Source organism: Streptomyces finlayi (assembly GCF_014216315.1).
GTDB lineage: Bacteria > Actinomycetota > Actinomycetes > Streptomycetales > Streptomycetaceae > Streptomyces > Streptomyces finlayi_A.
The window spans coordinates 6,233,597-6,291,267 of record NZ_CP045702.1; the positions used below are offsets into that span (position 1 = coordinate 6,233,597).

The 57,671-nt window shown below is 70.0% G+C and carries 47 protein-coding genes and 4 pseudogenes (1 of these 51 cut by a window edge); 35 read left to right on the forward strand and 16 right to left on the reverse strand.

The features are described from left to right. From F0344_RS28490 to F0344_RS28500, 3 genes are all read right to left on the reverse strand, one after another. Positions 1-778: the 5' portion of an MFS transporter gene (locus F0344_RS28490; protein WP_185301489.1), read on the reverse strand. Its footprint begins 563 nt before the window's first position; only the first 778 of its 1,341 coding nucleotides appear in the window; its start codon is at positions 776-778; the stop codon falls past the left edge of the window. A gap of 145 nt (positions 779-923) precedes the next feature. After that, complete coding sequence (locus tag F0344_RS28495; protein WP_185301490.1) at positions 924-1,472, reverse strand: methylated-DNA--[protein]-cysteine S-methyltransferase; 549 nt, start codon at positions 1,470-1,472, stop codon at positions 924-926. A gap of 68 nt (positions 1,473-1,540) precedes the next feature. After that, the gene (locus F0344_RS28500) at positions 1,541-2,461 is read right to left on the reverse strand and encodes a glycerophosphodiester phosphodiesterase (RefSeq protein ID WP_185301491.1); all 921 of its coding nucleotides are present in this window, start codon (positions 2,459-2,461) and stop codon (positions 1,541-1,543) included. Between the two features lie 215 nt (positions 2,462-2,676). On the opposite strand from F0344_RS28500, the gene F0344_RS28505 reads away from it, so the two are divergent. The 5 genes from F0344_RS28505 to F0344_RS28525 all read left to right on the forward strand — a co-directional run bounded on the left by F0344_RS28505 (position 2,677) and on the right by F0344_RS28525 (position 9,853). After that, positions 2,677-3,552, forward strand: coding sequence for an MHYT domain-containing protein (locus F0344_RS28505; protein WP_185301492.1), 876 nt, complete (start codon positions 2,677-2,679; stop codon positions 3,550-3,552). 39 nt (positions 3,553-3,591) lie between these two features. Then, positions 3,592-5,721 carry an excinuclease ABC subunit UvrB gene (gene uvrB, locus F0344_RS28510; RefSeq protein WP_185301493.1) on the forward strand — a complete coding sequence of 710 codons (2,130 nt, stop codon included), beginning with the start codon at positions 3,592-3,594 and terminating at the stop codon, positions 5,719-5,721. 182 nt (positions 5,722-5,903) lie between these two features. Beyond that, positions 5,904-6,470 (forward strand): TerD family protein, encoded by a 567-nt coding sequence (locus tag F0344_RS28515; protein ID WP_179764401.1) that lies wholly within the window; start codon positions 5,904-5,906, stop codon positions 6,468-6,470. Positions 6,471-6,662: 192 nt separating this feature from the next. Next, positions 6,663-8,570: a TerD family protein gene (locus F0344_RS28520; protein WP_185301494.1), complete on the forward strand. Its 1,908-nt coding sequence runs from the start codon at positions 6,663-6,665 to the stop codon at positions 8,568-8,570. 266 nt (positions 8,571-8,836) lie between these two features. Then, positions 8,837-9,853 carry a TerC family protein gene (locus F0344_RS28525; protein WP_185301495.1) on the forward strand — a complete coding sequence of 339 codons (1,017 nt, stop codon included), beginning with the start codon at positions 8,837-8,839 and terminating at the stop codon, positions 9,851-9,853. A gap of 124 nt (positions 9,854-9,977) precedes the next feature. Here F0344_RS28525 and F0344_RS28530 read toward each other — a convergent pair whose 3' ends face one another. Both F0344_RS28530 and F0344_RS28535 read right to left on the reverse strand, forming a co-directional pair. Continuing rightward, complete coding sequence (locus F0344_RS28530; protein WP_185301496.1) at positions 9,978-10,634, reverse strand: MBL fold metallo-hydrolase; 657 nt, start codon at positions 10,632-10,634, stop codon at positions 9,978-9,980. Positions 10,635-10,644: 10 nt separating this feature from the next. Beyond that, positions 10,645-11,331, reverse strand: a complete 687-nt coding sequence (locus F0344_RS28535; protein ID WP_185301497.1) for a maleylpyruvate isomerase family mycothiol-dependent enzyme — start codon at positions 11,329-11,331, stop codon at positions 10,645-10,647. Positions 11,332-11,506: 175 nt separating this feature from the next. Here F0344_RS28535 and uvrA point away from each other — a divergent pair, with 175 nt between their 5' ends. The 14 genes from uvrA (at position 11,507) to F0344_RS28605 (ending at position 28,648) form a co-directional block, all read left to right on the forward strand. After that, complete coding sequence (gene uvrA / locus F0344_RS28540) at positions 11,507-14,551, forward strand: excinuclease ABC subunit UvrA (protein WP_185301498.1); 3,045 nt, start codon at positions 11,507-11,509, stop codon at positions 14,549-14,551. Positions 14,552-14,885: 334 nt separating this feature from the next. Continuing rightward, the gene (locus tag F0344_RS28545; RefSeq protein ID WP_185301499.1) at positions 14,886-15,314 is read left to right on the forward strand and encodes a Rieske (2Fe-2S) protein; all 429 of its coding nucleotides are present in this window, start codon (positions 14,886-14,888) and stop codon (positions 15,312-15,314) included. A gap of 106 nt (positions 15,315-15,420) precedes the next feature. Next, a complete protein-coding gene (gene uvrC / locus F0344_RS28550) occupies positions 15,421-17,517 on the forward strand; it encodes an excinuclease ABC subunit UvrC (protein WP_185301500.1) in 2,097 nt (698 codons plus the stop codon). Then, complete coding sequence (rapZ, locus tag F0344_RS28555; protein ID WP_185301501.1) at positions 17,514-18,500, forward strand: RNase adapter RapZ; 987 nt, start codon at positions 17,514-17,516, stop codon at positions 18,498-18,500. Before uvrC ends, rapZ begins: the two co-directional genes overlap by 4 nt. After that, positions 18,497-19,531 carry a gluconeogenesis factor YvcK family protein gene (locus F0344_RS28560; RefSeq protein ID WP_185301502.1) on the forward strand — a complete coding sequence of 345 codons (1,035 nt, stop codon included), beginning with the start codon at positions 18,497-18,499 and terminating at the stop codon, positions 19,529-19,531. Before rapZ ends, F0344_RS28560 begins: the two co-directional genes overlap by 4 nt. Continuing rightward, positions 19,522-20,511 (forward strand): DNA-binding protein WhiA, encoded by a 990-nt coding sequence (gene whiA / locus F0344_RS28565; protein WP_185301503.1) that lies wholly within the window; start codon positions 19,522-19,524, stop codon positions 20,509-20,511. The genes F0344_RS28560 and whiA overlap by 10 nt, the downstream gene beginning before the upstream one ends. Positions 20,512-20,926: 415 nt before the next feature. Beyond that, on the forward strand, positions 20,927-21,937 hold the full coding sequence (gap, locus tag F0344_RS28570; RefSeq protein ID WP_185301504.1) for a type I glyceraldehyde-3-phosphate dehydrogenase: 1,011 nt from the start codon (positions 20,927-20,929) through the stop codon (positions 21,935-21,937). A 111-nt stretch (positions 21,938-22,048) separates the two neighbouring features. Then, positions 22,049-23,260 carry a phosphoglycerate kinase gene (locus F0344_RS28575; protein WP_185301505.1) on the forward strand — a complete coding sequence of 404 codons (1,212 nt, stop codon included), beginning with the start codon at positions 22,049-22,051 and terminating at the stop codon, positions 23,258-23,260. A gap of 6 nt (positions 23,261-23,266) precedes the next feature. Beyond that, on the forward strand, positions 23,267-24,043 hold the full coding sequence (gene tpiA / locus F0344_RS28580; protein ID WP_185301506.1) for a triose-phosphate isomerase: 777 nt from the start codon (positions 23,267-23,269) through the stop codon (positions 24,041-24,043). A gap of 118 nt (positions 24,044-24,161) precedes the next feature. After that, a complete protein-coding gene (secG, locus tag F0344_RS28585; RefSeq protein WP_173317614.1) occupies positions 24,162-24,392 on the forward strand; it encodes a preprotein translocase subunit SecG in 231 nt (76 codons plus the stop codon). Between the two features lie 109 nt (positions 24,393-24,501). After that, on the forward strand, positions 24,502-24,837 hold the full coding sequence (locus F0344_RS28590) for an RNA polymerase-binding protein RbpA (RefSeq protein WP_136207022.1): 336 nt from the start codon (positions 24,502-24,504) through the stop codon (positions 24,835-24,837). A gap of 153 nt (positions 24,838-24,990) precedes the next feature. Then, the gene (gene pgi / locus F0344_RS28595; protein WP_185301507.1) at positions 24,991-26,643 is read left to right on the forward strand and encodes a glucose-6-phosphate isomerase; all 1,653 of its coding nucleotides are present in this window, start codon (positions 24,991-24,993) and stop codon (positions 26,641-26,643) included. 5 nt (positions 26,644-26,648) lie between these two features. Next, the gene (locus F0344_RS28600; protein WP_185301508.1) at positions 26,649-27,152 is read left to right on the forward strand and encodes a PH domain-containing protein; all 504 of its coding nucleotides are present in this window, start codon (positions 26,649-26,651) and stop codon (positions 27,150-27,152) included. After that, positions 27,149-28,648 carry a PH domain-containing protein gene (locus tag F0344_RS28605; RefSeq protein ID WP_185301509.1) on the forward strand — a complete coding sequence of 500 codons (1,500 nt, stop codon included), beginning with the start codon at positions 27,149-27,151 and terminating at the stop codon, positions 28,646-28,648. Before F0344_RS28600 ends, F0344_RS28605 begins: the two co-directional genes overlap by 4 nt. A 94-nt stretch (positions 28,649-28,742) precedes the next feature. On the opposite strand, the pseudogene F0344_RS36915 reads toward F0344_RS28605, so the two are convergent. From F0344_RS36915 to tkt, 6 genes and pseudogenes are all read right to left on the reverse strand, one after another. Then, a pseudogene (locus tag F0344_RS36915) lies at positions 28,743-28,874 on the reverse strand (VOC family protein); the annotation flags it as partial. 159 nt (positions 28,875-29,033) lie between these two features. After that, positions 29,034-29,816, reverse strand: coding sequence for a 6-phosphogluconolactonase (gene pgl / locus F0344_RS28615; RefSeq protein ID WP_185301510.1), 783 nt, complete (start codon positions 29,814-29,816; stop codon positions 29,034-29,036). Beyond that, a complete protein-coding gene (gene opcA / locus F0344_RS28620; protein ID WP_185301511.1) occupies positions 29,813-30,856 on the reverse strand; it encodes a glucose-6-phosphate dehydrogenase assembly protein OpcA in 1,044 nt (347 codons plus the stop codon). Before opcA ends, pgl begins: the two co-directional genes overlap by 4 nt. Beyond that, positions 30,853-32,385, reverse strand: a complete 1,533-nt coding sequence (zwf, locus tag F0344_RS28625; protein WP_185301512.1) for a glucose-6-phosphate dehydrogenase — start codon at positions 32,383-32,385, stop codon at positions 30,853-30,855. The genes opcA and zwf overlap by 4 nt, the downstream gene beginning before the upstream one ends. A 5-nt stretch (positions 32,386-32,390) precedes the next feature. After that, a complete protein-coding gene (gene tal / locus F0344_RS28630) occupies positions 32,391-33,509 on the reverse strand; it encodes a transaldolase (RefSeq protein WP_185301513.1) in 1,119 nt (372 codons plus the stop codon). A gap of 34 nt (positions 33,510-33,543) precedes the next feature. Then, entirely contained in the window at positions 33,544-35,631 is a 2,088-nt protein-coding gene (gene tkt, locus F0344_RS28635; RefSeq protein ID WP_185301514.1) for a transketolase, read from the reverse strand. Between the two features lie 285 nt (positions 35,632-35,916). Here tkt and F0344_RS28640 point away from each other — a divergent pair, with 285 nt between their 5' ends. The 3 genes and pseudogenes from F0344_RS28640 (at position 35,917) to F0344_RS28650 (ending at position 37,897) form a co-directional block, all read left to right on the forward strand. Further along, entirely contained in the window at positions 35,917-36,870 is a 954-nt protein-coding gene (locus F0344_RS28640; protein WP_185301515.1) for a heme o synthase, read from the forward strand. 97 nt (positions 36,871-36,967) lie between these two features. Next, entirely contained in the window at positions 36,968-37,324 is a 357-nt protein-coding gene (locus F0344_RS28645; RefSeq protein WP_185301516.1) for a hypothetical protein, read from the forward strand. An 86-nt stretch (positions 37,325-37,410) separates the two neighbouring features. Beyond that, positions 37,411-37,897 (forward strand): annotated as a pseudogene (locus F0344_RS28650) (hypothetical protein). A 24-nt stretch (positions 37,898-37,921) separates the two neighbouring features. On the opposite strand, the gene F0344_RS28655 reads toward F0344_RS28650, so the two are convergent. From F0344_RS28655 to F0344_RS28665, 3 genes are all read right to left on the reverse strand, one after another. Beyond that, a complete protein-coding gene (locus F0344_RS28655) occupies positions 37,922-38,893 on the reverse strand; it encodes a COX15/CtaA family protein (protein WP_185301517.1) in 972 nt (323 codons plus the stop codon). Between the two features lie 90 nt (positions 38,894-38,983). Next, positions 38,984-39,751 carry an ABC transporter permease gene (locus F0344_RS28660; RefSeq protein WP_185301518.1) on the reverse strand — a complete coding sequence of 256 codons (768 nt, stop codon included), beginning with the start codon at positions 39,749-39,751 and terminating at the stop codon, positions 38,984-38,986. Continuing rightward, positions 39,748-40,674 (reverse strand): ABC transporter ATP-binding protein, encoded by a 927-nt coding sequence (locus tag F0344_RS28665; protein ID WP_185301519.1) that lies wholly within the window; start codon positions 40,672-40,674, stop codon positions 39,748-39,750. Before F0344_RS28665 ends, F0344_RS28660 begins: the two co-directional genes overlap by 4 nt. A gap of 343 nt (positions 40,675-41,017) precedes the next feature. On the opposite strand from F0344_RS28665, the gene F0344_RS28670 reads away from it, so the two are divergent. The 9 genes from F0344_RS28670 (at position 41,018) to F0344_RS28710 (ending at position 51,423) form a co-directional block, all read left to right on the forward strand. Continuing rightward, positions 41,018-44,605: a S8 family serine peptidase gene (locus F0344_RS28670; protein WP_258050151.1), complete on the forward strand. Its 3,588-nt coding sequence runs from the start codon at positions 41,018-41,020 to the stop codon at positions 44,603-44,605. A gap of 217 nt (positions 44,606-44,822) precedes the next feature. Continuing rightward, complete coding sequence (locus F0344_RS28675) at positions 44,823-45,560, forward strand: helix-turn-helix transcriptional regulator (protein ID WP_185301520.1); 738 nt, start codon at positions 44,823-44,825, stop codon at positions 45,558-45,560. Then, positions 45,557-46,978, forward strand: a complete 1,422-nt coding sequence (gene sufB, locus F0344_RS28680) for a Fe-S cluster assembly protein SufB (RefSeq protein WP_185301521.1) — start codon at positions 45,557-45,559, stop codon at positions 46,976-46,978. Before F0344_RS28675 ends, sufB begins: the two co-directional genes overlap by 4 nt. A gap of 59 nt (positions 46,979-47,037) precedes the next feature. Continuing rightward, on the forward strand, positions 47,038-48,255 hold the full coding sequence (gene sufD / locus F0344_RS28685; protein ID WP_185301522.1) for a Fe-S cluster assembly protein SufD: 1,218 nt from the start codon (positions 47,038-47,040) through the stop codon (positions 48,253-48,255). Continuing rightward, the gene (locus tag F0344_RS28690; RefSeq protein ID WP_185301523.1) at positions 48,255-48,572 is read left to right on the forward strand and encodes a bifunctional 3-phenylpropionate/cinnamic acid dioxygenase ferredoxin subunit; all 318 of its coding nucleotides are present in this window, start codon (positions 48,255-48,257) and stop codon (positions 48,570-48,572) included. Before sufD ends, F0344_RS28690 begins: the two co-directional genes overlap by 1 nt. A gap of 7 nt (positions 48,573-48,579) precedes the next feature. After that, complete coding sequence (gene sufC, locus F0344_RS28695; RefSeq protein WP_185301524.1) at positions 48,580-49,344, forward strand: Fe-S cluster assembly ATPase SufC; 765 nt, start codon at positions 48,580-48,582, stop codon at positions 49,342-49,344. After that, positions 49,341-50,609, forward strand: coding sequence for a cysteine desulfurase (locus F0344_RS28700; RefSeq protein WP_185301525.1), 1,269 nt, complete (start codon positions 49,341-49,343; stop codon positions 50,607-50,609). Before sufC ends, F0344_RS28700 begins: the two co-directional genes overlap by 4 nt. A gap of 26 nt (positions 50,610-50,635) precedes the next feature. Further along, the gene (gene sufU, locus F0344_RS28705) at positions 50,636-51,091 is read left to right on the forward strand and encodes a Fe-S cluster assembly sulfur transfer protein SufU (RefSeq protein ID WP_308460993.1); all 456 of its coding nucleotides are present in this window, start codon (positions 50,636-50,638) and stop codon (positions 51,089-51,091) included. Continuing rightward, positions 51,088-51,423 carry a metal-sulfur cluster assembly factor gene (locus F0344_RS28710; protein WP_185301526.1) on the forward strand — a complete coding sequence of 112 codons (336 nt, stop codon included), beginning with the start codon at positions 51,088-51,090 and terminating at the stop codon, positions 51,421-51,423. Before sufU ends, F0344_RS28710 begins: the two co-directional genes overlap by 4 nt. Before the next feature lie 92 nt (positions 51,424-51,515). On the opposite strand, the gene F0344_RS28715 is transcribed toward F0344_RS28710, so the two are convergent. Continuing rightward, entirely contained in the window at positions 51,516-52,685 is a 1,170-nt protein-coding gene (locus tag F0344_RS28715; RefSeq protein ID WP_185301527.1) for a DUF7847 domain-containing protein, read from the reverse strand. 151 nt (positions 52,686-52,836) lie between these two features. Between F0344_RS28715 and dapD the strand changes: the two genes are divergently transcribed. Next, a complete protein-coding gene (gene dapD, locus F0344_RS28720; RefSeq protein ID WP_185301528.1) occupies positions 52,837-53,832 on the forward strand; it encodes a 2,3,4,5-tetrahydropyridine-2,6-dicarboxylate N-succinyltransferase in 996 nt (331 codons plus the stop codon). A gap of 214 nt (positions 53,833-54,046) precedes the next feature. On the opposite strand, the pseudogene F0344_RS28725 reads toward dapD, so the two are convergent. After that, positions 54,047-54,238, reverse strand: a pseudogene (locus F0344_RS28725) (hypothetical protein); the annotation flags it as partial. Between the two features lie 38 nt (positions 54,239-54,276). On the opposite strand from F0344_RS28725, the gene F0344_RS28730 reads away from it, so the two are divergent. From F0344_RS28730 to F0344_RS28740, 3 genes and pseudogenes are all read left to right on the forward strand, one after another. After that, positions 54,277-54,942, forward strand: coding sequence for a DUF4232 domain-containing protein (locus F0344_RS28730; RefSeq protein WP_185301529.1), 666 nt, complete (start codon positions 54,277-54,279; stop codon positions 54,940-54,942). Between the two features lie 16 nt (positions 54,943-54,958). Further along, positions 54,959-55,813 carry an SGNH/GDSL hydrolase family protein gene (locus F0344_RS28735; protein WP_185301530.1) on the forward strand — a complete coding sequence of 285 codons (855 nt, stop codon included), beginning with the start codon at positions 54,959-54,961 and terminating at the stop codon, positions 55,811-55,813. Positions 55,814-56,009: 196 nt separating this feature from the next. Next, positions 56,010-57,511 (forward strand): annotated as a pseudogene (locus F0344_RS28740) (hypothetical protein). Positions 57,512-57,671 lie beyond the last annotated feature (160 nt).

Genomic DNA, 57,671 nt, shown 5'->3' on the forward strand with positions numbered 1-57,671 from the left:
CCATGATCGAGACCATGGCGGTGTGGGACACGGCCACCGTCACCAGCGCGAGCCGGGCCATCGGAGAGGCGCGCACCGCGGTGACGCCGGCGCGCAGCGAGCGGTTCGCCGCGGTCTGGGTGCCGGAGGGGGCCAGCGCCCTGGCGGTGAGCAGTGGGTCGGGCCGCAGCAGCACCGCGACGACGAGACCGGTGAGCAGGAGGATGGCTGCCGCCCACACGAAGGGGCCCGCCGTCTCGGGGATGGCGGTGCCGCGGAAGGCCCGGCCCGCGGGCGCCGCGATGTTGGGCCCCAGGACCGAGCCGATCGTGGTGGCCCAGATGACGGTGGAGATCGCCCGGCCGCGCCGGTCCGGCTCCGCGAGGTCGGCGGCGGCGAACCGGGCCTGGAGGTTGGCCGACGAACCGGCCCCGAAACCGGCCATTCCGAGCAGCAGCAGCGGAAAGTTGTCCACGACGGTGGCGAGGACGACGAGACTCGCGCCGAGCGCACCGATCAGGTAGGCGAGCACGAGGCCCGGGCGGCGGCCCCGGGAGGTCATCAGCGCGGCCAGGGGCAGCGACAGCAGCGCCGTGCCGGCCACCGAGGCGGTCGGCGCGAGACCGGAAAGGGCCTCGGAACCGCTCACCTCCGTCGCGAGGACCGGAGCCAGGGCGATGCCGATGGGCACGCCGAGGCCGCCGAGTATCTGACTGACGATGAGAACGGCGGACGTCCGGCGCTGCAGGGCAGGCAGATCGGCAACCGTGACCGGAGATGAGGAGAGAGCCTTCTTCACTGGCGCAGTGTGCCAGCTCGTACGCAGGTACGAAAACGGATGGTGCGACCCCGGACCTGTCCGCACCACCTGTCCGCACCACCGTGCCGCTCACCACCGTGCCGCTCACTGACCGGCCCTGGAACGCCCGCTGTACCTGACGCCCCTAGAACAACGGCTGGGGCAGGACTCCTTCGAGCGCGAGCAGCCGCCGCTTGGTCTCCAGCCCTCCGCCGAATCCCCCCAGACCGCCGTCGCTCTCCACGACCCGGTGGCACGGCACCACCACGGGCAGCGGGTTGGACCCCATGGCGGCCCCCACGGCCTGAGCCGCCCCTGGCTGACCCACCCGTCTCGCCAGATCCCCGTAACCGACGACGGTCCCGTACGGCACACCGCAGGCGAGCTCCCGCAGCACCTCACGGTTGAAGCCGGACGTCAGCGACCAGTCCAGGTCCAGCGTGAACGCGCGCAGCTCACCCGTGAAGTACGCCGCGAACTGGCGTATGGGCGCGGCCAGTCTCGCGGAACCGGGAGGAGCCTGAACGGGGGCCGAGCCGAGCCGTGCACCCAGCTGTTCGAGCGCCTTCTTCCGCACCGCGGGACGGGCGTGGAAGATCACGCTCACCAGCCCGGTGCCGGTCGCGACAAGCAGCAGTGGTCCGATGTCGCTCGCGACAGCGGACCACTGCACATCCTGCTCGGTGCTCCTCATACCGCCCACGGTACGACCAGGCTCTGACAACGCCCGGTCCGGCCGCGGACCGCCCGCTCCCCGGCTCGTCAGCGGGTGGCGTCCCGCACGACGTCGGGGTAGTTGGTGATGATGCCGTCAACGCCGTATCCGGCGACCTTGGCAGCGGTCGCCGCGTCGTTGACCGTCCAGGTGTTCACCCGGAGCGGCTTGCCGTGCGCGCCCTTCAGCGCCTGGACGGCGGACACGTACCCCAGGCTGAGCGTGCCGTGGTTGGGATTGATCTGGTCGGTGAACTCCGCGTACGACGGCAGATCACCCACGGGGGGCGTGCCGAGGAAACCGGTGATGACGTCGGGGCGCTGCGCGTGGACCCGCTTCACGCTCGCCGCGCCGAAGCTCTGGATGATCAGCTTGTGCTGGACGTGCCGCCAGTTGAGCCAGCCCTCGTCGCGCAGGACCGCAAGGGTGTCCTTCTCGATGCCGGGGTAGGTCTCCGGAGCCTTGATCTCCAGGAGCAGCTTCTGGTCGTTGCGTTCCACCCGGCGCACGTACTGCTCGAGCGTCGGGACCCGGGCGCCCGCGAACCGCTCCCCGAACCAGCTGCCGGCGTCGAGCTGCGCGATCTCGGCGGCCGTGAAGTCCTTGACGGCCCAGGGCGCGCGGCCGGGGAAGACCTGCTCGGCATCGGTGGTCCGCTTGAGGTTCGTGTCGTGCATGACGACCAGGACACCGTCACGGGTGCGCTGCACATCGTTCTCGACCCAGTCGATGCCCAGGTCGTCCGCCGCGTCGATGGCGGCCAGGGTGTTCTCCGGGGCGTACGCCGAGGCGCCCCGGTGCGCGAAGACGACCGGGGCGTCGTGCGTCCGGGCTGCCTGCGTTCCGGTGGCCTGCGTTCCGGTGGCCTGCGTCCCGGCGGCCTGCGTCTGGGAAGCGGTCAGCAGCATGGCACTGCCGCCGAGCAGAGCGGCGACAGTCGTCGCGACGGTTACGGTGCGTACGGACACGGGTTCTCCTCGGGGTCGGAGGTGCGGGCACGACGAGCGTGGCAGCCGTTCACCAACGGAGAACACGGCACCGATGACCACCACGTGAACGGAACCTTCGGTACCGGATCACAGGCCGTATTCCGTGCCGATACCATGCGATTCCTATGTCCGCCCGCCGGGCCCCGCCCTCTGAGGCACCCCCCGATCCAGGGCTTCCGTGAAGGGCTATCAGCATGCAGGGCACAATTGACGGATTCAGCTACGGCCTCGTGACCCCGGGCGTCGCTTTCCTCATGGCCTGCCTCGGAGGCGCCCTGGGGCTGCGCTGCACGACCCGGTCATTGCGCAGCGAGCGTTCCTTCAAGGCCGGCTGGCTGGCGCTGGGGGCCACCTCCATAGGCTCCGGCATATGGACGATGCACTTCGTCGCGATGATGGGCTTCACGGTCAGGGAAGCACCGGTCGGCTACGACAAGACCCTCACCTTCGCCAGCCTGGCCCTGGCGATCGTCATGGTCGGTATCGGCATCTTCATTGTGGGTTACCGCGGAGCGACCCGCATGGCACTGATCACCGGCGGCATCATCATGGGCCTCGGTATCGCGTCCATGCACTACCTCGGCATGGCCGGCATGCGGCTCCAGGGGCGGTTCGAGTACGACACGGTCACGGTGGCCCTCTCGGTCGTCATCGCCGTCGTGGCGGCGACCACGGCGCTCTGGGCGGCCGTGTCCATCCACGGCTTCCTGCCCAGCCTCGGCGCGAGCGCGGTGATGGGCGTCGCGGTGAGCGGCATGCACTACACCGGCATGGCCGCGCTCAGCGTGCATCTCCACCCGGCAGCCGGAGCCGGGGCGGGCTCCGGCGGCGACGCCCCCGCCGCGCTGCTCGTGCCGATGCTGGCCGGCCCCTTCTCCTTCCTGCTGGTCGCCGGGGTGATCGTGATGTTCGACCCCCTGGTGGTCATGGGCACTCCGGACCGTGACACCTACGCGCGGGTGCGCGCCGCCCACCGGACGGGCCGGGGCTCCGCCATCCCCGCCCAGCGCGGGCACGCACCGCACCGGGCATCCGCGGGACGGGGCTTCCGGCCGCCACGGAACCGGTGATCCCACCCGGTTGTCAGTGGTGAGTCGTACGGTGGTTGCATGCGGCCCGTTTCGAAGATCGAACGTTCGGTGGCGCCTTTCGAGGTCGTCAGTCCCTACCAGCCCAGCGGCGACCAGCCCGCGGCCATCGCGGAGCTGGAGCGGCGCATCCGCGCAGGTGAGAAGGATGTCGTCCTGCTCGGCGCGACTGGCACCGGCAAGTCGGCGACCACCGCCTGGATGATCGAGAAGCTGCAGCGCCCCACCCTGGTGATGGCGCCGAACAAGACACTGGCGGCCCAGCTGGCCAACGAGTTCCGGGAGCTCCTGCCCAACAACGCCGTCGAGTACTTCGTCTCGTACTACGACTACTACCAGCCCGAGGCGTACGTACCGCAGTCGGACACCTACATCGAGAAGGACTCCTCGATCAACGAGGAGGTCGAGCGGCTGCGCCACTCCGCGACGAATTCGCTGCTCACCCGGCGTGACGTCATCGTCGTGGCGTCGGTCTCCTGCATCTACGGCCTCGGTACGCCCCAGGAGTACGTGGACCGGATGGTCCAGCTCAAGGTCGGCGACGAGATCGACCGCGATCAGCTGCTGCGCCGCTTCGTCGAGATCCAGTACACGCGGAACGACCTGGCGTTCACCCGGGGCACCTTCCGGGTACGGGGCGACACCATCGAGATCTTCCCGGTCTACGAGGAGCTCGCCGTCCGCATCGAGATGTTCGGTGACGAGATCGAGGCGCTCTCCACCCTCCATCCGCTGACGGGTGAGGTCATCAGCGAGGACCGGTCCCTGCACGTCTTCCCCGCGAGCCACTACGTCGCGGGTCCCGAGCGTCTGGAGAAGGCGGTCGGCAACATCGAGCAGGAGCTCGGACAGCGCCTGGCCGAGCTGGAGAAGCAGGGCAAGATGCTGGAGGCCCAGCGGCTCCGGATGCGCACCACGTACGACATCGAGATGCTCCGCCAGATCGGCACCTGCTCCGGCGTCGAGAACTACTCGATGCACTTCGACGACCGGGCACCCGGCACCGCCCCCAACACCCTCCTCGACTACTTCCCCGAGGACTTCCTCCTGGTCCTGGACGAATCACATGTCACGGTGCCCCAGATCGGCGCGATGTACGAGGGCGACGCCTCCCGCAAGCGGACCCTCGTCGACCACGGTTTCCGGCTGCCCTCCGCCCTCGACAACCGCCCGCTGAAGTGGGAGGAGTTCCTCGGCCGGATCGACCAGACCGTCTACCTCTCCGCCACCCCCGGGAAGTACGAGCTCTCGCGCGGCGACGGCTATGTGGAGCAGATCATCCGTCCCACGGGCCTCATCGACCCGGAGATCGTCGTCAAGCCCACCGAGGGCCAGATCGACGATCTGGTGCACGAGATCCGCAAGCGCACCGAACGGGACGAGCGGGTCCTGGTCACCACCCTCACCAAGAAGATGTCCGAGGACCTCACCGACTACTTCCTGGAGCTCGGGATCCAGGTCCGCTACCTGCACAGTGACGTCGATACCCTGCGACGCATCGAGCTGCTGCGCGAACTGCGCTCCGGCGAGTTCGACGTCCTGATCGGCATCAACCTCCTGCGCGAGGGACTCGACCTGCCCGAGGTGTCCCTCGTGGCCATCCTCGACGCCGACAAGCAGGGCTTCCTGCGCTCGGGCACGTCGCTGATCCAGACGATCGGCCGCGCGGCGCGCAACGTGTCGGGCCAGGTCCATATGTACGCGGACAAGATCACCCCGGCCATGGCGCAGGCCATCGACGAGACCAACCGCCGTCGTGAGAAGCAGATCGCTTACAACACCGAGCGCGGCATCGACCCGCAGCCGCTGCGCAAGAAGATCAATGACATCGTCGCGACCATCGCCCGCGAGGAGATCGACACCGAACAGCTCCTCGGCTCCGGCTACCGCCAGGCGAAGGGCGCCAAGGCACCCGTTCCCGCGCTCGGAGGCAAGTCGGCCAAGGGTGCGGCGGCGGGCAGGGCGAAGCCGGACGGCACGGTCGTCACGGACCGGCCCGCGACGGAACTCGCCGGGATCATCGAGGAGATGACCGACCGGATGAGGGCCGCCGCCGCGGACCTCCAGTTCGAGGTGGCCGCACGGCTGCGCGACGAGGTGGGCGAGCTGAAGAAGGAACTGCGGCAGATGAGGGAGGCGGGGCTGGCCTGACGGCAGAGCACCCGCTGTGTTGCAGGACCGATACAAATGCCCCCGGCCCTCCTGCGCTGTCGGTGCCACTGCGTAGGGTGCGGGGCAACCGCACCCACAGGTGGTTGCGGGGACACTCTGAGAGGGGACAGCGCGTGGTGGACGTATCCAAGGGCAATGCGCCCGGGGGCCCTGGCGTCAATCTGACCAAGGGGCAGGCCATCAGCCTGGAGAAGCGGGGCGGGGGAGTCCTCACCGCGGTGCGGATGGGGCTCGGATGGCAGGCGGCTCCGCGCCGCGGCCTCTTCGGCTCACGGACCCGGGAGATCGACCTGGATGCCTCGGCGGTCCTGTTCGCGGACAAGCAGCCCGTCGACGTGGTGTTCTTCCGCCACCTCGTCAGCGACGACGGTTCGGTCAAGCACACCGGTGACAACCTCGTCGGCGGCGCCGGCTCGGGCGGGGACGACGAGGCCATCCTCGTCGACCTCCAGCGGGTCCCGGTCCACATCGACCAGATCGTCTTCACGGTGAACTCCTTCACCGGCCAGACGTTCCAGGAGGTGCAGAACGCCTTCTGCCGCATCGTCGACGAGACCAACGGCCAGGAGCTCGCGCGCTACACGCTCGACGGCGGAGGCCAGTACACCGCCCAGATCATGGCGAAGGTGCACCGCGCGGGCAGCGGATGGCAGATGACCGCCCTCGGAAACCCGGCCAACGGCCGTACCTTCCAGGACCTGATGCCCTCGATCCTGCCGCACCTGTAAGCACCGGCGCCTCCAGGCATCTGAAAGCATCTGCAAGCACCTGTAAGACCGCAGAACCTGGCACGCATCGGTACGAGCAGCTCCCGGAGGCATCCGCCGCCGGGAGCTGCACCGCATAGCGACCGGGTATCGCACAGCACGGCACCGCAGCAGCGCACGTAGGCAACGACGCATCGTCGAGGGGACAGGGCAATGACGGCCGAGCTGGTCCGGGGGCAGAACCACACCTTGCCCCAGACCCGTCTGGAGATCCGGGTATCGGCGGGCTCACCCGTCGTGGCCGGTGCCACTCTCGGCGACGAACAGGGCACGGTGCACGGCATCGAGTGGATCGCCCACCCCGGGTCGCCCCAGCTGCCCGGCCTCGAAGTGTCCAAGCAGGCCGCCGCCGATCACCGGCTCGCCGTCGACCTCGACGCACTGCCCGGCTCGGTGCACCGCGTCACCGTGCTGCTGGCCCTGCCCGTCGGCGTGGGCGGCCCGGTGAGATTCGGTGCGGTCGCCGCACCCTTCGTCGCCGTCACCGGTCTCGACGGCACCGAGATCGCGACGTTCACCCTCACCGGCCTGGACGCCGAATCCGCCGTCACCGCCCTTGAGCTCTACCGCCGCCAGGGCATCTGGAAGGTCCGCGCCGTCGGCCAGGGGTACGCGGACGGGCTGGCCGAGATGCTCGCCGACCAAGGGGTCGCCCAGGCGGCGGAGCTGGCCGCTTCGATACAGGAGGCGGTCGCCCGGGGCCTGGCCCGCTCGGTGGCCCCGCCGCCGCCCCGTACGCCCGACGGTGACCGTGTGCGCCAGGGAGCGGGCCCCGCACCGTCCTCGGGGGGCCAGCCCCCGCCCGTGCCCGCCGCTCCCGCCACCCCGGAGCCGCTGCCGGGCCCCATCAGCTACGCACATCCCCGCCGGGCCACCGCACCTCCGCCGCCCCCGCCCGCCGCACCGTCCGCGCCGCCCGGATCCCCGGCCGCGCCGGTCGCGGGCGATGCCACCGGCTGGTCCATGGACGAGCGCCTCTACAACCAGATCTGGGGCATGTTCGAGGACCTGGCCCGTGCCACGGCGGCGTATCGCAGCGCGGTCGACTTCGCCGAGTCCCGCATGGACCAAGAGCTCGACCGCGCCCTTTCCGACCCGCGCAACCGGATCGGCGGAGCGGGCGACCGGGCCCGCGAAGCCGCCCGCTCCAAGCGTGACGAACTGACGGACCGGGCACGGGAGGCCCTCGACCGGGATCTCACCCAGCTCGCCGCCGAGGCCGCCGTCGTCGAACCCGCGCTCCCCGCCGCCTACGCGGGCTGGGCCAACCCCGTCTGGCATGCCTACCGGGTCCCGATGGAGATGCCGATGGCCCTGCGCATCGGCGACCTCCACCTGCCCGAGGCAGCCGAACTGCGCATCCCCCTGCTCGTACGGCTGCCCCTGGAGCGCGGCATCTGGGTCGACAGCGGCCGTACGGCTTCCGAAGCGGCCACGCTCCTGGACTCGGACCAGCTGCGCCGTCTCGCCATGGAGACAGCCGTCATGCACGCCGCCCGCCTGCTCGCCGTCCATCCCCCCGGTGAGTTCGCCGTGCACGTCATCGACGCGGCGGGCTCCGGCGCCGGGCCACTGGCGCCCCTGGTGCGGGCCGGTGTCCTCACCGGGCCGCCGGCGGCCGGGGCCGGGGGAGTCGCCTCTGTCCTCGCCCACCTCACACGGCGCGTCGATCTCGTACAGATGGCCATCCGGGCCGGTGCGGCCGACTCGCTCCCGCCGGACCTGGACACCGGGGAGCAGCTGCTGATCGTCAACGACTTCCCGCACGGCTTCGACGACCGGGCCGTCACCCAGCTGCGCTACCTCGCGGACGAGGGCCCCTCGGTGGGCGTCCATCTGCTGATGGTTGCCGACCGGGGGGACGCCGCCGCGTACGGCCCGGTGCTCGACCCGCTGTGGCGTTCGCTGCTGCGGATCACCCCCGTCGCCGACGACCATCTCGCCGACCCCTGGGTCGGTCACGCGTGGACGTACGAACCCATGACACTGCCGGCGGGCAGCAGGGTGCTGGAGCAGGTGCTCGCCAGGGTGGCCGAGGCGCGCCGCGCCGGCGGCCGCTGAGCCGCGAGGGGCCCCGGAAGCACCTCTCTCCATCGCCCCTGACCTGGCTCTTTAGGGACGCCCTTACCCTTTTCTTTACCTTCTCTTGGGGTTTCCTGTACTGTCCATGGGACGGAGGGGAGTACTCCCATACGCGACGTTCCCGTCAGTACGGACTGTGACCGGTCCCGGGGCGTCGACCGGCCGCGCATCCCGCGCGTTCGGTGGAAGAGACCTCCGGCAGCGACGACGCTGATCAGTAGCCGTAGCGAACTGCCGGAGGCGCAGTGGACGTTTCATGGACCCTTTGGGCACTGACCATCTTTGGTCTGAGTGCTTTGATCGCCGTCGACTTCTTCATCGGGCGCAAGCCCCATGACGTGTCGACCAAGGAAGCCGGAATCTGGACGATCGTCTGGATCGTGCTGGCCGCCCTCTTCGGGTTCGGCCTGCTGGCGTTCGGCGAGAGCCAGGCGTCGGGTGAGTTCTTCGCCGGATTCATCACCGAGAAGTCGTTGAGTGTCGACAACCTCTTCGTCTTCGTCCTGATCATGGCGAAGTTCTCGGTGCCCTCGCACCTCCAGCAGCGCGTGCTGCTCATCGGTGTACTGATCGCCCTGGTCCTGCGAGCGATCTTCATCGCCGCCGGTGCCGCGGTCATCGAGAACTTCTCGTGGGTCTTCTACATCTTCGGCGCGTTCCTCATCTACACCGCCTGGAAGCTCATCCAGGAGGCGCGGGCCGACGAGGAGGACGAGGAGTTCGAGGAGAACCGGCTGCTCAAGTCCGTCGAGCGACGCTTCGGCGTGGCCGACAGCTACCACGGCACCAAGCTCTTCATCCAGAAGAACGGCAAGCGCATCCTGACCCCGCTGATGGTGGTCATGCTCGCCATCGGCACCACGGACGTGCTGTTCGCGCTGGACTCCATCCCCGCGATCTTCGGCCTGACCCAGGACCCGTACATCGTCTTCACCGCCAACGCCTTCGCCCTGATGGGTCTGCGTCAGCTGTACTTCCTCATCGGCGGTCTGCTGAAGAAGCTGGTCCACCTCAGCTACGGCCTGTCGGTGATCCTCGGGTTCATCGGCGTCAAGCTGGTGCTGCACGCGCTCCACGAGTCCGGGGTGCACGTCCCCGAGATCTCCATCCCGTTCTCGCTGACCTTCATCTGCGGCGTCCTGGTGGTCACCACGATCACCAGCCTGATCGCCAACAAGAAGCAGGCGGCGGCCGAGGCGGCCGGGGTTGCGCCCAGGACGGCCGGTCCGGCCGACGAGGAGAGCAAGAGCATCGACGCCTGAACGGGGTTACCCCCACGGCGTGGAAGAAGCGGGACACACAAGTAGCAGGACAACCGGCACCGGCCGGGGTGGGCGGATCCTTCCGCCCACCCCGGCCGGTGTGGTGTTCAACGACCGGGAACGCTCACCAGCCGCGCTCGCGCCACTCCGGCAGATGCGGCCGCTCGTCCCCCAGCGTCGTGTCGTGCCCGTGCCCCGGGTAGACCCAGGTCTCGTCGGGCAGCGGCGCGAAGAGCTTCGTCTCCACGTCGTGGAGGAGGCTCGCGAAGGCCTCGGGGTCCTTGTTCGTGTTGCCGACGCCGCCGGGGAAAAGGCAGTCCCCGGTGAAGAGGTGCGGGGCCCCGTGCGGGTCGTCGTAGACCAGGGCGATGGAGCCCGGAGTGTGGCCGGCGAGGTGGCGGGCGGTCAGCGTGACCCGGCCGACCAGGATCGTGTCGTTGTCCTCGACGAGCACATCGGTCGGGACCGGGATGCCCTCGGCGTCGTACCGCCCCGCGTACGTACGCGCTCCGGTGGCCGCCACGACCTCGGCCAGCGCCTGCCAGTGGTCCCCGTGCCGGTGCGTGGTGACGACGGACACGATGCCGTCGTCACCGATCAGCCGCAGCAGGATCCCGGCCTCGGCGGGCGCGTCGATCAGGAGCTGCTCGCCGGTGGCCCGGCAGCGCAGCAGATAGGCGTTGTTGTTCATCGGCCCGACCGCGACCTTGGTGATCATCAAATCGGTCAACTCGTGCACTTCCGCAGGTCCGCCGACCCTGACTGCTCCGCTGTACGTCATACCACCCAGCCTATAGCGGGGGCAGTACGGGGAGGGGGCCTCCTTCCGTGGTCAGTGCGGACCCGTCGCGACGCCCCGAGAGCCAGCCCAGGAGCTCGGGGGCAGTCCCCCGGACCGTGACGGGGCCGCCGTCGGCGCCGCCGCCCGTGGTCCACGTCTGTCCGTCGGCGACCACCGTCGTCGCGACGACGGTGGGGTGCCCGGTGAAGCGCTTCGCCAGGAAGTCGTTCTCCCGGGTCACGAAGTCCTCCGGAAGGTCCTCCAGCTCGCAACCGATCCCCAGGTCGACGTGGTGCAGCTCGACCTCGATCAGACGGCGGAAGGGGAGGCGTGAGGCCGTGTCCGTCACGCCGTTGCGCAGAGTCACGGTGCGGGCCCAGTCGGCGATGCCGGCCGCGGCCTGCAGGAAGCCGGCCGCGCTCTCGCGGAGGTCGCGCAGCTGCTCGTCGAGCGGCCGGGCGGCATCGCGGGCGATGTCCTGGTCCCGGGTTTCGCTGCTCGCGTACATCGGGCGCCCCTGGAGAACATTTACGAGCGCATCCGCGTTACGTGAGAGGTGGGCCAGTACATGGCCCCGGCTCCAGCCCGGCAGCCGTGACGGCTCGGCGAGTGAAATGTTGTCCAGTTTGCCCGTTGCGTTGAGCAGTCGATCGGTTGCCTCGCGTACAGCGCCCAGGTCGCGCACATGATCAATCATGAGGTCGAGCCTAGCCCCGCCACTCAATCGGGTGAAGGAGTCCGGGCTCGGCCGTAAATCGAATGTGCGTGCTATACGCTCGGAGTCGAAAGCCTTCTACATCGCTGTGGCGCCCCCCATACCCTGGGACAGGGGCTCAGTTCCCCCGCTTCTCTCAAGAAAGGTGCGGACCGGCGTGGCCGACCGTCTCATCGTCCGTGGCGCGCGCGAGCACAACCTCAAGAACGTCTCGCTCGACCTCCCCCGCGATTCCCTCATCGTCTTCACCGGGCTCTCCGGGTCGGGCAAGTCGTCCCTCGCGTTCGACACGATCTTCGCCGAGGGCCAGCGACGCTACGTGGAGTCGCTCTCCTCGTACGCCCGGCAGTTCCTCGGCCAGATGGACAAGCCGGACGTCGACTTCATCGAGGGCCTCTCGCCAGCGGTTTCCATCGACCAGAAGTCGACCTCGCGCAACCCGCGCTCGACGGTCGGCACCATCACCGAGGTCTACGACTACCTCCGGCTGCTGTTCGCGCGGATCGGCAAGCCGCACTGCCCGGAGTGCCGGCGGTCCATCTCGCGCCAGTCGCCGCAGGCCATCGTCGACAAGGTGCTGGGCCTGCCCGAGGGCAGTCGCTTCCAGGTGCTGTCGCCGCTGGTGCGCGAGCGGAAGGGCGAGTTCGTCGACCTCTTCTCCGATCTGCAGACCAAGGGCTACAGCCGGGCCAGGGTCGACGGGGAGACCATCCAGCTCTCCGAGCCTCCCACGCTGAAGAAGCAGGAGAAGCACACCATCGAGGTGGTCATCGACCGACTCACGGTCAAGGACAGCGCCAAGCGCCGTCTGACCGACTCGGTGGAGACCGCGCTCGGCCTCTCCGGCGGCATGGTCGTGCTCGACTTCGTCGACCTCCCCGAGGACGACCCCGAGCGCGAGCGGATGTACTCCGAGCACCTCTACTGCCCCTACGACGACCTCTCCTTCGAGGAGCTGGAGCCCCGCTCCTTCTCCTTCAACTCGCCCTTCGGCGCCTGCCCCGACTGCACGGGCATCGGCACGCGCATGGAGGTCGACCCGGAGCTGATCGTCCCGGACGAGGACAAGTCCCTCGACGAGGGCGCGATCCACCCCTGGTCGCACGGGCACACCAAGGAGTACTTCGGGCGGCAGATCGGCGCACTCGCCGAAGCCCTCGGATTCCGTACGGACATGCCCTGGGCGGGACTGCCCCAGCGCGCCAGGAAGGCCCTGCTCCACGGCCACAAGATCCAGACGGAGGTGCGCTACCGCAACCGGTACGGACGCGAGCGCGCATACACCACCCCGTCCTTCGAGGGCGCGGTGCAGTTCGTGAAGCGCCGTCACTCCGAGGCCGAGAGCGACTCCAGCAGGGAGCGCTTCGAGGGCTACATGCGGGAGGTGCCCTGCCCGACCTGTGAGGGCACCCGCCTCAAGCCGCTCGTTCTCGCGGTGACGGTGATGGAGAAGTCCATCGCCGAGGTCGCCGCGATGTCGATCAGCGAGTGCGCCGACTTCCTCGGGAGACTCAAGCTGAACGCCCGCGACAAGAGGATCGCCGAACGGGTGCTCAAGGAGGTCAACGAGCGGCTGAAGTTCCTCGTGGACGTCGGCCTGGACTACCTCTCGCTGAACCGCGCAGCGGGCACCCTGTCCGGCGGCGAGGCCCAGCGCATCCGGCTGGCCACCCAGATCGGCTCCGGCCTGGTGGGCGTCCTGTATGTGCTGGACGAGCCGTCCATCGGACTGCACCAGCGGGACAACCACCGCCTGATCGAGACACTCGTCAGGCTCCGGGACATGGGCAACACGCTCATCGTCGTAGAGCACGACGAGGACACCATCAAGGTCGCCGACTGGGTCGTCGACATCGGCCCCGGCGCCGGTGAGCACGGCGGCAAGGTGGTCCACTCCGGCTCACTCAAGGACCTGCTGGCCAACAAGGAGTCGATCACCGGCCAGTATCTGGCCGGCAAGCGCGCCATCCCGATGCCCGACATCCGGCGCCCGGTCGACCCGGCGCGGCAGCTCACGGTGCACGGCGCCCGGGAGAACAACCTCCAGGACATCGACGTCTCCTTCCCCCTCGGTGTGCTCACCGCGGTCACCGGTGTCTCAGGGTCGGGTAAGTCGACCCTGGTCAACGACATCCTCTACACCCACCTGGCCCGCGAGCTGAACGGGGCCAAGTCGGTGCCCGGCCGGCACACCCGTGTCGAGGGCGACGACCTCGTCGACAAGGTGGTGCACGTCGACCAGTCGCCGATCGGCCGTACGCCGCGGTCCAACCCGGCCACGTACACCGGAGTCTTCGACCATGTCCGCCGGCTCTTCGCCGAGACGATGGAGGCGAAGGTGCGCGGCTATCTGCCGGGCCGCTTCTCCTTCAACGTCAAGGGCGGCCGCTGCGAGAACTGCTCCGGTGACGGCACGATCAAGATCGAGATGAACTTCCTGCCGGACGTGTACGTCCCGTGCGAGGTCTGCCACGGAGCGCGCTACAACCGGGAGACCCTGGAAGTCCACTACAAGGGCAAGTCCATCGCCGAGGTGCTGGACATGCCGATCGAGGAGGGGCTCGCCTTCTTCGAGGCCGTCCCGACGATCGCCCGCCATCTGCGCACGCTCAACGAGGTCGGCCTCGGGTACGTCAGGCTCGGGCAGTCCGCGCCGACGCTCTCCGGCGGTGAGGCGCAGCGTGTGAAGCTGGCGAGCGAGCTTCAGAAGCGCTCCACCGGCCGCACGGTCTACGTCCTGGACGAGCCGACCACCGGTCTGCACTTCGAGGACATCAGCAAGCTGATCACCGTGCTCTCGGGGCTGGTCGACAAGGGCAACACGGTGATCGTCATCGAGCACAACCTCGATGTCGTCAAGACCGCGGACTGGGTCGTCGACATGGGCCCCGAAGGGGGCAACGGAGGCGGTCTGGTCGTCGCCGAGGGCACGCCCGAACAGATCGCCTCGGTGCCCGCCAGCCACACCGGGAAGTTCCTCCAGGGCATCCTGGGGGCGGACCGGATCAGCGAGGCCGCGATGCCGACCGCCCGCAAGGCGGGCAGGAAGCCGGCTGCCAAGCAGGCGGTGGCGGCCAAGTCGGCTCCCGCCCGTAAGACGGCCAGGGCGGTGGCGCAGCCTGCCGCGAAGAAGGCGGTGGCCAGGAAGGCGGCCGCGAAGAAGCCCGCCGCGAAGAAGACGGCCCGCGGCCCGAAGGCGTGAGCACGGGCGAGGTGGCGGTCCTGTGCCCCGGGGCCGCCACCTCGTCGTCGGGCCCTGTCCCTCCCGCCCCTGTCCCTCCCGCCCCTGCCCCTGCCCCTGCCCCTGCCCCTGCCCCTGCCCCGGCCCCTGCCCCGGCACCCGCACCCGCCCCGGCACCTCCCGCCACCTGCCCCGGCACCCGCACCCGCCCCGGCACCTCCCGCCACCTGCCGGTACCGGCCCGGCCGAAGGGACGCCGGTCTCCGCCGGTATCGTCGGTTCTGTCGCCGCCGCCTGCGGACCCCGGCCCCCGGGTGCCCCTGGCGGCTCTGCCCCCTCACCCCGTGGAGCCCGCATGTCCGGCCTGCCCGCCGCCCGCCGTACCGTGCTGAAGGGCGCCGCTCTCGCCGGTGCCGCAGGGCTGGGTGTGGCCGCCTGCTCGACCGAGTCGAAGCTGGGCCACGCGAAGGAGCCCACGCCGACCGCCCCCGTCGCGCTCGGCGTGGCGGACGAGGTTCCGGTCGGCGGTGCCAAGCTCTACCGGGAACAGCGGCTCGTCGTGAGCTGCCCCGCGAAGGGCGAGTACAAGGCGTTCAGCGCCCAGTGCACCCACGGGGGCTGCGTCCTGGACAAGGTCGAGGGCACCGAGGGCCACTGCCCCTGCCACGGCAGCCGCTTCGACATCACGACCGGCAAGGTGCTGCGGGGCCCGGCCACCGTGCCGCTGCCCTCCGTACCGGTCACGGCCGAGGGCGGCCGGCTCGTCGCGGGCCCCGACGCCTGACGGGCGGGCAGGCAGACTCCCGAGCCCGCCCCGGGCACTGGCCCGGCCGACTTCGCCGGTCGCCGGTGAATCCGCGCTGTCACTGCCCACAAGTAGGGTGTGAGACATGGCAGACCCCTCCAGTTACCGCCCCAAGCCGGGACAGATCCCCGACTCCCCGGGGGTCTACAAATTCCGCGACGAGCACCGCAGGGTGATCTACGTCGGGAAGGCCAAGAACCTGCGCCAGCGTGTGGCCAACTACTTCCAGGACCTGGCCGGTCTCCATCCGCGCACGCGCACGATGGTCACCACGGCCGCCTCCGTGGAATGGACCGTCGTCTCCACGGAGGTCGAGGCGCTCCAGCTGGAGTACTCCTGGATCAAGAGGTTCGACCCCCGGTTCAACGTCAAGTACCGCGACGACAAGAGCTATCCGTATCTCGCGGTCACCCTCAACGAGGACTTTCCCCGCGTCCAGGTGATGCGAGGGGCCAAGAAGAAGGGCGTGCGCTACTTCGGACCGTACGGGCACGCGTGGGCGATCCGCGAGACCGTCGACCTGATGCTCCGCGTGTTCCCCGTGCGTACATGCTCCGCAGGCGTCTTCAAGAACGCCGAGCGGACCGGCCGCCCCTGCCTCCTCGGGTACATCGGCAAGTGCTCCGCGCCCTGCGTCGGCCGGGTCACCCCCGACGAACACCGTGAACTCGCCGAGGATTTCTGCGACTTCATGGCAGGCCGGACCGGTACGTACATCCGCCGCCTGGAGAAGGACATGATGCGGGCGGCCGAGGAGATGGAGTACGAGCGGGCCGGCCGGCTCCGCGACGACGCGGAGGCCCTCAGACGGGCCATGGAGAAGAGCGCGGTCGTCCTCGCCGACGCCACCGACGCCGATCTGATCGCCGTCGCCGAGGACGAACTCGAAGCGGCCGTCCAGATCTTCCACGTCCGGGGTGGCAGGGTCCGGGGCCAGCGCGGCTGGGTCACCGACAAGGTCGAGGCGGTCGACACCGCGGGCCTCGTCGAGCACGCGCTCCAGCAGTTGTACGGGGAGGAGACGGGCGACTCCGTGCCCAAGGAGGTCCTGGTTCCCGCCCTGCCCGAGGACGCGGAGGCGGTCGCCCAGTGGCTCGCCGGGCGCCGGGGCTCGCAGGTCAGCCTGCGCATTCCGCAGCGGGGCGACAAGAAGGACCTGATGGCCACGGTCCAGCGCAACGCCCTGCAGGCCCTCGGGCTGCACAAGACCAAGCGCGCCTCCGACCTGACCACCCGCTCCCGCGCCCTGGAGGAGATCTCCGAGGCGCTCGGCCTCGACACGGCCCCGCTGCGCATCGAGTGCTACGACATCTCGCATCTCCAGGGCGACGACGTGGTGGCGTCCATGGTGGTCTTCGAGGACGGTCTCGCACGCAAGAGCGAATACCGGCGTTTCCAGATCAAGGGCTTCGAGGGCCAGGACGACGTGCGGTCGATGCACGAGGTGATCGGCCGCCGCTTCAAGCGGTATCTCCAGGACAAGGAGCGCACGGGCGAGGGGGAGGAGACCTCCCGCACGGGCGAGGGGGAGGTCTCCTCCGCGCGGGCGGACGCGGGCCCCGCCCCGACAGGCCCCGTACCCCCGCCCATGGACGTCGCGCCCATGGACGCCGTGCCCGCCGGGGACGGCACCGCGGCCGAGCCCCGGGAGGACGACGGCCGGCCCAGGCGGTTCGCGTACCCGCCGCAGCTCGTCGTCGTCGACGGCGGACAGCCGCAGGTGGCAGCCGCGAAGCGCGCCCTGGACGAGCTGGGCATCGACGACATCGCCGTCTGCGGCCTCGCCAAGCGCCTCGAAGAGGTCTGGCTGCCCGATGACGACGACCCGGTCGTCATGCCACGGTCCAGCGAAGGCCTCTACCTCCTCCAGCGAATCCGTGACGAGGCCCACCGCTTCGCCATCACGTACCAGCGCGCCAAACGCGCCAAGCGCCTCCGCAGCAGCCCACTGGACGACGTCTCGGGTCTCGGTGAGACCCGGAAGCAGGCTCTGATCAAGCATTTCGGCTCCGTGAAGAAGCTCCGGCAGGCGACAATCGACGAGATCTGCGAGGTCCCGGGGATAGGGCGCAGGACGGCGGAATCAGTGGCCGCCGCTCTCGCCTCGACCACCCCGGGCGCGCCCGCCGTGAACACGGCCACAGGAGAGATCATTGAAGAGGACGACGGGGGCACGTCATGACTGAGCACGAGAACGAACGCGCACACGGAACCGAACCCGGGCAGCACAGCACCGACCGAGCAGACGGAGCAGCAGACGTGAGTACGGGCACCACGAGTGAGACGGATGAGGTCACCGCGCCGGCCATCCCCGAACTGGTGATCATCTCCGGCATGTCCGGCGCCGGGCGCAGCACCGCCGCCAAGTGTCTGGAGGACCTCGGCTGGTTCGTCGTCGACAACCTCCCGCCCGCGCTGATCCCCACGATGGTGGAGCTCGGCGCCCGGTCCCAGGGCAACGTGGCCCGCATCGCCGTCGTCGTCGACGTCCGGGGCCGCCGTTTCTTCGACAACCTCCGGGAGTCCCTCGCGGACCTGGAGGCCAAGCACGTCACCCGCCGGATCGTGTTCCTGGAGTCCTCGGACGACGCCCTCGTGCGCCGCTTCGAGTCGGTCCGCCGCCCACACCCCCTCCAGGGCGACGGCCGGATCGTCGACGGCATCGAGGCCGAGCGCGACCTGCTGCGCGAGCTGCGTGGCGACGCCGACCTGGTGATCGACACCTCCAGCCTCAACGTGCACGAGCTGCGCGCCAAGATGGACGCGCAGTTCGCCGGTGACGAGAAGCCCGAGCTGCGGGCCACGGTGATGTCGTTCGGCTACAAGTACGGCCTGCCGGTCGACGCCGACCTGGTGGTGGACTGCCGCTTCCTGCCGAACCCGCACTGGGTGCCGGAGCTGCGGCCGTTCACCGGGCTCAACGAGGAGGTGTCCGCCTACGTCTTCGACCAGCCGGGCGCCAAGGAGTTCCTCAACCAGTACACGGAACTGCTCCAGCTCATCGCCACCGGGTACCGCCGCGAAGGCAAGCGCTATGTGACCGTCGCCGTCGGGTGTACGGGCGGCAAGCACCGCTCCGTGGCGATGTCCGAGAAGCTGGCCGCCCGGCTGGCCACGGAGGGCATCGAGACCGTCCTCGTCCACAGGGACATGGGGCGCGAGTGACCAACCGCAATCTGCGTCTGCGGCGGTTGAGCAGAGCGACATCCGCGCTGTCCGGACGCAAGCGCGGCGCCCAGCCCAAGGTCGTCGCCCTTGGCGGCGGCATGGGGCTGTCCGCCTCGCTCACGGCCCTGCGCCGGATCACGGGCGACCTCACGGCCGTGGTCACCGTCGCCGACGACGGGGGCTCCAGCGGCCGGCTCCGCGAGGAGCTGGGCGTGCTGCCCCCGGGTGACCTCCGCAAGGCGCTGGCCGCGCTCTGCGGGGACGACGAATGGGGCCAGACGTGGGCCCAGGTCATCCAGCACCGCTTCGAGTCCAAGGGCGATCTGCACGGGCACGCGGTCGGCAACCTGCTGATCGTCGCCCTCTGGGAGCAGCTGGGTGACCATGTGCAGGCGCTCGACCTCGTCGGCAAGCTCCTCGGTGCCCACGGCCGGGTGCTGCCGATGTCCGCCGTACCCCTGGAGCTCCAGGCTCTCGTAAGGGGACACGACCCGGAGCGCGCCGACGACATGGTCACCGTGCGCGGGCAGGCGACGGTGGCGCTCACCCCGGGCGAGGTGCAGTCCGTGCACGTCGTCCCCGCCGACCCGCCCGCCGTCCCCGAAGCGGTCGCCGCCGTCCTCGACGCGGACTGGGTGGTGCTCGGTCCGGGGTCCTGGTTCTCCTCGGTGATTCCGCACCTTCTCGTCCCGGAACTGCACGACGCACTGGTCGCCACGAAGGCCCGGAAGGTCCTTTCGCTGAACCTCGCGCCGCAACCCGGTGAAACAGATGGCTTCTCACCGCAGCGTCATTTGGAGGTTTTGGGACGACACGCCCCTAAACTCGCCTTGGACGTGGTGTTGGCCGACGAGGCCGCCGTGCCCGACCGTGAGGCCCTCGCCGACGCCGCAGAACGGCTCGGTGCCGCGGTCGAGCTGGCGCCGGTGGCTTCACCCGATGGCGTTCCGATTCATGATCCGGAGCTGTTGGCCGCCGCGTACGACCGTATTTTTCGGATGCATGGAAGGATCGGCCCATGGCGATGACGCCAGCGGTGAAGAACGAAATCTCTCATCTTCCCGTCACCCGGACCTGCTGCAGGAAAGCGGAGGTCTCGGCGATTCTTCGGTTCGCGGGCGGGCTGCACCTGGTGAGCGGCCGGATTGTGATCGAGGCGGAGCTGGACACCGGTAACGCGGCCCGCCGCCTCAAGCGCGACATCCTGGAGATCTTCGGGCACAGCTCGGAGCTGATCGTGATGGCCCCCGGCGGACTGCGGCGCGGCTCACGCTATGTCGTACGGGTGGTGGCGGGTGGCGACCAGCTGGCCCGCCAGACCGGACTGGTGGACGGCCGCGGCCGTCCCATCCGCGGGCTGCCCCCGCAGGTGGTCTCGGGGGCCACCTGCGATGCCGAGGCGGCCTGGCGCGGGGCCTTCCTGGCGCACGGTTCGCTCACCGAGCCGGGCCGTTCCTCCTCGCTGGAGGTGACGTGCCCGGGTCCCGAGGCGGCGCTCGCCCTGGTCGGCGCGGCCCGCAGGCTCTCCATCGCGGCGAAGGCCCGTGAGGTGCGCGGCGTGGACCGTGTCGTGGTCCGTGACGGCGACGCCATCGGTGCGCTGCTCACCCGCCTGGGGGCGCACGACGCGGTGCTGGCCTGGGAGGAGCGCCGGATGCGGCGCGAGGTCCGTGCCACGGCGAACCGCCTCGCCAATTTCGACGACGCCAACCTGCGCCGCTCGGCGAGGGCGGCGGTTGCCGCAGGCGCCCGCGTGGGGCGCGCGCTGGAGATCCTTGGCGAAGAGGTCCCCGAGCACCTCGCGGCGGCCGGACGGCTGCGTATGGAGCACAAGCAGGCGTCCCTGGAGGAGCTGGGCGCGCTGGCCGAGCCACCGCTGACCAAGGACGCGGTCGCCGGCCGTATCCGCCGCCTGCTGGCCATGGCCGACAAGCGGGCCCAGGACCTGGGTATCCCGGGGACGGAGTCCACCCTGAGCGAGGAACTGGCCGACGGCCTGGTCGGCTGACCTTCCCGGACACCTCGCCCGGACACCTCGCCCGGACTTCCGGTCCGGACATGCCGCTGCCGGCGCACCCGTGAGGGTGCGCCGGCAGCGGCATGTCCGGACCGTCCGAATACCCCACAGGCACGGCCCCGCGCAAGCACATCGCACCGGAAAGAGGCGCAGAACACAGGGGTGTTGACCCTCCGTAGCGGGCGCGGCCGACCGCCCCGGCGGTCCGGCGGGGGGCCGTCGGCCGTGGCGCGACCCGGGAGCGGAGGCGGCAACTCCTACTCGGGAGTAGGGCTTCCCGGCCCCGTCCGGCCGCTCTCGATGTCACTTCCCGGTCCCCGGAGGGGTAGGGTCGGAGGCGGTCGGGGACATCCCTATACAACTCGCCGGCGTCGAAAACCGGCGTACCTAACGAGGAGATCGGTTCGTGACGATCCGCGTAGGCATCAACGGCTTTGGCCGCATCGGACGTAACTACTTCCGCGCGCTGCTGGAGCAGGGTGCGGACATCGAGATCGTGGCTGTCAACGACCTGGGTGACACTGCGACCACGGCCCACCTGCTGAAGTACGACACCATTCTGGGTCGTCTCAAGGCAGAGGTGAGCCACACCGCCGACACCATCACCGTCGACGGTCACACCATCAAGGTGCTCTCCGAGCGCAACCCCGCCGACCTGCCCTGGGGCGAGCTGGGCGTCGACATCGTGATCGAGTCGACCGGCATCTTCACCAAGAAGGCCGACGCCGAGAAGCACATCGCCGGTGGCGCCAAGAAGGTCCTCATCTCGGCTCCGGCCAAGGGCGAGGACATCACGATCGTGATGGGCGTCAACCAGGACAAGTACGACGCGGCCAACCACCACGTCATCTCCAACGCCTCCTGCACCACCAACTGCGTGGCGCCTATGGCCAAGGTTCTCGACGAGAACTTCGGCATCGTCAAGGGCCTGATGACGACGGTCCACGCGTACACGAACGACCAGCGGATCCTGGACTTCCCGCACTCGGACCTGCGTCGCGCGCGCGCCGCCGCCGAGAACATCATCCCGACCACGACCGGTGCCGCCAAGGCCACCGCTCTGGTCCTGCCGCAGCTCAAGGGCAAGCTCGACGGCATCGCGATGCGCGTCCCGGTCCCGACCGGTTCGGCCACCGACCTGGTCGTCGAGCTGACCCGCGAGGTCACCAAGGACGAGGTCAACGCCGCGTTCAAGAAGGCGACCGACGACGGCGACCTCAAGGGGTTCCTCGCGTACACCGAGGACCCGATCGTATCCTCGGACATCGTCGGTGACCCGGCGTCCTGCACCTTCGACTCGTCCATGACGATGGTTCAGGAAGGCAAGACGGTGAAGATCCTCGGCTGGTACGACAACGAGTGGGGTTACTCCAACCGTCTCGTCGACCTGACCGTCTTCGTCGGCGGCCAGCTCTGATCTTCGGAGCGGCAGGCAACTCGATGTGAGCATGGGGCTCGGACGGCGCAACGCAGCGCCGTTCGAGCCCCGTCGCATGCTCTCTCGCCCTTCCAAGGAGTACCGGAACAGATGAAGACGATCGACGAACTTCTCACCGAAGGGGTCGCGGGCAAGCGGGTATTCGTCCGCGCCGACCTCAACGTGCCGCTCGACGGCACCACGATCACGGACGACGGCCGCATCCGCGCCGTCGCGCCCACGATCGCCAAACTCGCCGCAGCCGGCGCGCGGGTCATCGTCGCCTCGCACCTCGGCCGCCCCAAGGGCGCGCCCGACCCGGCGTTCTCGCTGGCGCCCGCCGCCGCGCGCCTCGGTGAGCTGCTCGGCACCGAGGTCGCCTTCGCGACCGACACGGTCGGCGACTCCGCCCGCGCCACGGTCGCCGCCCTCACCGACGGCCACGTGGCCGTCATCGAGAACCTCCGCTTCAACGCCGGTGAGACGTCGAAGGACGACGCCGAGCGTGGCGCCTTCGCCGACCAGTTGGCGGAACTCGCCGATCTGTACGTCGGTGACGGCTTCGGTGCCGTGCACCGCAAGCACGCCTCGGTCTTCGACCTCCCGGCCCGGCTGCCGCACGCGGCGGGCGACCTGATCGCCACCGAGGTCGGCGTCCTGAAGAAGCTCACCGAGGATGTCGAGCGCCCGTACGCCGTCGTGCTCGGCGGCTCCAAGGTCTCCGACAAGCTCGGCGTCATCGACCACCTCCTGGAGCGGGCCGACCGCATCCTCATCGGCGGCGGAATGGCGTACACCTTCCTCAAGGCCCAGGGCCACGAGGTCGGCAGCTCGCTCCTGCAGGAGGACCAGATCCCGGCGGTGCTGAAGTACCTGAAGCGGGCCGAGGAGAAGGGCGTGGAGTTCGTCCTCCCCGTCGACGTCGTCGTCTCCGAGCGCTTCCCGGACCTGAAGAGCAAGGGCCCGAGCCATCCCGTCACCGTTGCCGCCGACGCCATCCCGGCCGGTTCGATGGGCCTGGACAACGGCCCGGAGACCAACGCGCTGTACGCCGCGAAGCTCGCCGACGCGGCCACGGTCTTCTGGAACGGTCCCATGGGTGTCTTCGAACACCCCGACTACGCCGAGGGCACCAGAGCGGTCGCCCAGGCCCTCGTCGACTCCCCGGCCTTCAGCGTCGTCGGCGGCGGAGACAGTGCCGCCGCCGTGCGCATCCTGGGCTTCGACGAGAATGCATTCGGCCATATCTCGACCGGTGGCGGCGCCAGCCTCGAATACCTCGAAGGCAAGACGCTTCCCGGCCTCGCCGCACTGGAGGACTGACACTCAATGACTACCCGTACCCCGCTGATGGCGGGCAACTGGAAGATGAACCTCAACCACCTCGAGGCCATCGCCCACACCCAGAAGCTCGCTTTCGCCCTGGCCGACAAGGACTACGACGCCGTGGAGGTCGCCGTCCTGCCGCCCTTCACCGACCTGCGCTCCGTGCAGACACTGGTGGACGGCGACAAGCTGAAGATCAAGTTCGGTGCCCAGGACATCTCGGCGCACGAATCCGGTGCGTACACCGGTGAGATCTCCGGCGCCATGCTCGCCAAGCTGAAGTGCACGTACGTGGCCGTCGGCCACAGCGAGCGCCGCCAGTACCACGGTGAGGACGACGCGATCTGCAACGCCAAGGTGAAGGCCGCGTACAAGCACGGCCTGACCCCGATCCTCTGCGTCGGCGAGGGCCTGGACATCCGCAAGGCCGGTGACCAGGTCTCCTACACCCTCGCGCAGCTGGACGGCGCCCTCAAGGACATCCCGGCCGAGCAGGCCGAGTCCATCGTGATCGCGTACGAGCCCGTCTGGGCCATCGGGACGGGCGAGGTCGCCACCCCCGAGGACGCCCAGGAGGTGTGCGGAGCGATCCGTGGCCGCCTCGCCGAGCTGTACTCGCAGGAGCTGGCCGACGCCGTCCGTATCCAGTACGGCGGCTCCGTGAAGTCCGGCAACGTGGCGGCCATCATGGCGCAGCCCGACGTCGACGGCGCACTGGTCGGAGGCGCGGCGCTGGACGCCGAGGAGTTCGTCAAGATCGTCCGCTTCCGCGACCAGTGAGTATGCGGTAGCGCCGATCCGTCGTACCCTAGCGGGGGCCGAGGGGGTACCCCTCCGGCCCCCGTTGTCCGTATGCGCAGTCCAAGGGAATTCCGGAAAGTAGGGACCAGCCGTGATTATGGGGTTCTCGATCGCCCTGATCGTCTTCAGCCTGCTGCTGATGCTGCTGGTGCTGATGCACAAGGGAAAGGGCGGCGGCCTCTCCGACATGTTCGGTGGCGGAATGCAGTCGTCCGTCGGCGGCTCCTCGGTCGCCGAGCGCAACCTCGACCGCATCACCGTGGTGGTCGGTCTCGTGTGGTTCGCATGCATTGTCGTACTTGGTCTGCTGATGAAGCTGGACAACTGACCCGGCGTCCGCGATTCCCGGTGAGGGTGTAACTCCAATCACTGGACGCGCGTTGGGCCTTACGTAGACTGGGGCACCTTCGAGCACCATCACGCAGGGAGTTACGACCGTGGCAAGTGGCAACGCGATCCGGGGAAGCCGGGTCGGAGCGGGGCCGATGGGGGAGGCCGAGCGGGGCGAGTCCGCGCCGCGCCTCCGCATCTCCTTCTGGTGCTCGAACGGGCACGAGACGCAGCCGAGCTTCGCCCATGACGCGCAGGTTCCGGAGACCTGGGACTGCCCGCGCTGCGGCTTCCCGGCCGGCCAGGACCGGGACAGCCCGCCCGACCCGCCGCGCACCGAGCCGTACAAGACGCATCTGGCGTATGTACGCGAGCGGCGCAGCGACGCGGACGGCGAGGCCATTCTTGCCGAAGCACTCGCGAAACTCCGCGGCGAAATCTAGAAGTTGTTCACCGGCCGGTCACCCAAGGGTGCCCGGCCGGACCGCTTTTCCCGTGCCGCACAGCGCCCTCGCGCCGCACGCCCCCCGGATCAATTAGGTTGGAGGGGCAGCGGGGCATGTGCAGGTACGAGAAGAAGTGGGCTGATACCCGGGATGAACGCACAAAGCCGAACGAAGCTCAGTCAGACGCCCGAGTGGACGGCTCTCGGCAAGCACCGTGAGGAACTCGGCGCGACCCAGTTGCGGCAACTGTTCGCCGACGCACCGGACCGCGGTAGCGATTACACCCTCCGGGTCGGCGACCTCCTCGTCGACTACTCCAAGAACCTGGTCACCGACGAGACGCTCCGCCTGCTGCGCGAGCTCGCCGCCACCACCGGGGTCGCGGAACTGCGGGACGCGATGTTCCGCGGCGAGAAGATCAACACCACCGAGGACCGCGCCGTCCTGCACACCGCGCTGCGCGCTCCGCGCGACGCCGTGATCGAGGTCGACGGCGAGAACGTGGTGCCCGCCGTGCACGCCGTCCTGGACAGGATGGCGGCCTTCTCCGACCGCGTCAGGTCGGGGGAGTGGACCGGCCACACCGGCAAGCGCATCAAGAACATCGTCAACATCGGCATCGGCGGCTCCGACCTCGGCCCCGCAATGGCGTACGAGGCGCTGCGCTCCTTCACGGACCGCTCGCTCACCCTCCGGTTCGTGTCGAACGTCGACGGAGCCGACCTCCACGAGGCGCTGCAGGGCCTGGACCCGGCCGAGACGCTGTTCGTCATCGCCTCGAAGACGTTCACCACGATCGAGACCATCACCAACGCCACCTCGGCCCGCGACTGGCTGCTCACCGGGCTGAGGGCCAATCAGGACGCCGTCGCCCGGCACTTCGTGGCGCTGTCGACCAACGCCGGGAAGGTCGCCGACTTCGGCATCGACACGGACAACATGTTCGAGTTCTGGGACTGGGTCGGCGGCCGGTACTCCTACGACTCGGCGATCGGTCTCTCCTTGATGATCGCCATCGGTCCGGACCGCTTCCGCGAGATGCTCGACGGCTTCCACCTCGTCGACGAGCACTTCCGCAACGCCCCGGCCGAGGAGAACGCCCCGTTGCTGCTGGGCATGCTGGGCGTCTGGTACGGCGGGTTCTTCGACGCCCAGTCGCACGCCGTGCTGCCCTACAGCCACTATCTGTCCAAGTTCACCGCGTACTTGCAGCAGCTGGACATGGAGTCCAACGGCAAGTCCGTGGACCGGGACGGCAATCCGGTGGAGTGGCAGACGGGCCCCGTCGTCTGGGGCACGCCGGGGACCAACGGGCAGCACGCCTACTACCAGTTGATCCACCAGGGCACCAAGTTCATCCCCGCCGACTTCATCGGCTTCGCCCAGCCGGTCGACGACCTGCTGCCCGGACTGGTCGCCCAGCACGATCTGCTGATGGCCAACTTCTTCGCGCAGACCCAGGCGCTCGCCTTCGGCAGGACGCCGGAGGAGGTCCGCGCGGAGGGCGTGCCGGAGGAGCTGGTGCCGCACAAGACGTTCCGCGGCAACCACCCGACGACCACCGTCCTCGCCGACCGGCTCACCCCCTCGGTGCTCGGCCAGCTCGTCGCGCTGTACGAGCACAAGGTCTTCGTCCAGGGCGCCGTGTGGAACATCGACTCCTTCGACCAGTGGGGTGTCGAGCTCGGCAAGGTCCTCGCCAAGAAGATCGAGCCGGTCCTGACCGAGGGCACGGGCGGGGAGCGGCTCGACAGCTCCACGGCCGCCCTCGTCGCCGCGTACCGCACCCTGCGGGGACGCTGAGCGAAGTGGTGACGGGGGAAGGGACGGTGCGGCTGCGGCCGCCGCGCAACAGGCTGGACCGCAGAGCCGTCGGCTGGTGGCGGGCCCAGTGGCTGCTCATGACAGCCGTGCCCGTGCTGGTGCTGGGTGTGCTCGGCGCGTTCATCGGGCCGGCCCGGTTCTGGCTGCTGACGGCCGCGGCCGTCCTGGCGGTCACCGGCCTGGCCTGTGCCGTCCTCTTCCCCCTCTGGTGGTTCCGCACCCACCGCTGGGAGGTCACCGACGAAGCGGTCTACGTCCGGACCGGTGTCTTCCGGCAGGAGTGGCGGATCGCGCCGATGTCCCGTATCCAGACGGTGGACACCGTCCGAGGCCCCCTGGAACAGCTCTGGAAGCTGGCCACGGTCACCGTCACCACCGCGTCCGCCAAGGGTGCGGTACGGATCGAGGGCCTCGACCACGCGGTGGCGGCGGAGCTGGCCGAACGGCTGACCCGGATCACCCAGGACACCCCCGGGGACGCCACATGAGCACCCCCGCCGACGACTGGCGGCGCCTGGACCGGCGTACGGTCCTGGTCACGGTGCTCGTCACGGCGGGGGTACTCGTGGGCGCGGCCGTACCGGTCGCCGTCGCCGTCGCCGGCCGCATCGGGACCGGCAGCGCGCTGGTCTGGACGGCCGCCGCCGTCGTCCTGCTCACCTGCTGCTCGGCGGGGACCGACTACGTACGCTGGCGCCGCACCCGCTACCGCGTCGGCGCCGAGCGCGTCGCCCTGCACACCGGCCTCCTGCTGGTGAAGGAGCGCTCGCTGGCCCGCGAACGCATCCGCAGCGTCGACCTCACGGCCCGCCCGCTGCTGCGCCTCCTCGGACTCGTCACGGTACGGATCGGCACCGGCGAGCACGCGGGCAGCGACTCGACACTGGAACTCGACCCCGTGACCCGGGCCGAGGGTGAGCGGCTGCGCCGCCTGCTCCTGGAACGCGCGGCCACCGGCCCGGCGGGCAGCCACCGCGAGGGTGAACTGATCGCCCTGGACCTCCGGTGGATCCGGTACGCGCCCGCCTCCTTCGTCGCCCCCATGCTGGGCGGCGCGGCGGCCGGGGCCGTGATGCAGGTCAGCGAATGGGCCGGGGCGCAGGGGCGGGTGATCGCCTGGGCCGGCGACCTGTTCCGCGACACCCCGCTGCTCTGGACGGTCCTCGTGCTGGTCCTCGCCGCGGGGGTCGCGGGCATCGTGGGTGCGCTCGGCCTCTGGGTCGAGATGTGGTGGAGCTACCGGCTGGAGCGGGAACCGGGCGGCACCCTGCGGGTCCGCCGCGGGCTCCTCACCTCCCGGTCGGTCTCCATCGAGGAAAGGCGGCTGCGCGGGATCGAGCTCGTCGAGCCGCTCGGTGTCCGGCTGCTGGGCGCCGCCCGGCTGGACGCGATCACGACCGGTCTGACCCAGGACGACAAGGAAAAGCACGGCACCCACAACACCCTGCTGCCGACCGTGCCCCGCACGCTGGCCGATTCGGTCGCCGCCGACGTGCTGCGCGAGCCGGCGACCCCCACGGGCGCCCCGCTGACCGGACACCCGCGCGCCGCCCGGCGCAGGCGACTCGGCTGGGCCCTCTGGGCGGTGCTGGCCCCCGTGGCGGTCCTCGCCGTCCTCGGCGCCCTGCTGACGCCCGTCCTGCTGTGGATCGCCCTGGCCTGCGCCGTGGTGTTCCTGCCGCTCGCCGTCCTCCTCGCCCTCGACGCGTACCGCGCCCTGGGGCACGCCGTGGGCGGCGCCTACCTGGTGACCCGCTCCGGCACGGTCCGGCGCTCGACGGCCGCGCTGGAACGGGCCGGAGTGATCGGCTGGACCGTGCGGCAATCGTTCTTCCAGCGGCGGTCAGGGCTCCTGAGCATCACCGCCACGACAGCCGCCGGAACAGGCGCGTACACCGCCTACGACACCGACGCGTCCGAGGGCCTCGGCTTCGCGTCCGAGGCCGTCCCGGGGCTGCTGGAGCCTTTCCTGGAGAGGTCTTAGCCCTCCTCGGCCGGGCCGAGCCGTGCGTCGTGTCGAAGACGCAGAAGCGGTTGCTTTCCGCGTCGCCGAGCACCACGGAGTCCGGGTCAGGCGGGTGGAGCTCCCAGGCCACCCGGACCGCCCCGAGCGCGAGCAGCCGCTCCACCTCGCCGTCCCGCTCGTCGGTGTACGGATCGGGATGGACCCGGGGGAACTCCTGCACCGGCGACCGGCTCCCGCTCCACATGGTCGAGCGCCGACTTCCAGAACGACGCTGCGCGCCTGATGTCCGGCGCACCCGTCACCACGGTTCCGACACGCATCGTGGGCACCAGGGGTTTCATGGCGGAGGCCCGGCCGCTCCTGAGAACGAACCGGGCCTCCGCGGCGTCCTGCTGACGAGCTCTCAGGGAGAGGCCGGCGGGTAGAGCGCGCGCGGCAGCTGCGAGGCCGCCGCCGCGTCCAGCAGCCACAGCGTGCGACTGCGTCCGTACGCTCCCGCCGCCGGGGCCTGGATCTCCCCGGCGCCCGACAGGGCGATGGCCGCGGCCTCCGCCTTGTCCTCGCCCGCCGCCAGCAGCCACACCTCGCGCGCCGCCCGGATGGCGGGCAGCGTGAGCGAGACGCGGGTCGGCGGAGGCTTGGGCGCGCCGTGCACACCGACGACGGTGCGCTCGGTCTCCCGTACCGCGGGGAGCTCCGGGAAGAGCGACGCGACATGCGTGTCCGGTCCGACTCCCAGCATCAGCACGTCGAACGTCGGTACGGGGCCGTGGTTCTCCGGCCCCGAAGCCGCGGCGAGTTCCGCCGCGTACCCCGCGGCGGCCGCGTCCGCGTCGTCACCGTACGGGCCGTCCGAAGCCGGCATCGCGTGCACCCGGGACGGGTCGAGCGCCACCGAGTCCAGCAGGGTCTCGCGGGCCTGCGTGACATTGCGCTCCGGGTCGCCCTCGGGCAGGAAACGCTCGTCGCCCCACCACAGGTCGAGCCGCGACCAGTCGATCGCGTCCCGCGCGGGCGTCGCGGCGAGCGCGGCCAGCAGGCCGTTGCCGTTGCGCCCGCCGGTCAGCACCACCGAGGCGTGTCCGCGAGTGGCCTGGGCGTCCACGATCTTCGTGATCAGCCGGGCCGCCGCGGCCTGCGCCATCAGCTCCTTGTCACGGTGCACGACCAGTTGGGGAGTGTTCACTTCGAAGCCGCCTTCTTGGCAGCGGTCTTCTTCGCGGCCGCGGCCGTGGCGGCCGGGGTGGCCGCCGGGGTGGCGGCCGGGGGCTTCTCCCCGGACCCAGCGGCCGGGGCCTCGGGTCCGGCCAGCTTGTCCGTGCCGAACTTCACCGCCGAGGCGTAGGTGTTGTCCGGGTCGAGGCGCCGCAGCTCCTCCGCGAGGAGCTCGGCGGTCTCCCGGCGCTTGAGCGCCACTCCTCGGTCCGGCTGGCCCTCCATGGAGAGTGTGGCCAGCGAACCGTCGGGCCGGTGCAGTGTGACCGTGCCGTTCCTGGTCTCCATGCGGACGGCCGTCAGACCGGGACCGTTGGACTGCGTCCGCTCCACCGGGACACCGAGCCGGTCCGCGAGCCACATGGCGAGCAGCTCACAGCTCGGGTTGTCCGACTCGCCCTCGACGGACGCGGCCACGACCTCCGCGGCCTGCTGGTCGAGCGCGGCCGCCAGCATGGAACGCCACGGCGTGATGCGGGTCCATGCCAGGTCGGTGTCGCCGGGGCTGTACGTCGCCCCGCGCACGGCCAGTTCGTCGAGCGGCCGGGCCGCCGAGTAGGTGTCCGTGATACGGCGCTGGGCCAGCGCGCCCAGCGGGTCCTTCGCCGGGTCGGCGGGAGCGTCCTGCGGCCACCACACCACGACGGGGGCGTCCGGCAGCAGGAGCGGCAGGACCACCGACTGGGCGTGGTTGGCCAGTTCGCCGTGCAGCCGCAGGACGACGGTCTCGCCGGTGCCCGAGTCGGAACCGACCCGGACCTCGGCGTCGAGCCGTGCGTCACGCCGGCTGCGCGGGGAACGGCTGACCCGCTTGATCACCGCGATGATCCGCGAGGGGTGCTCGCGGGAGGAGTCGCTCGCCGCCTTGAGGGCGTCGTAGGCGTTCTCCTCGTCGGTGACGATGACGAGCGTCAGCACCATGCCGATGGCAGGGGTGCCGATGGCCCGGCGGCCCGACACGAGCGCCTGGTTGATCTTGCTGGATGTGGTTTCCGTGAGATCGATCTTCATGGCCGGCGCCAGCTCCGTCCGTCGCGTGCGAGCATCTCGTCAGCCTCGGCCGGGCCCCAGGTACCGGCCGCGTACTGCGCGGGCTTGCCGTGCTTGTCCCAGTACTCCTCGATCGGGTCGAGGATGTTCCAGGAGAGTTCGACCTCCTGGTGGCGGGGGAAGAGGTTGGCGTCGCCGAGCAGCACGTCGAGGATGAGCCGCTCGTACGCCTCCGGGCTGGACTCCGTGAAGGACTCGCCGTACGCGAAGTCCATCGTGACGTCCCGGACCTCCATCGAGGTGCCGGGCACCTTGGAGCCGAACCGCACGGTCACGCCCTCGTCCGGCTGGACGCGGATGACCAGGGCGTTGCTGCCCAGCTCCTCGGTCGCACCGGACTCGAAGGGCAGATACGGGGCGCGCTTGAAGACGACCGCGATCTCCGTGACCCGGCGGCCGAGCCGCTTTCCGGTACGGAGGTAGAACGGCACCCCCGCCCAGCGGCGGTTGTTGATCGTCAGCTTGATCGCGGCGAAGGTGTCGGTCACCGACTTGGGGTTGATGCCGTCCTCCTCCAGATAGCCGAGGACCTCTTCGCCGCCCTGCCAGGCGTGGCAGTACTGGCCGCGCACGGTGTGCTTGCCCAGGTCTTCCGGAAGCTCCACCGCCGTGAGGACCTTGAGCTTCTCCGCGACCAGCGCCTTGGGGTGGAAGGAGCCGGGCTCCTCCATCGCCGTCAGTGCCAGCAGCTGGAGCAGGTGGTTCTGGATGACGTCGCGGGCCGCGCCGATGCCGTCGTAGTAACCGGCCCGGCCGCCGATGCCGATGTCCTCGGCCATCGTGATCTGGACGTGGTCGACGTAGGACCGGTTCCAGATCGGCTCGAACATCGTGTTGGCGAAGCGCAACGCCAGGATGTTCTGGACCGTCTCCTTGCCCAGGTAGTGGTCGATACGGAAGACCTCGTTGGGCGGGAACACGTCGTGCACGAGCTGGTTGAGCTCCTGCGCGCTGGTGAGGTCGTGACCGAACGGCTTCTCGATGACGGCTCGCCGCCAGGAGCCCTCCCCCTGGTCGGCCAGCCCGTGCTTCTTGAGCTGCTGGACGACCTGCGGGAAGAACTTCGGCGGCACGGACAGGTAGAAGGCGAAGTTGCCGCCCGTGCCCTGTGCCTTGTCGAGCTCCTGGATGGTGGACTTCAGGGTCTCGAAGGCCTCGTCGTCGTCGAAGTTGCCCTGGACGAAGCGCATCCCCTGGATGAGCTGCTGCCAGACCTCTTCGCGGAACGGCGTACGGGCGTGCTGCTTGACGGCGTCGTGGACCTCCTGGGCGAAGTCCTCGTTCTGCCATTCGCGGCGCGCGAAGCCGATGAGCGAGAAGCCCGGCGGCAGCAGGCCGCGGTTGGCCAGGTCGTAGACAGCGGGCATCAGCTTTTTACGGGACAAATCGCCCGTGACGCCAAAGATGACCAGGCCCGACGGCCCCGCGATACGCGGGAGCCGTCGGTCCTGGGCGTCACGAAGCGGGTTGGCTCCGGGAACACCAGACAAGATGGTCAGCCCTCCGAGGGGGCGAGGCGCTTGAGTTCCGCCTCGGTGGAGTTGAGCAGATCGATCCAGGCGGCCTCGAACTTGTCGACGCCCTCGTCCTCGAGGAGCTGGACGACCTCGTCGTAGCTCACCCCGAGCTTCTTGATCGCGTCGAGGTCGGCACGGCCCTGGTCGTAGCTGCCCTTGATGGTGTTACCGGTGATCTCACCGTGGTCGGCGACCGCGTCGAGCGTGGCCTCCGGCATGGTGTTGACCGTGTTCGGGGCGACGAGCTCGTCGACGTACAGGGTGTCCTTCAGGGACGGGTCCTTCACGCCGGTCGAGGCCCACAGCGGGCGCTGCTTGTTGGCCTGCGCCTTGTCGAGGGCGGCCCAGCGGTCGCCCGCGAAGACCTCCTCGTACGCCTCGTAGGCCAGGCGCGCGTTGGCGAGGGCGGACTTGCCCTTGGCGGCCTTGGCCGCATCGCTGCCGATCGCGTCCAGGCGCTTGTCGATCTCGGTGTCCACACGGGACACGAAGAACGAGGCCACCGAGTGGATCTTGGAGAGGTCCAGGCCCGAGGTCTTCGCCTTCTCCAGGCCCGCCAGGTAGGCCTCCATGACCTCGCGATAGCGCTCCAGCGAGAAGATCAGCGTCACGTTGACGCTGATGCCCCGGCCGATGACCTCGGTGATCGCCGGGAGGCCGGCCTTCGTCGCCGGGATCTTGATGAGCGTGTTCGGCCGGTCCACCAGCCAGGCGAGCTGCTTGGCCTCGGCGACCGTGGCCAGGGTGTTGTGCGCCAGGCGCGGGTCGACCTCGATGGAGACCCGGCCGTCCTGGCCCTGGGTCGCGTCGAAGACCGGACGCAGGATGTCGGCGGCGTCTCGGACGTCCACCGTCGTGATCATGCGGATGGCCTCCTCGACGGTGACCCTGCGGGCGGCGAGGTCGGTGAGCTGCTGCTCGTAACCGTCACCGTGCGAGATCGCCTTCTGGAAGATCGACGGGTTGGTGGTGACACCCACCACGTGCTGCTGGTCGATCAGCTCGGCGAGGTTGCCGGACGTGATCCGCTTGCGCGAGAGGTCGTCCAGCCAGATCGCCACGCCCTCGTCGGAGAGGCGCTTGAGTGCGTCTGTCATCGGTATTACATCTCCTACTGGTCGTATACCTGCGTCAGCGCGCGGAGGCGGCGAGGGATTCCCGGGCGGCGGCGGCGACGTGCTCCGCGGTGAAGCCGAACTCGCGGAAGAGGACCTTGGCGTCTGCGGAGGCACCGAAGTGCTCCAGCGAGACGATCCGGCCGGCGTCACCGACGTACCGGTACCAGGTCAGGCCGATGCCCGCCTCGACGGCGACGCGGGCCTTCACGGACGGCGGCAGGACGCTGTCCTTGTACGCCTGGTCCTGCTCCTCGAACCACTCGACGCACGGCATCGACACGACACGCGTCGGGACGCCGGCGGCCTGGAGCTGCTCGCGCGCCTCGACGGCGAGGTGCACCTCGGAGCCCGTGCCGATCAGCACGACCTGGGGCTCACCGCCCTCGGCGTCGAACAGCACGTACCCGCCCCTGGCCGCGTCCTCGTTCGCCTCGTACGTCGGCACGCCCTGACGGGTCAGCGCCAGACCGTGCGGGGCACCCTTGCCGAACACCTTGGTGTAGCGGCGCAGGATCTCGCGCCAGGCGATGGCGGTCTCGTTCGCGTCGGCCGGGCGTACGACGTTCAGGCCCGGGATCGCGCGCAGCGAGGCCAGGTGCTCCACCGGCTGGTGGGTCGGGCCGTCCTCGCCGAGGCCGATCGAGTCGTGCGTCCACACGTACGTCACCGGGATGTGCATCAGCGCGGACAGCCGCACGGCGTTGCGCATGTAGTCGGAGAACACCAGGAAGGTGCCGCCGTAGACGCGGGTGTTGCCGTGCAGCGCGATGCCGTTCATGGCCGCGGCCATGGCGTGCTCACGGATGCCGAAGTGGATCGTCCGGCCGTACGGGTCCGCTCCGGGCAGCGGGTTGCCCACCGGGAGGAACGACGACGTCTTGTCGATCGTCGTGTTGTTCGAGCCGGCCAGGTCGGCGGAGCCGCCCCACAGCTCGGGGATGACGTCGCCCAGGGCCTGGAGGACCTTGCCGGAGGCCGCGCGGGTGGCGACCCCCTTGCCGGACTCGAACACCGGAAGCTTCTCTTCCCAGCCCGCGGGCAGCTCGCCCTTGGAGATCCGGTCGAATTCGGCGGAGCGCTCCGGGTTGGCGGTGCGCCAGGCGGCGAGGGACTTCTCCCACTCGGCCTTGAGCTCACGGCCGCGGTCCAGCGCCTCACGCGTGTGGGCGATGACCGAGTCGGAGACCTCGAAGCTCTTCTCGGGGTCGAAACCGAGCACCCGCTTCGTCGCCGCGACCTCGTCGTCGCCGAGCGCCGAGCCGTGGGCTGCCTCGGTGTTCTGGGCGCTGGGGGCCGGCCACGCGATGATCGAGCGGGCCGCGATGAACGACGGGCGCTCCGTCTCGGCCTTGGCGGCCTGGAGTGCCTGGTAGAGGCCCGCGGGGTCGAGGTCGCCGTTCGGCAGCTGCTCGACACGCTGGACGTGCCAGCCGTACGCCTCGTACCGCTTGAGGGTGTCCTCGGAGACCGCGGTCTCCGTGTCGCCCTCGATCGAGATGTGGTTGTCGTCCCACAGCATGACGAGGCTGCCGAGCTTCTGGTGCCCGGCCAGCGAGGACGCCTCCGCGGAGATGCCTTCCTGGAGGCAGCCGTCACCGGCGATGACGTAGACGTTGTGGTCGAACGGGGAGGTGCCGGGGGCCGCCTGCGGGTCGAACAGGCCGCGCTCGTAACGGGCGGCCATGGCCATGCCCACCGCGTTGGCGACACCCTGGCCCAGCGGGCCGGTCGTCGTCTCCACGCCTGTGGTGTGGCCGTACTCCGGGTGTCCCGGGGTCTTCGAGCCCCAGGTTCGGAAAGACTTGAGGTCGTCCAGCTCCAGGCCGTATCCGGCCAGGTAGAGCTGGATGTAGAGGGTCAGGCTGGAGTGGCCCGCCGAGAGCACGAACCGGTCGCGCCCGGTCCATTCCGCGTCCGCCGGGTCGTGGCGCATCACCTTCTGGAAGATGGTGTACGCGGCAGGAGCCAGGCTCATCGCCGTACCCGGGTGGCCGTTTCCGACCTTCTGTACGGCGTCCGCGGCGAGGACACGGGCGGTGTCCACGGCCCGCTGGTCCAATTCGGTCCACTGGAGGTCTGTGGTGGTCGGCTTGGTGCTCACCCTGAGTCAGGGCTCCTCTCCACTGTCGTAAACCGGTGGCTGTACCGCACCGGGCGGTGTCGAGCCTACCCCCGACACCACGCACTGCTTCCGGGTAGTTACCAGGGTGACGGCGACCTGTGGAGTTCGCCTGCTGACGAAAGCTGCCCGTTCATTACCGCACCACCCCAACACGTGCCCACCCCCGCGAAGGGCGGCGTATCCGCAACGTCTACGATGGTCTGGTTCGCGCAAGTCTTTACCGGGCCTTCACTCCCGGAGCTTGCTGGGATTTCTCTGTCAGGGGTGTGCGTGACGGCCGTCGAGTCCCGACCCGCAGGGGTCGCCTTGACTCCGAGCCCAGGGGGCCATCGCCCGTTCGGGGCCCGCATCAAGGCATTCGTGGCGCTTACCAAGCCGCGGATCATCGAGCTGTTGCTCATCACCACTGTTCCGGTGATGTTCCTCGCCGCTCAAGGTGTTCCAGACCTGTGGCTCGTTCTCACTACCACCATCGGCGGATATCTCTCCGCGGGTGGTGCCAACGCGCTGAACATGTACATCGACCGCGACATCGACGCGCTGATGGACCGCACGTCGCAGCGCCCGCTGGTCACCGGCATGGTGAGCCCCGTCGAGTGCCTCGTATTCGGAATCTCGCTCGCGGTGATCTCCACCGTCTGGTTCGGACTGCTCGTCAACTGGCTCTCGGCTGCCCTCGCGCTCGGGGCACTGCTCTTCTACGTCGTCGTCTACACGATGCTCCTGAAGCGCCGTACCTCGCAGAACATCGTGTGGGGCGGAATCGCCGGCTGCATGCCGGTGCTCATCGGCTGGTCCGCCGTGACCAATTCCCTCTCCTGGGCCGCGGTCATTCTCTTCGCCGTCATCTTCTTCTGGACGCCGCCGCATTACTGGCCGCTGTCCATGAAGGTGAAGGAGGACTACGCCAGGGTCGGCGTCCCGATGCTTCCGGTCATCGCCACCAACCAGGTGGTCGCCCGCCAGATCGTCATCTACAGCTGGGTCATGGTGGCGGTGTCGCTGCTGCTGACCCCGCTCGGCTACACGGGCTGGTTCTACACGACGGTGGCCGTCCTGACCGGTGGCTTCTGGCTCTGGGAGGCGCACGGCCTGCAGACCCGGGCCAACTCGGGAGTGACCGGGGCCAAGCTCAAGGAGATGCGGCTGTTCCACTGGTCCATCACCTACGTCTCGCTCCTCTTCGTCGCCGTGGCCGTGGACCCCTTCCTGCGGTAACACCGCGCAAACGCTTCCGCCGACGGGCGGGTCACGTGGCACAGACCACGTGGCCCGCCCGTCGCCAGTCGATCTACCGCTCGGTAGCATCCATTGCATGGCAGAGACGGCAGAAACCCAGCAGGCGGACAGCAGGCAGGCGGCCCGCGCGGAGCGCAGGGCGGCGAGGCTGGCCAAGCAGATCGGCGCGTTCGCCAAGGAGCACGGCGGGGCCGAGGGCCACCTCGCGCACACCGGGCAGACGGGCACCCGCATCGTCCTCGTCGGGCAGGACGGCGGCTGGGGCGACCTCGTGGCCCCCTCGTACGCGGTGGCCGAGAGCGCGACGCGCAAGTCCGGGATCACGATGCACGAGAGCTTCGACGGCGACTTCGCGGCCAAGATCCGGACCGGACCGTACGAGTGGACCCGGATGGCCGGTATCCAGCTCGGTGGGCCCTCCAACAGCCGCTGAGCCGTTCGGGACGGCGCACGGGCAACACCTGACACGGGTCTCACCCGTTAGGCGGTGCACACGCACGCCATCGCAGGGAGTCCCGGATGACCGACACACCGCCAGCGGCGGACCTGGTCGATCAGCACTGCCACGGGGTGCTCCGCGCCGAGCTGGGCCTCGCCACCTTCGAGGCCCAGCTGTCCACGGCCGGTTCCGGGCCCGCCCCGGGCACCACCTTCTTCGACACCCAGACCGGTTTCGCCGTACGCCGCTGGTGTCCGCCCCTCCTCGGTCTGGAGGCGCACTGCGCGCCCGCGCGTCATCTCCCGCCCTCGCCCGTACGGGTGCGCGGGCCGGGGCCGTACTGGCGGAGATCCTGGAGCTCGCCCCGTTCGGCAAACTGCGTACTCCAGCGGGGCGCGGGCGCTGCCCGAACTCCATCTGGTCGCGGCACGGCAGTTCCACGAGGCGCTCGGCTCGGTGCTGGGCGGCTGGGTGTCCGACGGCGCGTGGTCATGTGACGACGCGGCGCGGGTCGCGGAACCGATCGCTTCGGGCAACGCCCGGCGGGTCTACGGGCTGGACGGCTGAACCGCCCCACCGGAGAGGCCGGGGTCAGCTCGCGACGGTGACGGTCGGGGTCTCCTGCACGGGGATGCCGGCCATCGGCTCCGTACGCTCCCGCATGCTCAGGAACAGGCGCAGTACGGCGATCCACATCAGCGCGGAGCCGAACATGTGGATGCCGACCAGGATCTCGGGGACGTCGCTGAAGTACTGCACGTACCCGATCGCACCCTGCGCCAGCAGCACGATCAGCAGGTCACGTGCGCGCGCCCGGGTGTCGGCAGGGGCGTCCACCACCCGCAGCGCCAGCCACATCGCGACGGCCAGGGCGCAGACGACCCACGCGGCGATGGCGTGCACATGGGCGGCCGCGGCCCAGTCCCACGGCATGCGCGGTACGTCGCTGCTGTCACCGGCGTGCTTGCCGGAACCGGTCACCGTCGTACCCAGGGCGATCAGGAGCACGGTGGTGACGACGATCGCCCAGGACAGGCCGCGTACCGGCCGGGGAGCGCGCGGGCGCGGTGCGCCGTCGCCCTCGCCGACCCGCACCCAGGTGATGACGGTGACCGCGAGCAGGCAGTTGGCGAGCAGGAAGTGACCGGCCACCGTCCACGGGTTGAGGCCCGCCCAGACCGTGATCCCGCCGAGCACGGCGTTCCCCATCACGAGCCAGAACTGCGACCAGGCGAGCCGGGTCAGCGTGCGGCGGCGAGGCTTGGCGGCACGTACCGCGATGATCGCCCAGCCGACGGCGGCCGACAGGACGTAGGTGAGCATCCGGTTGCCGAACTCGATCGCGCCGTGCAGCCCCTGCTCGGGCGTCGCGAAGAGGCTGTCGTCCGTGCACTTGGGCCAGGTGTCGCAGCCCAGACCGGAACCGGTGAGCCGGACGGCACCGCCCGTGACGATGATGAACACGCTCATCACGACGGCCGAGAGAGCGGCGCGCCGGACCACCTCGGTGGACGGAGTCCAGCGCTTGGCGATGTAGGAGAGGGGGGTTTCCACGCGAACCATCGTAAGCGGGGCCTTGTGCATGTTTTCACGAGGGGTGGGTTCCGGCCGGATGTCCGGTATCCCCAATGCCCCGTATGTGAGCCCGGGCGCCTACTCCCAGCGGAAGAACCTCGCCGCGGCGCCCAGTCCGAGGGCGGCCCACACGGCGAGGATTCCGGCCTCGCCCCACGGCATCGCGGCGCCGTGCTGGAGGACGTCCCGCAGCCCCTCCGACAGCGCCGAGACCGGTAGCAGCCCCAGGACCGACTGAGCCGCGTCCGGGAACCTGTCGAGCGGCACGATCACCCCGCCGCCCACCAGCAGCAGCAGGAAGACCAGGTTCGCGGCGGCGAGCGTCGCCTCCGCCTTCAGCGTCCCGGCCATCAGGAGGCCGAGGCCGGAGAACGCCGCGGTGCCGAGCACCAGCAGGAGCAGCACGGCGAGGGGGCTGCCCTCGGGGGACCACCCCAGGGCGAAGGCGATGGCCGTCAGCAGCGCGATCTGCAGCACCTCGGTGACCAGCACCGACAGAGTCTTCGAGGTCATCAGCGCCCAGCGCGGCAGGGGTGAGGCGCCGAGCCGCTTGAGCACCCCGTAACGCCGTTCGAAGCCGGTGGCGATGGCCTGGCCGGTGAACGCGGTGGACATCACGGCCAGCGCGAGGATGCCGGGCGCCAGGAAGTCGACCGGATCGCCCGCTCCCGTGTCCACCACGTCCACCGTGCTGAACAGTACGAGGAGCAGCGTCGGGATGATCACCGTGAGGAGCAGCTGCTCGCCGTTGCGCAGCAGCATCCGCGTCTCCAGAGCGGTCTGCGCGGCGATCATGCGCGGCAGCGGGGCCGCACCGGGACGGGGGGTGTACGTACCGGCGCTCATGCGCGCAGCTCCTTGCCGGTCAGTTCCAGGAAGACGTCTTCCAGCGTGTGCCGCTCCACCGCGATGCCGGACGGCATCACTCCGTGCTGGGCGCACCAGGAGGTCACGGTGGCCAGCAGCTGGGGGCCGACGTCGCCGGTGATGCGGTACGCGCCCGAGGTCAGCTCGGCCGCCGCCGTGCCGTCGGGCAGCGCCTTGAGCAGTGAGCCGAGGTCCAGGCCGGGGCGGCCGGTGAAGCGCAGGGTGTTCTCGGCGCCGCCGCGGCACAGCGACTCCGGGCAGCCCTGGGCGATGACCCGGCCCGCGTCGATGATGGCGACGTCGTCCGCGAGCTCCTCGGCCTCGTCCATGAAGTGCGTGGTCAGGACGACCGACACGCCGTCGGAACGCAGTTCCCTTACGAGGTCCCAGGTGGAGCGGCGCGCCTGCGGGTCCAGGCCCGCCGTCGGCTCGTCGAGGAAGACCAGTTCGGGGCGGCCCACGACGGCCATCGCCAGGGCGAGCCGCTGCTGCTGGCCACCGGAGAGCCGGCGGTAGGTGGTGCGCCCGCAGCTGCCGAGGCCGAGCCGCTCGATGAGGGCGTCGACGTCCAGCGGATGGGCGTACAGCCTGGCCATGTGGCGCAGCATCTCGTCGGCGCGCGCGCCGGAGTAGACGCCGCCGGACTGGAGCATCACTCCGACCCTGGGGCGCAGCGCCGCGGCGTCGGCGACGGGGTCGAGGCCGAGCACGCGTACGGTCCCGGCGTCCGGCCGCCGGTAGCCCTCGCAGGTCTCGATGGTGGTGGTCTTGCCCGCGCCGTTCGGGCCGAGGACCGCGGTGACCGCGCCGGCCCGGACGTCGAGGTCGAGGCCGTTCACTGCGGTCTTGGTGCCGTACCGCTTCACCAGGCCGGTGACCTGGACGACGGGCTCGCTGTTCATGGCCGGTAAGTCTAGGCAGTGACCGAAGGGCCCCGGGGCGCGGGTCCTGCGAACCGGATTTCGCCAATGTGGCGGCAGGCAGGGGCGCGGCCCCGCTGCGGAAGCCGTGGGTAGATGCCCGCAGGACTCCTCGGTACACCCGTAAGTTCGGCCAATCCCCGTACCGGGCTCCGGTGGGCGCCCTACCCCTGCCGCCCCACGTCCCCCATGCTCCTCCCTGAGCTCAAGCGGTTGCTGTGCCCCCCACACGTCTCAGCGGGCAGCGGCAGCTGTGAGTGGCACCCGCGCCTGTTCCTTCATCCCCTACGGCGGGAGACCTCCGCCGACTCCTGAAGGAGAGCTCGTGATCCGACGTTCCACGCGTCTCGGACGGCGGTCCGCTGCCGCACTTCTCACCGCGGCAGCGACCGCGATACCACTCATGATCAGTGCCTCGCCGGCCCAGGCCCGGACGGACGACCCCGCGCCGCGGTCCGCCTACCAGGCCAAGTCCGAGGGCACGCTGCTCAAGCAGTTCGCCGGCCAGGAGAAGGTGACCTTCTGGGTGAGCCTCGAGGAGGAGGCGGATGTCGCGTCCGCCCGCGCGGCGAAGGGCAAGACCGCCAAGGCCCGTGCCGTCTACGAGACGAAGACCGCGTTCGCGAAGAAGTCCCAGGCCGGGGTCATCGGGCTGGCCAAGGACGCCGGAGCGGCGTACACCTCGTTCTGGATCGCCAACACCGTGCGGATCACCGGTGACAAGGCACTCGCCGAGAAGATCGCGGCCCGTTCGGACGTGGCCGCCATCGAGGCCGACGACCCGGTCACGATTCCTGACCCGCTGCCCGGCACCAGCGAGCCCGAGGTCGACGCCGTCGAGTGGAACCTCGACCGGATCAACGCCCCGAAGGTCTGGAACGACCTGGGCGTACGCGGTGACGGCATCGTCGTGGCCAACATCGACAGCGGCGTCCAGTTCGACCACCCGGCTGTCGCGGCCAAGTACCGGGGCCTGAAGGCGGACGGCACGTACGACCACGCGTACAACTGGTTCGACCCGACCAAGGTCTGCACGGGCACCGCGCCCTGCGACAACAACGGCCACGGCACCCACACCATGGGCACCATGGTCGGCGACGACGGCGGCGGCAACCAGGTGGGCGTCGCCCCCGGCGCCCGGTGGATCGCCGCCAAGGGCTGCGGGACCAGCTCCTGCGCGCGGGAGACGCTGCTCGCCTCGGGCCAGTGGATGGTCGCGCCCACGGACGCCTCGGGCGCCAACCCGCGGCCGGACCTCGCGCCGGACGTGGTGAACAACTCGTGGGGCGCCAACGTCATCGACACCTGGTACAAGGCCACCGTCCAGTCGTGGCGTGACGCGGGCATCTTCCCGGCCTTCTCCAACGGCAACGCCGGCCCCGGCTGCAACACCTCGGGGTCGCCCGGCGCCTACTCCAACAGCTACTCCTCGGGCGCCTTCGACATCAACAACGCCATCGCGAGCTTCTCCTCGCGCGGCACCGGCGAGGCGGGCACCCTGAAGCCGAACCTCTCCGCGCCCGGCGTCAACATCCGTTCCTCGTGGATGGGCGGCGGCTACAACGCCATCTCCGGTACGTCGATGGCCTCACCGCACACCGCCGCCACCGTGGCGCTGATGTGGTCCGCATCGCCCGCGATCCGCAGCGACGTCGCGGCGACGGAGACGCTCCTCGACCAGACCGCGATCGACACCGACAACACGACCTGCGGCGGCACCGCGGCCAGGAACAACGTCTGGGGCGAAGGCCGCCTCGACGCGTACGCCGCCGTCAGCGCCACGCCCCGCGGCCCGCTCGGCGCGCTCGGAGGGAAGGTCGGCTCCGGCGACGCGGTCGTCGCGGACGCCCTCGTAACCCTGGACGGACCGATGAAGGCCACCGTCACCACCGGCACGGACGGTTCCTACGCCCTGCCCAAGGTGATGGTCGGCGACTACCGGATCACCGTCTCCAAGTTCGGTTTCCACACCGCCGAGTCCACTGTCACGATCCTCGAGAACGAGACGGCGGCCAAGGACTTCACCCTGGAGCAGGCGCCCAGCGCGACGCTCAGCGGCGCCGTGCGGACCGAGGCGGGCATCGAGGCCGGCGCGGACGTCGTCGTCCAGGGCACCCCCGTCAAGACGGTCTCGGCCGCCGACGGCACGTACACGGTGACCCTGCCGGTCGGTACGTACAACGTGGCCGTCACCCCGGTCAGCCGCTGCGCCACGGCGACGAGCGTAAGTGTCGACCTGACGGCGTCGGCGAGCAGGGACATCGAGCTGGCCAGCCGCGCGGACACCTTCGGCACGACCTGCCGGGTGGGCACGGGTGCCTTCCCGACGGGCGACACCGAGCTCGCGATGTCCAGCGCGACGAGCGGTACGGCCCGCTTCGACCTGCCGTTCCCGGTCGGGCTGTACGGAAAGACGTACCGCGCGGCTACCGCCACCACCGAGGGCGTGCTCGCGCTCGGCTCAGCCAGCACCTCCTCGTCGAACGCGAGCCTGCCGACCACGGGCACTCCCAACGGTGCGCTCTACCCCTTCTGGGACAACCTGCAGCTCACCAACGGCTCCGACACCTCCGGCGTCTACTGGGCGGTCCGCGGCACGGCGCCGCACCGCTCGGTGGTCGTCGAGTGGCGGGACGTGCAGATCGGCAGCGTCACGTCGCGGCAGATCAGCTTCGCTGCGGTCATCGGTGAGGACGGCACCGTCTCCTACCACTACAAAGACATCGGCGACGACCTTGTCGAGAACGGCTCCGGTGCCACCGTCGGCATCGAGAGCGACACCGGCACGGACGCCCTGCTCTTCTCCCACAACCAGGCGGCCGTCACCGACGGCATGACCATCTCCTTCAGCACCGGCCGGAGCGCCGTGCTGACCGGCACGGTCACCGACGAGAACGACGGCGGGCCGGTGGCCGGCGCCACGGTGAAGGTCGGCCGGGGCGGAACCGCCTTCGCCACCGGCACCACCGGCGCCGACGGCAGCTACCTCGTGCAGTTCCCGGCGGACGCCACCGAGGCCGGTTACGACATCACGGTCGCGGCCGACCACTACGCGGGCGCCGGCGCGGAACGCACGCTGAAGGCCAAGGACATCGCCGTGGCCGACGCCGTGCTGAGGACGGGCCGGGTCACGGCCTCCGCGGCGGACTACGCCCTGGTCGTCCCGGCGGACCAGGACCGCACCCGCACGCTGACCGTGGGCAACACGGGCACCACCACGCCGTACTCGGTCGAGGAACAGGGTGACGCCGCCTGGGTCACGGCCACGCCCGCCTCCGGCGAGCTGGCCGAGGGCGCCGAACAGCAGGTGCGGCTCACCTTCGACACCACGGGCGTGACCCCGGGCACGGTCCTGACCGGCACGCTGCTCGTCGCGTCGGAGAGCGGCCGGGCGCCCGTCGTCGAGATCCCGCTGAAGATCGTGGTTCCGGCCTACCAGGCGGCGCTCGACACAGGCACCAACGGTTCGGTGACGGACCTGCTCGGTGACAGCTGGGGACCGGACCGGGAGTACGCGGCCGGTTCGTACGGCTACATCGGGACCACGAGCAGGACCGGCACGACGAGGACCATCTCCGGCACGAGCGAGCAGGCGCTGTACCGCACGGCCCGCAGCGGCGCGCTGGAGTACCGCTTCGACAACGTGCCCAACGGGGTCTACCGCGTCGAGCTGGGCTTCGCCGAGGTCAGTGGTACCAAGCCGGGGGCGAGGGTCTTCGATGTGCTCGCCGAGGGCAAGGAGTACGTCTCCAACCTCGACATCGCGCTCGAGAAGGGCACGTACACCGCCCTGGACAAGACGATCACGGTGGAGGTCACCGACGGCCAGCTGAACGTCCGGCTGTCGGCGATCCACGGCAAGTCCCTGGTGAACTCGGTCCGGGTCTCGCAGCGGCCGGACCTGACCGGCTGAACCACGACCGGCGCCTGACACGCCGGAGATCACGGCCCGCCCGGCACCTGCCGGGCGGGCTGCCGTGCGTCGCGGCGGCGGTTGTGTCGGACCGGTCAGGGCACGGGGAAATGATCATTCCCGCAGGTCAACTTAGGTAAGCCTAAGTGACGTACCCCATCGCTCATGATCGGGGGGCGGGTTGTCAGGCTCCCCGGAATTACGCAACAATGGCGTTGTGAAATACGTCGGCGAGGCTCCGCAGGAGGAACTCGCGACCGGTGAGCGCTCGACGCGCAACCGGGTCGCGCGCTCCATCCTGGACCATGGCCCGTCCACCGCCGCCGATCTCGCGAAGCGCGTGCGCCTCACCCAGGCCGCCGTCCGCCGTCATCTCGACGCCCTCGTGTCCGACGGTGTCGTCGAAGCCCGTGAACAGCGGGTCTACGGGGCACGGACCAGGGGGCGGCCCGCCAAGGTGTTCGCCCTGACGGACTGCGGCAGGGACGCCTTCGACCAGTCCTACGACAAGCTCGCCGCCGACGCCCTGCGCTGGATCGCCGAGGCCTCGGGCGACGAGGCGGTCATGGCGTTCGCCCGCGCCCGTATGGCCGCACAGGCCGAGGGGTACCGCGCGGCGGTCGAGGCGGCCGCCCCCGAAGACCGAACCGAGGCGCTTGCCAAGGCCTTGTCGGCCGACGGGTACGCTGCTACGGCGCGAAGCGCGCCCGGTCCGCAGCAGGGCGAGCAGCTGTGCCAGCACCACTGCCCGGTCGCACACGTCGCCGAGCAGTTCCCGCAGCTGTGTGAGGCGGAGACGGAAATCTTCTCCAGTCTGCTCGGGACCCATGTGCAGCGTCTGGCCACCCTCGCCCACGGCGACGGTGTGTGTACGACGTACGTGCCGCGCAGCGGCCACGCAACACCACAGACCACATCAGTTTCTGCAAGCACTGCCGGGAGGAACCCCGCATGACGCTCCCCACGGAGACTGCCCACCCTGAGCTCGAGGGTCTGGGCACGTACGAATTCGGTTGGGCCGACTCCGACGCGGCAGGCGCTGCGGCCAAGCGCGGCCTCTCCGAGGCTGTCGTCCGCGACATCTCGGAGAAGAAGAACGAGCCCGACTGGATGCTGAAGCTGCGGCTCAAGGGCCTGAAGCTCTTCGGCAAGAAGCCCATGCCGAACTGGGGCTCCGACCTCTCGGGCATCGACTTCGACAACATCAAGTACTTCGTGCGGTCCACGGAGAAGCAGGCTGAGTCCTGGGAGGACCTGCCCGAGGAGATCAAGAACACGTACGACAGGCTCGGTATCCCCGAGGCGGAGAAGCAGCGCCTCGTCGCCGGTGTGGCCGCCCAGTACGAGTCCGAGGTCGTCTACCACCAGATCAACGAGGAGCTGGAGGCGCAGGGTGTCATCTTCATGGACACCGACACCGCGCTGAAGGAGCACCCGGAGCTCTTCCAGGAGTACTTCGGCACCATCATTCCGGTCGGTGACAACAAGTTCGCCTCGCTGAACTCGGCCGTGTGGTCCGGTGGCTCGTTCATCTACGTGCCGAAGGGCGTGCACGTGGAGATCCCGCTCCAGGCCTACTTCCGTATCAACACGGAGAACATGGGCCAGTTCGAGCGGACGCTGATCATCGTCGACGAGGACGCCTACGTCCACTACGTCGAGGGCTGCACCGCGCCGATCTACTCCTCGGACTCGCTGCACTCCGCGGTCGTCGAGATCATCGTGAAGAAGGGCGGCCGCTGCCGCTACACGACCATCCAGAACTGGTCGAACAACGTCTACAACCTCGTCACCAAGCGCGCCGTGGCGTACGAGGGCGCGACCATGGAGTGGGTCGACGGCAACATCGGCTCCAAGGTCACGATGAAGTACCCGGCCGTCTACCTGATGGGCGAGCACGCCAAGGGCGAGACCCTGTCCATCGCCTTCGCGGGCGAGGGCCAGCACCAGGACGCCGGCGCCAAGATGGTCCACATGGCACCGAACACCTCGTCCAACATCGTCTCCAAGTCGGTGGCACGAGGCGGCGGCCGTACCTCCTACCGCGGTCTCATCGAGATCGGCGAGGGCGCGCCCGGCTCCAAGTCCAACGTGCTCTGTGACGCCCTGCTGGTCGACACCATCTCGCGCTCCGACACCTACCCGTACGTCGACGTCCGCGAGGACGACGTGTCGATGGGCCACGAGGCGACCGTCTCCAAGGTCTCCGAGGACCAGCTCTTCTACCTCATGAGCCGCGGACTCACGGAGTTCGAGGCCATGGCGATGATCGTGCGCGGCTTCGTCGAGCCGATCGCCAAGGAGCTGCCCATGGAGTACGCCCTTGAGCTCAACCGGCTGATCGAGCTGCAGATGGAGGGTTCGGTCGGCTAGTAAGCCCGCCGACCGCGTTCCCCGACCTCTTGACTGAGAAAGCGAGCACTACGACAGCCATGGCTGAGGCTCAGAACTCCCCCACTCTCGACTCCGCTCGAGCGGGGGGGCCCCCTCCGGTGGGCTCCACCACCGCCGGGTCCATCGCGGTGGCCGCCGAGTCGACCGTCGCCACGCGCATGAGCGCGCCCCCGTCCTTCGACGTCGCGGACTTCCCCGTCCCGCACGGCCGTGAGGAGGAGTGGCGGTTCACGCCGCTGGAGCGTCTTCGCGGGCTGCACGACGGCACCGCCGTCGTCACCGGCGACGCCTTGAAGGTCGCGATCGAGGCCCCGGAAGGGGTCACCGTCGAGACCGTCGGCCGCGAGGACTCGCGGCTCGGCAAGGCAGGCGTCCCGGTGGACCGTGTCGCCGCCCAGGCGTACACGTCCTTCGTGCGGGCCTCGGTCGTCACGGTCGCCAAGGAGGCCGTGCTCACCGAGCCGATCCGGATCACCGTGCACGGCGAGGGCGGCGTCGCCTACGGCCACCAGCTCATCGAGCTGGGAGCCTTCGCCGAAGCCGTCGTCGTCATCGACCACACGGGTGACGCGGTGCTCGCCGCCAACGTCGACTACGTCCTGGGCGACGGTGCCAAGCTCACCGTCGTCTCGGTCCAGGACTGGGACGAGAACGCCGTGCACGTCGGTCAGCACAACGCGCTGATCGGCCGGGACGCCTCGTTCAAGTCGATCGTCGTCACCTTCGGCGGCGACCTGGTGCGTCTCCACCCGCGTATCAGCTACGCGGGCCCCGGCGGCGAGGCCGAGCTCTTCGGCCTGTACTTCACCGACAAGGGCCAGCACCAGGAGCATCGCCTCCTGGTCGACCACAACACCCCGCACTGCAAGTCGAACGTCGCCTACAAGGGCGCGCTGCAGGGCGACGGTGCGCACGCCGTGTGGATCGGTGACGTCCTCATCCAGGCCAGGGCCGAGGGCACCGACACGTACGAGATGAACCGCAACCTCGTCCTCACGGACGGCGCCCGGGTCGACTCCGTGCCGAACCTGGAGATCGAGACCGGTGAGATCGTCGGCGCCGGCCACGCCTCCGCGACCGGCCGTTTCGACGACGAGCAGCTCTTCTACCTCCAGTCGCGCGGCATCCCCGCCGAGGAGGCCCGCCGTCTGGTCGTGCGCGGCTTCTTCGCCGAGCTCGTCCAGCAGATCGGCCTGCCGGACGTCGAAGCCCGTCTCCTCGACAAGATCGAGACCGAGCTGAAGGCGTCCGTCTGATGGCCTTCGTCAAAGCCTGTGCGCTGAGTGAGCTGGAGGACGACACCCCCAAGAGGGTGGAGCTCGACGGCACGCCGGTGTCCGTGGTGCGCACCGAGGGCGAGGTGTTCGCGATCAACGACATCTGCTCGCACGCGAACGTCTCGCTGTCGGAGGGCGAGGTCGAGGACTGCATGATCGAGTGTTGGTTGCACGGATCGAGTTTCGATCTGCGTACCGGCAAGCCGTCCGGTCTTCCCGCGACGCGCCCCGTTCCCGTTTACCCCGTAAAGATCGAAGGGGACGATGTGCTCGTCTCCGTCACCCAGGAGACCTGAGTCACCCATGGCAACGCTTGAAATCCGCGACCTGCACGTCTCCGTCGAGGCCGACAACGCCACGAAGGAGATCCTCAAGGGCGTCGACCTGACCGTGAAGCAGGGCGAGACCCACGCCATCATGGGCCCCAACGGGTCCGGCAAGTCCACCCTCGCGTACTCGCTCGCGGGTCACCCCAAGTACACGATCACCAGTGGCACGGTGACCCTGGACGGCGAGAACGTCCTGGACATGACCGTCGACGAGCGCGCTCGCGCCGGTCTCTTCCTGGCCATGCAGTACCCCGTCGAGATCCCCGGTGTCTCGGTCTCCAACTTCCTGCGCACCTCCGCCACCGCCGTCCGCGGCGAGGCGCCGAAGCTGCGTACGTGGGTGAAGGAGGTCCGCGAGACGATGGCCGAGCTCCACATGGACCCGGCCTTCGCCGAGCGCAACGTCAACGAGGGCTTCTCCGGCGGTGAGAAGAAGCGCCACGAGATCCTTCAGCTGGAGCTCCTCAAGCCGAAGATCGCCGTCCTCGACGAGACCGACTCCGGCCTGGACGTCGACGCGCTGAAGTCCGTCTCCGAAGGCGTCAACCGGGTGCGCGCGAGCGGTGAGGTCGGCACCCTGCTGATCACGCACTACACGCGCATCCTCAAGTACATCAAGCCCGACTTCGTGCACGTCTTCGCGAACGGCCGCATCGCCGCGTCCGGCGGCGCCGAGCTCGCCGACAAGCTGGAGAACGAGGGCTACGAGGCATACACGAAGGGTGGCGCTTCCGCGTGACTGACGCCCGACAGGGGCTCTCCGGCCTCCTCGACACCGAGGCGATCCGCAAGGACTTCCCGATCCTGGGCCGCACGGTCCACGACGGCAAGAAGATCGTTTACCTGGACAGCGCGGCGACGTCGCAGAAGCCGCGCCAGGTCCTCGATGCGCTCAACGAGTACTACGAGCGGCACAACGCCAACGTCCACCGCGGTGTGTACACCATCGCGGAGGAGGCCACCGCGCTGTACGAGGGTGCTCGCGACAAGGTCGCGGCCTTCATCAACGCGCCGAGCCGCAACGAGGTGATCTTCACGAAGAACGCCTCCGAGTCGCTCAACCTCGTGGCCAACATGCTCGGCTGGGCCGACGAGCCCTATCGGGTGGACAGCGACACCGAGATCGTCACCACGGAGATGGAGCACCACTCCAACATCGTGCCGTGGCAGCTGCTCTCGCAGCGCACCGGCGCGAAGCTGAAGTGGTTCGGCATCACCGACGACGGCCGTCTCGACCTGTCCAACATCGACGAGATCATCACGGAGAAGACGAAGATCGTCACCTTCACCCTGGTCTCGAACATCATGGGCACGATCAATCCGGTCGAGCAGATCATCCGCCGCGCCCAGCAGGTCGGCGCGCTGGTCTGCATCGACGCCTCGCAGGCGGCCCCGCACATGGTGCTCGACGTGCAGGCGCTGCAGGCGGACTTCGTGGCCTTCACCGGTCACAAGATGGTCGGTCCGACCGGCATCGGCGTGCTGTGGGGACGGCAGGAACTCCTGGAGGACCTGCCTCCGTTCCTCGGCGGCGGCGAGATGATCGAGACCGTGTCGATGCACTCGTCGACGTACGCGCCCGCGCCGTACAAGTTCGAGGCGGGTACGCCCCCGATCGCCCAGGCCGTCGGCCTCGGCGCGGCCGTGGACTACCTCTCGGCGATCGGTATGGAGAACATCCACCGTCACGAGCAGGCGATCACGGAGTACGCGGTGAAGCGGCTCCTGGAGGTCCCGGACCTCAGGATCATCGGCCCGTCGACGGCGGTGGACCGTGGCGCGACGATCTCGTTCACCCTGGGTGACATCCACCCGCACGACGTGGGCCAGGTTCTGGACGAGCAGGGCATCGCCGTCCGGGTCGGTCACCACTGTGCGCGGCCGGTGTGCCTGCGGTACGGAATTCCTGCGACGACGCGAGCGTCGTTCTATCTGTACTCCACGCCCGCCGAGGTCGACGCCCTGGTGGACGGTCTCGAACACGTACGGAACTTTTTCGGTTAAATGCCACAACTGCTGAGGGTTGACTGGTGAAGCTTGATTCCATGTACCAGGAAGTGATCCTGGACCACTACAAGCACCCCCATGGGCGCGGCCTGCGGGACGGCGACGCCGAGGTGCATCACGTCAACCCGACGTGTGGCGACGAGATCACGCTCCGGGTGAAGTACGACGGCGAGACGATCACCGACATCAGCTACGACGGCCAGGGCTGCTCCATCAGCCAGGCCAGTGCCTCCGTGCTGAACGAGCTGCTCGTGGGCAAGCAGCTCGGCGAGGCGCAGAAGATCCAGGGCGCGTTCCTGGAACTGATGCAGTCGAAGGGCCAGCTGGAGCCGGACGACGCGATGGAGGAGGTGCTGGAGGACGCGGTCGCGTTCGCCGGTGTCTCCAAGTACCCGGCCCGGGTCAAGTGCGCGCTGCTGAGCTGGATGGCGTGGAAGGACGCGACGGCGCAGGCGCTGTCCGAAGGGAAGACCGCATGAGTGAAGAGACAGTCGCACTGAAGCCGGCCTCCGAGGAGGAGGTCCGCGAGGCGCTGTACGACGTAGTCGACCCCGAGCTGGGCATCGACGTCGTCAACCTGGGCCTCATCTACGGCATCCACGTCGATGACGCCAACATCGCCACGCTCGACATGACCCTGACGTCGGCGGCCTGTCCGTTGACCGATGTCATCGAGGACCAGGCGAAGTCCGCGACCGACGGCATCGTCAACGAGTTGCGCATCAACTGGGTCTGGATGCCGCCGTGGGGCCCGGACAAGATCACGGACGACGGGCGCGAGCAGCTGCGCGCGCTCGGATTCAACGTCTGACCGGTCAGGACACGCGTGCACCGCGGGGCGCCTTTCCCCTGTCCAGGGGAGAGGCGCCCCGCGGTGCTGTGCGCGGTGCGGGGCCGGTCAGGTCATCCGCCGTGGTGCGGGGTGCTGTCCTTCGGGGAACCGCCCTGCTGGGGCACGGCAGCGGCCTCGGCGAGGACGGGGCCCAGGTTCTCCGTGCGGATGCGGCGGTCGACGTACAGCAGGCCGCTCACCAGGAGCGGGAAGGGGCCCGAGACGATCTGCGCGACCATCTGCCCGATCATGACCGCCACCAGATAGCCGCTCATCGCGAAGATGACGGCGGTGGGACTCGGGTCGGCGTCCAGGTCGGCGGTGGTGATGATGGTCGGGAACATGCCGAGAATCGAGAACGGCATCTGGATGATGTAGGCGGCGAATCCCGCTATGGCGGCGGCCAGCCACGTGATGCCGAGTACCCGCCACCAGTCGCCGCGCACCAGCTGCGACGAACGGCGCAGGGCCTCGAAGGGGCGCTGCCCCTCGAAGACCACGGCCGCCGGGGCCAGTGAGAACTTCACCCAGAGCCAGAGCGCCAGCGGCGCCGTGAGCAGGGCGCACAGCACGCCGAGCGACATGATGGTGAGGGCGCCGTTGCCGCCGTCCAGGGTGATGAGAGCGACCATCATGGCGAAGAACGCGACCATGACGAGCAGGACCGGGACGGCCACGACCAGACCCATGAGGAACACGGTGCCGACCATGGACGCCATGCGCGCGCGGGAGCGCCGCCACACGGCGGCGAAGGTGACCTGGCGGCCCAGGACCGCGTCCTGGAGGACCGCCGGAACGCTCGCGTACATCAGGGCGGAGGCGAGCACGACGAGAACGATGCCGAGCAGCGCCACGACGCCGAAGGCGGTCAGTAGTGGCACGACGTCCGAGGAGTCGGGATCGACGTGCTGGGGGAGCGCGACGACGTGCTCCAGGTGGCTGGCGACGGCGGAGTAGGCGATGACCATCGCCGCCACCATCACCAGCGATGATCCGCCCCACAGCACGAGGCCCATGCCGAACAGCGGCTTCCAGTAGCGGCCCATCGTGGTGAAGGCACCGCCCAGCAGGTCCCCGAGCTTCAGCGGTGCCAGGGGTATGACTCCGGGCTTGGGCGGGGGCGTCCAGCCACCCCACCCGGGCGGGCCGGGTGGTCCGCCGTACACACCCTCGCCGTACGGCGAGCCCCCGAGATGCGCGCCGCTGTATGCGCCGCCGCCCCACCCTGCGTCCTGCGACACTGCTTCTCCGTCATGTCGTTGTTCGTACAGTCGTCCGATGTACCGGTCGGGACACCGTAGCGTTCCCCGGCGGAGCTCACCGGCGAGGAGCGGTGTGCCGGAGGCCGGGACCGGTTCGCTCGTGCGGGCCCCGGCCGGTTAGGTTCTGGTCATGACCGACACGACTTCCCAGGCTTCCCCCCGTACCACCGGCGCCGTTGCGGCCGGCCTCGCCACCATCGCCGGTGACGGCAGCGTTCTCGACACCTGGTTCCCCGCTCCCGAGCTCACGGCTGATCCCGGCCCGGCCGGTACGCAGCGCCTCACGCCGGACGAGGCCGTGAACCGGCTCGGGGAGGCCGCGGGCAGGGCCATCGGCGTGGACGCCCGCCGAGGCGTCGAGGTCGTGGCCGTCGCCACGGTCATCTCCTCGCTGGACGACAAGCCGCTCGACGCGCACGACGCGTACCTGCGTCTGCACCTGCTCTCCCACCGGCTCGTCCAGCCGCACGGGCAGAACCTCGACGGGATCTTCGGCCTCCTCGCCAACGTGGCGTGGACCTCGCTCGGTCCGGTCGCCGTCGACGAGCTGGAGAAGGTCCGGCTGAACGCCCGCGCCGAAGGCCTGCACCTCCAGGTCACCTCGGTGGACAAGTTCCCGCGGATGACGGACTACGTCGCGCCGAAGGGCGTGCGGATCGCCGATGCGGACCGGGTCCGGCTCGGTGCGCACCTCGCGGCCGGTACGACCGTCATGCACGAGGGCTTCGTCAACTTCAACGCGGGCACGCTCGGCACGTCGATGGTCGAGGGCCGCATCTCCGCGGGCGTCGTCGTCGGCGACGGCTCCGACATCGGCGGCGGCGCGTCCACCATGGGCACGCTCTCCGGTGGCGGCAACGTCCGCATCGCGATCGGCGAGCGCTGCCTGGTCGGTGCGGAGGCGGGCGTCGGTATCGCGCTGGGCGACGAGTGCGTCGTCGAGGCGGGGCTGTACGTCACGGCGGGTACGCGCGTCACGATGCCCGACGGCCAGATCGTCAAGGCCCGTGAGCTCTCCGGCGCCTCGAACATCCTCTTCCGCCGCAACTCGGTCACCGGCGCGGTGGAGGCCCGCCCGAACAACGCGGTCTGGGGCGGCCTCAACGAGATCCTGCACCACAACTAGGTCCTGTCTGGAGTTCCAGCGCGGGAGAAGGAGCGGCGTCCGGCACCGCCGCCTCCGGCGTTGTCGTCAGTCGCGAGGGCTCCGCCATCGCTCCCTCCTCCGCCTTGGATTCGACGGCACCGGACGCCGCTCCTTCTCCCGCGCTGGAACTCCAGACAGGACCTAGGGCGACGAGCGGGTGGCGTGCCGGGTTCGGCCGGCAGCCGCCCTGCCCTCAGTCGCCGGACGGGCTCGGCACCCCCGGCCCGTCCGGCGATGCGAAGGCGCCGAGCAGTGCGGCGTGGGCGCTGCGCAAGGCTTCGGCCGCCGCTTCCCCGGCGGGCTGCAAGGGTTCACGGACCGGGCCCGTGGGCAGCAGGGCCTTGGCCGTCACGGTGCCGGGGAGGCCGGATGACATCATCAACTCGAAACGCACGAACGGCAGGCGGACGCGGGGGCGGGCACATGGCGGCGCGGTCAGGCAACGGGGCACGCGGACCGGGTTCGGCGGTGCTCGCCGTGGCGGGCGCGCTGGTCCTCTCGGGCTGTGCCGGATTCCTCGTTCCGGCGGGCGAGGGCGAACCCGGGCCGACGCCGAGCCGGGCGGCCGCCACGGCTCCCTCCGGCATCGAGCTGCCGCCCGACCCTCCCGCCCCGCCCACCGCGGACGCCCCCGCGCGGGGTTACTCGCCCACCCCCACCGCTCAGGGCGACTGTCCCGCCTCCGGCGTGCGCGTGGACATGGGGCAGGTCGAGACCGCGATGTTCCACCGGGCCGTCGTCCTCACGCTCACCAACTGCGGCGGGAAGCCGTACCCCGTCAACGGCTATCCGTCGGTGCAGGCCCTCGGAGAGGACGGCGAGCGGCTTCCCGTGAAGGTCAATCCGGGCGGCTCGTACTTCGGTCCCGACCCGGGTGCCGAGCCGGTCACGCTGAAGCCGGGCGCCGTCGTCCGCTCGACCCTCGCCTGGGTGTCCACGCAGGAAGGCGGCGACCTCGTCGAGGGGGACGCGCTGGAGATCGCCGCCGCCCCGGACACGGGCGCCCGCGTCTTCCCCCTCGTCGGGCATGACGTCCGGCTGATGGACGAGCTGAACATGACCGCCTGGCGTGTGCGGGAATCCAACTGACCCAGGAGGTCCGGGCATGACGACACGACGCGGCTTCACCCGGTACGTGGCCATCGGTGACAGCCAGACCGAAGGACTCGGGGACGGCGACGACATCCGTGGCCATCGCGGCTTCGCCGACCGGCTCGCGGAGATCCTGGCCGCCGGCGACCCCGGCCTGCTCTACGCCAACCTCGCTGTACGGGGCAGGCTCGCCGACCGGGTGAAGGCGGAGCAACTGGCGCCCGCCCTCGCACTGCGGCCCGACCTCGTCACCGTCATGGCGGGGATGAACGACCTCGTGCGCCCGGGCTTCGACGCCGCGCGGATCGCCGCGGACCTGGAGGAGATGTTCGCCGCGCTGACCGCGTCCGGCGCCACCGTGGTCACCGTCACCTTCCCCGACATCGGCCGCATCGCACCCCTGGCCCGGCGGGCGGTCCCACGGGTCCTCGACCTCAACGCCCGGATCAGGGAGGCCGCGGCCCGGCACGGCGCCCTCGTCCTCGACACCTTCCCGCAGGCCGCGACGGTGGACCCCCGGCTCTGGAGCCAGGACCGCTTGCACGCGGCGCCGCTGGGCCACTCCCGTATCGCCTCCGGCATGGCCCACGTACTCGGTGTGCCCGGACACGCGGACTGGGCCGCGCCCCTGCCGGACCGTCCCGCCCGCTCCGTCGTCCGCAGGGCGGCCACGGAGGTGGGCTGGGCCGCGAACTTCCTGGGGCCGTGGGCCGTCCGCCGGATCAGGGGGCGCTCCTCCGGCGACGGCCGAACGGCCAAGCGGTCCGCACTGACCCCGGTGCTGCCCCCCCCCGCACTGACCCCCGTGCTGCCGCCGGTGCGTCCCCTCCCCGCAAGCGCGCATCGACGCGCTCGCCGGGCCCGGTGACGGAGTCGGCCCCATGACCCCGCAGTGGCAGAAGGCGCAGACGGTCCCCGGGGTGACCGGCGGCGGTGTGAACCGCTGCACGACCGTGCTGAGCCTGATCCAGGGTGGCGAGGAGTGAAGTGCGTCTAGGCTTGGGCGGCCCGAACTCCGTACCCCTCAGGTACGCCCGAGTCACCCTCCCGAGGAGAACCACCTGATGTCCGCAGAGCGCCCCTCCCTGCCGCCGGTGCGGCTGCACTCCGAGGCCGAGCTGGCACGGGACGCGCTCGCCGCTCCGCTGCTCGCCCGTGCCGTCAGGCTCGCCCGCTGGGCCGGCCCCGGTACGCGGGTCGGCGCGGGTGGTGAGCTGGTCGAGGCGCAGTTGCCGGCCGCGGCCGCGCACCTGGGCCTCGACGACGACGAGGACGGCGCCGCGTACGCCAGTGAGGCCTGGCGCCTCGCGGTCGACACCGGGCTCCTGGACGTGGAGGACCCGGCGGACTCCGAGGACGGGGAATCCGAGGGCGCGGACACCGAGGGCGCGGAGGCGGAGGGCACCGTCACCGTCGGCGAGAGCCTGGCCCTGCTGACCGGCGGGTCCCCCAGGACGTGCTGTCGATCTGGCTCGACGGCCTGGAGGCCGTGTACGCCGATGCCACCGCACCGGCCTTCGACGACTTCGCCGACCTCGTCAACGAGGACGGCACGATCGACTTCGACGCCCTGGAATGGGACCCGGAGGCGGAGGCGGAGTTCCTCGACGGGGTGCTCGGCAATCTGTACCTGCTGACCGTGTCGGAGGCGGGACCCGGCCAGGGCCCGCTGCCGCTGCCCGCCCTCGCCGCCTCGATGATCGTGCCCGACGACATGGGGGAGCCCACCGACGACGTCCTGGAGCAGGTGTCCGAGGCGATGATGCGCCTCGACGACCAGTTCCGGGTGCTCGAACCCATCGGCATCGTCGAGTACCGGCCGCTGGACGAGACGCTGCTGACCGAGGAGGGCGAGGCGGGTGAGGACGGTGCGCCGCCCGCCGACGAGGAGGACGTCACCCGCTACGGGCTGGTGAAGCTCACCCCCCTCGGCCTGTACGGCGTCCGGGCCAGGATGCTGGAGGCGGGCGTGGACGCCCCCGCGATCGGCGACCTCGCGGGGAAGGGGGCCGAGGAACTCCTCGCGGGCATCGCGTACTACCCCGAGGACGCCGTCCGCGCCGAGACCGAACTGTGGATCGGCCGGCACGGGAGCGTCGGCGTGGTGACGGCCGCGCGCGAGCTGCTGAGTGCCTCGCGCGGTTCCGACGCCGGCGCGCCGCTGCGCCGTCTGCACTGCCAGCAGGCGCTCGCCCTGGCCGGACCGGCGGCGGAGCCCGCCGTGCGCTCGGTGCTCGACGACCCCGAACTGGGCGGTCTGGCGCGGGTCTGGCTCGCGGAGCGGGGCGCGGCCGACGTGCCCGCGCCGCCGGAGCCGATGATCTTCTGGCTCGCCGTCGACACGATCGCCGCCCAGCTCGACGCCGACAGCGACCTGGACGAGCTCCGGGGGCTGGTCGAGGGCCTTTCCGGTCAGCACAGCGGCTTCTTCGACGAGGTGTGGCGCGTGGACCACCCCGGCACGGCGGAGGTCCTGGAGGCCATGGGGCGGCTGCACAGCGACAAGAAGGCGGCGAAGGAAGCGCGGAAGGCCGCGTTCAAGGCGCGGTCCAGGAAGAGCGGCTGACGGTCGGCGGGCACGCCCGCCCTGGCGGCATCCTCGGTGCGGTCGAGGATGCCGCCTCGGTGCGCGGTGAGGCCCCGGACGCATGGACTGGGCAGGTCACAGGCTTCTCCGGCCACAGCATCACAAGAAGGGTGCCGCTCCAAGCCGTTCTTTGTTCAAC

What these genes read in the sequence shown, in the direction of transcription:
- F0344_RS28690 (WP_185301523.1), top strand. Translation starts at nt 48,255, where the DNA reads ATGGCCTTCGTCAAAGCCTGTGCGCTGAGTGAGCTGGAGGACGACACC.
- sufD (WP_185301522.1), top strand. Translation starts at nt 47,038, where the DNA reads ATGGCTGAGGCTCAGAACTCCCCCACTCTCGACTCCGCTCGAGCGGGG.
- F0344_RS28605 (WP_185301509.1), top strand. Translation starts at nt 27,149, where the DNA reads ATGAGCACCCCCGCCGACGACTGGCGGCGCCTGGACCGGCGTACGGTC.
- F0344_RS28535 (WP_185301497.1), bottom strand. Translation starts at nt 11,331, where the DNA reads ATGATTGATCATGTGCGCGACCTGGGCGCTGTACGCGAGGCAACCGAT.
- tpiA (WP_185301506.1), top strand. Translation starts at nt 23,267, where the DNA reads ATGACTACCCGTACCCCGCTGATGGCGGGCAACTGGAAGATGAACCTC.
- uvrC (WP_185301500.1), top strand. Translation starts at nt 15,421, where the DNA reads ATGGCAGACCCCTCCAGTTACCGCCCCAAGCCGGGACAGATCCCCGAC.
- secG (WP_173317614.1), top strand. Translation starts at nt 24,162, where the DNA reads ATGGGGTTCTCGATCGCCCTGATCGTCTTCAGCCTGCTGCTGATGCTG.
- sufC (WP_185301524.1), top strand. Translation starts at nt 48,580, where the DNA reads ATGGCAACGCTTGAAATCCGCGACCTGCACGTCTCCGTCGAGGCCGAC.
- F0344_RS28655 (WP_185301517.1), bottom strand. Translation starts at nt 38,893, where the DNA reads ATGGTTCGCGTGGAAACCCCCCTCTCCTACATCGCCAAGCGCTGGACT.
- F0344_RS28575 (WP_185301505.1), top strand. Translation starts at nt 22,049, where the DNA reads ATGAAGACGATCGACGAACTTCTCACCGAAGGGGTCGCGGGCAAGCGG.
- F0344_RS28735 (WP_185301530.1), top strand. Translation starts at nt 54,959, where the DNA reads ATGACGACACGACGCGGCTTCACCCGGTACGTGGCCATCGGTGACAGC.
- tal (WP_185301513.1), bottom strand. Translation starts at nt 33,509, where the DNA reads ATGACAGACGCACTCAAGCGCCTCTCCGACGAGGGCGTGGCGATCTGG.
- F0344_RS28495 (WP_185301490.1), bottom strand. Translation starts at nt 1,472, where the DNA reads ATGAGGAGCACCGAGCAGGATGTGCAGTGGTCCGCTGTCGCGAGCGAC.
- F0344_RS28660 (WP_185301518.1), bottom strand. Translation starts at nt 39,751, where the DNA reads ATGAGCGCCGGTACGTACACCCCCCGTCCCGGTGCGGCCCCGCTGCCG.
- F0344_RS28645 (WP_185301516.1), top strand. Translation starts at nt 36,968, where the DNA reads ATGGCAGAGACGGCAGAAACCCAGCAGGCGGACAGCAGGCAGGCGGCC.
- opcA (WP_185301511.1), bottom strand. Translation starts at nt 30,856, where the DNA reads ATGAAGATCGATCTCACGGAAACCACATCCAGCAAGATCAACCAGGCG.
- F0344_RS28530 (WP_185301496.1), bottom strand. Translation starts at nt 10,634, where the DNA reads ATGACGTACAGCGGAGCAGTCAGGGTCGGCGGACCTGCGGAAGTGCAC.
- sufB (WP_185301521.1), top strand. Translation starts at nt 45,557, where the DNA reads ATGACGCTCCCCACGGAGACTGCCCACCCTGAGCTCGAGGGTCTGGGC.
- dapD (WP_185301528.1), top strand. Translation starts at nt 52,837, where the DNA reads ATGACCGACACGACTTCCCAGGCTTCCCCCCGTACCACCGGCGCCGTT.
- whiA (WP_185301503.1), top strand. Translation starts at nt 19,522, where the DNA reads ATGGCGATGACGCCAGCGGTGAAGAACGAAATCTCTCATCTTCCCGTC.
- F0344_RS28665 (WP_185301519.1), bottom strand. Translation starts at nt 40,674, where the DNA reads ATGAACAGCGAGCCCGTCGTCCAGGTCACCGGCCTGGTGAAGCGGTAC.
- uvrB (WP_185301493.1), top strand. Translation starts at nt 3,592, where the DNA reads ATGCGGCCCGTTTCGAAGATCGAACGTTCGGTGGCGCCTTTCGAGGTC.
- F0344_RS28520 (WP_185301494.1), top strand. Translation starts at nt 6,663, where the DNA reads ATGACGGCCGAGCTGGTCCGGGGGCAGAACCACACCTTGCCCCAGACC.
- F0344_RS28710 (WP_185301526.1), top strand. Translation starts at nt 51,088, where the DNA reads ATGAGTGAAGAGACAGTCGCACTGAAGCCGGCCTCCGAGGAGGAGGTC.
- pgi (WP_185301507.1), top strand. Translation starts at nt 24,991, where the DNA reads ATGAACGCACAAAGCCGAACGAAGCTCAGTCAGACGCCCGAGTGGACG.
- rapZ (WP_185301501.1), top strand. Translation starts at nt 17,514, where the DNA reads ATGACTGAGCACGAGAACGAACGCGCACACGGAACCGAACCCGGGCAG.
- F0344_RS28730 (WP_185301529.1), top strand. Translation starts at nt 54,277, where the DNA reads ATGGCGGCGCGGTCAGGCAACGGGGCACGCGGACCGGGTTCGGCGGTG.
- F0344_RS28505 (WP_185301492.1), top strand. Translation starts at nt 2,677, where the DNA reads ATGCAGGGCACAATTGACGGATTCAGCTACGGCCTCGTGACCCCGGGC.
- F0344_RS28545 (WP_185301499.1), top strand. Translation starts at nt 14,886, where the DNA reads ATGTCCGGCCTGCCCGCCGCCCGCCGTACCGTGCTGAAGGGCGCCGCT.